We start from the raw sequence: 57,671 nt of genomic DNA, 5'->3' as shown, positions 1-57,671 counted from the left end.
CCAGTAGATGTTGGGATCATGTTTTCAGCTGCTGCACGAGCACGACGTAAATCTTTGTGTGGTAAGTCTAAGATTTGTTGGTCGTTAGTGTAAGAGTGAATTGTTGTCATCATTCCGCGTTTTACGCCGAATTTTTCGTTTAATACTTTAGCGAATGGAGCTAGACAGTTTGTAGTACAAGAAGCGTTAGATACTACGTTGTGGTTAGCTGCATCGTATTGTTCATGGTTAACACCCATAACTACAGTGATATCTTCGTCAGAAGCTGGAGCTGAGATGATAACTTTCTTAACTGATCCACCTAAGTGTTTTTCAGCGTCTGATTTTTTAGTGAAACGGCCAGTAGATTCTACTACTACTTCTACTCCGTAGTCGCTCCATGGTAATTGAGCTGGGTCACGCTCAGCGATAACTTTAATTTCTTTACCGTTAACAACGATGCTGTTTTCGTTAGCAGATACTTCTGCATTTAAAGTTCCGTGAACTGTGTCATATTTTAAAAGGTGAGCTAATGTTTTAGCATCTGTTAAGTCGTTGATTGCTACTACTTCTACCTCAGAGTTGTTAAGAGCTGCGCGGAATACGTTACGTCCGATACGTCCAAATCCATTAATACCAATTTTAGTCATTTGAATTTCCTCCTTGGGGGATTATATTAAAGGGTAAAACCCTTTGTTAATTGTTTTGCTGCACCTTCATCTGTAATTAGAATTGAAGTGTGCCCTTGCTTTATTACAGCCTGTATTGCTTTTGCCTTTGAAGAACCTCCAGCGACTGCAACAACGTGAGATACATTTTGTAAATCCTCAAGTTGCATACCAACTGTTCTTACTTTATGAACAACATTTCCTTCTTCATTAAAGTAGTAACCGAAAGCTTCGCCAACTGCTTCGCTTGCCTGAATCTTTAACCAATCTGCTTCTGAAGTACTTCTGCGACGTGCCATTGTTAACGCATCACCTATTCCATGAATGACGATATTGGAAGATCGAATCAACTCAAGAACTTCTTTCACGGAAGGCTCTGTCACAATAGACGCATATGCTTCGCTACTAACATGGTCTGGAACATACAATAAGCGATAATTACTCATCGTATTTTGCGCCATCTTGGCACAAATGGTATTGGCTTCTAATTCAACACCTTCTCCAATTCCACCACGTGCTGGGACAAATAGCATATGTAAATCTTTGCAATCAAGTTGCATCATGTCCGCAGCAGCAGCTAGCGTAGTTCCTCCAGCCACAGCAACGATATTATTCGCTGTCAGACGGTCTTTTATACAAGTCACACAAGCACGGCCCATCTCCAGTTTGACCCAAGGTGATTCATCACTATCACCAGGGACAACGAAAACTTCATCCAAGTCTAATGTTTCCTTAAGTTGCTTTTCTAAAACCTTTAACCCGGAAATTTCTTTCATAAAGTCTTCCAAAGCAAGAACTAAAGCTGTTCCTTCTTCTGTCAAAGTCATTCCAGAAGAAGCGACGTGAACTAAGTTTTGTTCTTTCAAAACTTGAACTTCACTTCGCAATACTCGTTCTGTCATACCGAGGCTTGCTGATAAGTTTCTTCTTCCAATCGGCTGCATGAGCCTAATGTATTGAAGAATTTGCATTCTCGTTTGCATAACAGGTAGCAGATCAGGTAATAATTTTTTTGTGTTCTGAATCCATGAGCGCATATCTTTTCTCCTCACTACATTGGTTCATTTTTCCTTAGTGGTCACTTTACGTCCCGTAGTGACATTTTGTGTCCCACATAGGTTAAAAAAATAATCCCTGCTACGTGTATTATTGTAACAGGAGATAGAAACTTATTCAACTCTTAACTGCATTCTTTATATAGTTTATTATGACACCTTTGTGAATGTTACCATATTCTACTTGTTTTCCGTCCATTTCTACAACCGGAATCATTAAGTGATATTTTTCTAAAAGGTCATTATCTTCATATATATCTATTTCCTCGATTTGAAAAGAATATTCACATTGTACTTCCTGTAAAACTTGTTTCGCCTTCACGCAAAGGCCACAATCTTTTTTAGTATACAGTACAACTTTCATCTTCTTCACCTATCCGATCGTTTTTCGTAATGACGAAGCTGGGATATGCATTTGTTCTCTATACTTCGCCACTGTTCTTCGAGAAATAACAATTTCATGCTCTTCTTCTAATAATTTTGAAATCTTTTGATCTGAAAGTGGCTTTTTCTTATCCTCTGCCCCAATTAGCGTTTGAATAAATTGTTTTACACGTTTTGTAGAAACTGCTTCATCTTCAGTCGTCGAAACGGCATTGCTAAAGAACGATTTCATCTCAAATAAACCGTGTGGTGTTTGCACATATTTATTTCGCGTCGCACGACTAATTGTTGATTCATGCACACTTAACTCTTCCGCTACCTCTTTTAAAGCGAGAGGTCTTAAATACTCTGGACCTTTCCAGAAGAAATCACGTTGTTTTTCCATAATAATATTCATCACTTGCAGCAGCGTCTGTTTTCTCTGCTTCAAACTGCGCATAATCCACTGCACATGCTGATACTTTTCTGATACGTAAGATGCTACTTCACTTTCACTATTATTAAGAAGCGCACTATATTCAGAATGAATTTCAATTCTCGGCATATTTCTCTCATTCATTTGTAAAACGAGGCGATTGCCATCTTTTTTCACCGCCATATCAGGCACAATATAAAGTGGTTTATCTGAAGAAAACGCAAGACCTGGTTTTGGTTGTAATGACGTTATACAATTTACCGCACTCTGTAATTCCTCATTACTACATTTCAACACTTGAACGAGCTTTCGCCAATCTTTCTTCACAAAATAAGCGAAATGATCTTCTACAACCTCTTCTGCTAATCCATTCCGTCTTTGTAAGCGCTTCAATTGCAAGGTTAGACATTCCTGAATATTACGCGCCCCTACCCCTGCTGGTTCCAGTGATTGGACAAGCTCTACAGAGCGGTCGACTACATGAATATGCGCAGAAAGGAGCTCTGCTAACTCTTCATTCGTTTCTTGTAAATATCCATTTCCATCCATGTTCATAATAATGAAAGAAGCTACTTTTCGCTCTTCTTCATCTATTTTATAATACTGTATTTGATTTAATAAATGTTGCTGAATCGTTGTAGAATCCACACTGTAGATCTCCATCTGATTCTCGACTTGTTTGCTGGTACTTTTACTGTTGTTAGAGCTCTTTTTCTTCTCCCTCTCAAAACCACCTAACTCAATAAGGGGATTCTCTAACGATTGCTCATACAAAAACTCCGATAATTCTTGTACATTATACTGGAGCATTGTAATCGCTTGCCTTAACTCTTGTGTCATTGCCAAACGTAAGCTTTGTTCTTGTAAAAGACTTGCCTTCAAACTAATCTCCCCCTTGTTTCTATTGTACAATAAGTTTGGTAAAAGGAGAATGCTATCACAGACACCCATTCCAAAATATTATTAATTTATATGTATTAATGAGATTTACAACTTACAACCTAAATTTGAATAATATTGAAAGAAAATAATAAACTCAATTATTTGTTACCACATACTAATAGTAACCCTTAATTTTATATATAACAACATTAAATTTATCTCTGTTCAATTCCAAAATAAAAAGAGCAGTTTAGGTATAGTGACACTTCACTATGCCTAACTACTCTTTTACGATTCTTAATTAAGAAAGAAACCTCTTATTTAAAGCTAAGGAACTTTGATTCCTAATTACATAGGAATCATAGAGATAATCGTTCGATTCACTAGACGCTCCTTGAATTCCTCTCATCTCTTCCACAGACAACTCAACTATTTTTTTCACGCTTCTCTCGTTATTACTATCCATCATTTTTTGTTTTCTTTTCGAAAAAAATCCCATAATTTATTCCCCCCTGCAATTAATTATTTTTTAACAATTGAATGAATTTAAGGCTCTTACCACTTCTTAATACACCTTTCGGATAGACCTTCGCTGCAAACATAGCAATTAAGCTAATGCTAGCCAGTAATACAACCATAGATGTAATAATTTCTAAACTCCCAACGGATCCATTAATAATCCTAACTACCATACTAATTGGAGCTGTAAACGGAACATATGATGTCACCCTTGATACTAGCCCTTCAGGGTTATCAAGTACTACTAATAACTCCACCACTAAGCTTCCCATCAATATAAGAGTAATCGGCATCGTTGTTCCGGATAATTCTTCTGGCCTGCTTACCATAGAACCAAACACTGCGAAAAGTGCCGCATAAACGAAGTAACCGAGAACAAAATATAACAAGAAATATGCAGCATGCTCACCTGTAATCATATTTACATCAATATTCACTCCAAAAAACGAATCCGATACCTTAAAAATTCCAGATTTAATATATAGCGCCATACTAAGGAAGAAAATAAATAACTGTGTCAAACTAGCAAGACCGACTCCTAATATCTTCCCAAAGACCATGTGAACAGGCGACACCTTCGTTACCATCACTTCCATAACACGCGACGCCTTCTCTGACGCTACCGCTGTAGCAATCGCATTTCCATACGAAGTAATTGCTAAGTACATAATCGCTACTAATAAATACACCAGTAAGAACGAGCTTGTTTCTTCGTTATTTAAGTTTTGCTTTTTCGCTTGCACGTTCATCGTCAGTGATTTCACAACCTCTTCTGATAACTGTTGTTTAACTACCGCACTTTGAAAATACTGATTTTGTACAAATACCTGCGCACTTTGAATCAACTTAGGATTATCCACCTTCATAAAGTAATCTAATACTGGTTCAGCACCCGCACCCTCTTTTAATATAAAGAGCGCTTCGACTTTCTTATCTAACAAATGTTGCTTATATTGATTTAATTTTGTTTTATCACCTAAAGACCAATCCCATTCTGGAAGAGCTTTACTAAGATTAGATTGATCCAAAGTAACATTAGGTGCTTCGGAAATAAATACAACTTTTGCTTTTTCTTTCTCTCCAGAAAACTTTTGTACTAAAGTTGGAAAGGAGAATAAGAATATCCCTCCCCCTATTAATAACAATGTCATCCCAATAAATATTTTCGTCCTCACACGATCCCAATACGTTTGCCCTAAAACAATCCAGAAATTCCTCATTACTTATGCACCCGCCTTTTCAACAAAGATTTGATATAAAGAAGGTTCTTTAATAGAAACATCTCGGATATATTGTTTAGTTTTAATGTCTTCAAGCAGCGAAAATGCATCCTCTCCATCATTAACTTTAATCATGAACGTACGATTAACTTTTTCAAAATTGAAATTTTTCTTCTTAAGAATAGGTTCAATATCCCCTTCCGTTTGCAACGTCATATATTTGTATTGATAACTTTTCTTAATATCTGACAAGGCACCCGATAATACAAGTTGACCATTTTTCATAATACAAATTTCCTCACAGAACGTTTCTACACTGTCCATTTGATGACTACAGAAGATAATCGTTTTTCTTTGCGCGATTAACTCGAGCACAACATTTTTTAACATCTCTGCATTTACAGGATCCAAGCCACTAAATGGTTCATCTAGTATGATGAATTCTGGATTATGCAATATCGCTGAAATCAATTGAATTTTTTGTTGATTTCCCTTTGACAATTCCTCTGTTTTCTTCTTTAAATGTGGTGTCATTTCTAATTTTTCTAGCCACTGTAACGCATGCCTTTTTGCAAGATTAGCTGGCATTCCTTCTAACTTGCCGAAATACACCAATTGCTCCACTACATTCATTTTCGGGTATAATCCACGCTCTTCTGGTAAATAGCCAATAGATAGGTCTTTCTTTGAAAAAGGGCGATTATTCCATAGAATTTGGCCGCTATCCGGTTTGATTAAATCTAAGATCATACGAATCGTTGTCGTCTTACCAGCACCATTTCGGCCCAGCATCCCTAAAATTCCACCTTCTTCTACACGTATATTTAAATCATTAACGGCTTTATATTCACCAAATGTTTTATTTAATCCTTGAATTTCAAATGCCATATATAACATCCCCTTTTAGCTTTTTACGAAATAAATAACCGCCATTCCTAATGCAATCCCGCCTATCATCAAAAAAACTTTTTCATCACTATTGCCTCCTTCATTTACTTGTTAAGTTGTATCTTTATCATAGACTTCTTTCTGATGCTATTGTCCGCAATCCGTACTGTATTTACCGTAAAAAAGGCGAACCACTCTTATGTGGTTCACCGCAATTTCAACAGATGACATTGATTGTATGAAAACTTCTTAAATGTTATTATAAAAATATTCAGAAATTAAACGATATACCTACAAAGAGAGGTGTCTAAACCGTTGCAGATACAACGTAACTTCGTTTTCATTTTATGTGTAACTATCCTGTATTTTTGTTTACAAGGCTATATCTTATATAAAATAAACCAACCATATAGTGGCGTTCTTATTTCTAAAACAGACTCAACTACATACACAATAGCAAAAATTAAATCCTCCGGTTGGGCTTTTCATACGGACTTAAAAGAAGGAGATATAATCTATTCGATAAATAAAGAAAAGCCTCATTTAGGAATACTTCCTGGATACCAAAACCAATCACTAAATGCATCTGAAATACAAATTAAAAAAGACGATATCACCCAAACTTATAAAGGAACACAACATTTTATTGATTCTCGTGACAAAATTATTTCTGTATACTTTCCCTTCCTACTCGCTTTTATTTGTTTAGGGTTATCTATTTTTCTTTATACAAAGAAGCCTTTGAACCGGGAAACATTCTTTTTGATCACGTTTCTATTCATGACTTCCTCAAGTCTTCTAATCGCAGTTGAATCTGGTAAAGGTGATTTTATCGCTCTCATTATTTTAAGTATTGTATTTCAAGGTACACCTATGTCTCTCATTTTATTGTTGAATGAATTATTCAAGAAAAAGCAACTATACGTTATTTCTATGAGATTTCTAAAAATCGATATTACAATCGGCATTATTTTACTATTACTCTCTATTTTAACGATGTTCATTCCATGTCCAATAGTTAATACCGATGGATTAGAACTAATTTACCTTTCAATAAATATTATCTTTTGTATATATTTTTTAATCCGTGCCTATATCAAATATCACAGTACAGTACATAAACCATTTTTAAAATTAATGCTCACGATTCATTCCATTGCCTTCTTTCCGTTCGTTACACTCTATGCTCTTCCAGATGCAATATTCAAAACACCTATTCTCTCAGCAGATATTGGCGCTATGTTCCTAATCGCTCTTCCAATCGGGTATTTTTATTTAGTAGCGACGAAGCAGATTTTTGATATAGAGTTTGTATTTGATCGTTTACGGTATTACGCATTTCTGTCACTAATTCCAACTCTATTAATTGCAATCATTACGAGCTGGAGCATTTATTACAAAGACAATTTTCTCTCTCGACTACTGCAAAGTTTTATTATTATTTTTCCGTTAAACATTCTATTTCTCATATTAAAAGAAAGATTAGATTTTACATTCCGTAATCACCTCTTTCGGACTAAAACAAACTTATACGTAAACATTGAACAGTTTACCGCACAGCTATCATCTATTATGAAAACAGAAGAGTTAGAGAAAAAATTCACTAATGAAATCGTTTCGATGTTGAAACCTTCTTTTATTCAATTTGTTCAATATGATATGAAAGACAACACATATACACTCTGTAACGGATATCGACAAACGAAAGATTTCACACTTTCTAAAAAGAAAAAATGGAGTATGGCAGCATTACTAATTAATGATTTATTAGAGGATGATGGATGCATTGGCATTTACTTATACTCTACTAAACATATAAAACACTACATCTGGATTGGAAGAAAATTGAATAATATTAAATATAATACGCATGAAAAATCATGGTTCATCACTGTCACGACATACGTCCGTCTTATTTACGAAAACTTGTATACTATTAATGAAATTATTCATTCTCTAGAGCAGGAGAGTTTAGAATCCAAAACAAATTCTGCAAGCTTATCACGCCTACTCTTTCAAATTTCTGAACAAGAAAGGCGCCGACTCGCTTCAGATTTACACGACTCTGCATTACAAGATCAAATCGTATGGTACCGCAAACTAGACTCTTTACTAAAAAACAAATCCGTTCCACTAGAATTAAAAAATGAACTAAAAAAAATCCACTTCGGTATGCACGATGTAATACAACAAATTCGCGACACATGCAATGAATTGCGTCCATCACTTTTATCAGATGCTGGTTTAATTGGTGCATTAAGAGAATTGCTAGCCCAAACACAATTACGTGTGCAGTTTCATATTCAATTTGATCATGAATCAATTCAAGAACATCATTACGATTTTGACAAAATTTTATCTTTATATCGTATCATTCAAGAACTACTAACAAACGCAGATAAACATTCCGAGGCAACCATCGTATCGATTTTTTTATGGGAAGAGAATAACTGCATTTTCCTAGACTACCGAGACAACGGCAAAGGTTTTGATATAGACACTCCCTACTCTCCTAAGCAGCATATGGGGATTTCCGGTATAAAAGGAAGGCTTCAATCAATTGGCGGAGAAATACATATAGTATCCGAAACTAAAAAAGGACTTCAAGTAAACATTACAGTTCCGAGGTGGTAAATAATGATTCGAGTATTAATCGTAGATGATCATCAAATTGTAGGCGAAGGAACAAAGAGCATGATTGAATTAGAAGAAGATATGCAAGCAGAATATATTTTAAATGAACAGGAAGCACTTATAAAAAGTGACGCTACACCTTTTGACGTATATCTCTTGGATATGAATATGCCCAATTGTAGTGGTATTGAACTCGCCCAGAAAATATTACATATTCAAACAGATGCAAAAATCATTTTATACACAGGTTTTGAATACGTATCCCAATTTAATTTATTAATAAACTCTGGTATCAGCGGAATTATTAGTAAATCAGCTTCTCAGCAAGAGCTATTAATGGCAATTCGTGCAGCTGTAAATGGATATACTTTACTTCCTATTTCTTTATTACGTCAACTACGTACAGACGATATAACGACTCAACAACTTGAAAATAAAACCGCTCTTCTTACACAAAAAGAATTAGAAATCTTAGAATCCGTCTCTAAAGGAAGTAGCAATAAACAAATTGCTGATGAACTGTACATGAGTTCAAGAGCTGTAGAATACAACCTAACAAAAATCTTCAAAAAATTAAAAGTAGGATCACGCTCCGAAGCTTTAACAGAAGCAATGAGACAAGGCATTTTGAAAGTACACATATAAAATGAAACTTCCATCAGTTTGTTTTGTTTAACCCTTAAATAATGAGATAAATAAAAAAAGTCCTAACCTACAAAACGTAAGTTAGGACTTTTTAACGCGCCCAGAGGGATTCGAACCCCCGGCAGACGTGGTACCGGAAACCACCGCTCTATCCGACTGAGCTATGGGCGCATGATTATAGAAAACACTTCATTTTCTTCTCATAATAATAGCAATAAAATCCATCTAAATCAATAAAAATATCCCCGTAATACCTTATGCATCTTAGCTAAAAGCATATAAAATCTATTTCACCCCTAAATTTTCCAATCATAAATTCACCCCAACTCACAAATTATAATCTTTGAATTGATATTCCAAAGGGGGCTTCATTCAATGACTGTAATTACAAAATTAAAGCAGACTGTTTCTGGATTAAAAAGTGCCCAAGCTAGCTTAGAGGGATTCGCTCTTGATACGGATAACCAACAAGCTAAGCAACTTTTCCAAACAGCTGCGCAGCAAACACAAACGATTATCGATTCTTTAAACCCACGTGTTGAAGAAGTCCAACAAGAAGAACCACAATACTCACAGCAATAACGAACCAATCTTGCTGTGAAATAGAAAAAGGATGATATGCAGTCATCCTTTTTCTATCACATTACATATTGCAATAGAAATGGAATGATAATTATGCGAAAACTCGGCCTCATAACCGCATTATTTGCACTTCTATTTAGCTCTTTTACCGGATGTGATAATAGTCCTTTAGATAAAAAAGTGAAAGAAGAAGCAAAACGAACGGAGAAAGAAAAAGGTCCAAAGTTAACAAAGACGAGTACGGAATCCTTTAATCAATCTATATCACAAGGAGCGAAGAAAAGAGCTCTCGCTATGGATGAAATTATAAAAAGCACAGCAGTGAATTCAAATTTAGATCTCTACATAGCAGTTACACCTGAGCATCACGAAAGGTTTGGATTAAAGCCGTTGCGCAGCAAACTTCAAAAGCAACTAAGTGATGAGCACCCTACTTTCGATGTTCGTGTCAGTACAGATAAAAAAATCTTTATGTTACTCGAAAAACTCGAAAGAAAAATTAAGGAAAAAGAAGTATCTAAAGATGAAATTAATAAACAATTAAAATTCATTGGTAAAAAAATGGAGTCTAACACTTAACGCTTTTTAAAAGAAAAGGAAGGATTGCAATGTCTAGTAAAGATAAAAACTTAACCCCTGTACAACAGGAGTATAAAAAATTCGAACAAGAACGCGAACCGAAACGACCTGTCTTAAAAAATTGTATAAAAGCCTTTTTCGTCGGTGGTTTTATTTGCTTCATCGGACAACTCATTTCTACTTTTTACATCACATATTTTGATTTCACTGAACGCTCAGCAGGCAATCCAACAGTCGCAACGCTCATTTTCATCTCCATGTTACTAACTGGATTTGGTATATACGATCGTTTTGGACAGTTTGCCGGTGCTGGTACAGCTGTACCTGTTACTGGATTTGGTAACTCTGTTATTGCCGCATGTATTGAGCATCGAACGGAAGGATTTGTCCTTGGCGTTGGCGGCAATATGTTTAAACTAGCTGGTTCTGTTATTTTATTTGGTGTATTTTCCGCTTTCGTCATCGCACTTATTAAAACTATTCTCGTTCAATGGGGAGGGCTATAAATGTTACAAGGACACCGAACGTGGGTATTTGAAAACAAACCAGTCATTATCTCAACAGGGGTTGTCGGTGGACCATTTGAAGCAAAGGGGAATATCCCAGAAGACTTCGATATCCTTCATGAAGATTTATGGCTCGGACAAGATTCCTATGAAAAAGCACATAAGATTTTATTCGAAGAAGCTTGTAGTCGCGCTACTGAAAAAGCAGAGCTTCGTAAAGATGATATTCAATTCGTACTCGCAGGAGATTTAATTAATCAAATTACTCCAACAAGCTTTGCTTGCCGCACACTTGGGACTCCTTATCTCGGATTATTCGGGGCTTGCTCTACTTCTATGGAAGGTTTAGCACTTGGGGCAAGTATCGTAAATGCAAAAGGTGCAAAATATTTATTAACTGGAGCTTCAAGCCATAATACAGCTGTAGAAAAACAGTTCCGCTACCCTACCGAATACGGTGGACAAAAGCCGCCTACTGCACAGTGGACAGTAACCGGAGCAGGAGCCGCTATTTTAAGCGATACTGGACACGGTCCAAGAGTAACCTCTGCAACAATCGGCCGAGTGGTTGATATGGGATTAACGGATCCATTTAATATGGGAGGCGCAATGGCTCCAGCTGCAGTTGATACAATTGAAGCCCATTTACGTGAACGTCAAATTGATGCCTCTTACTACGATTTAATCGTAACAGGCGATCTCGGACATGTAGGACGCGAAATTGCTTATGACTTACTACATAAACACGGAACGAAAGTAACGAGCGAACAATTTCAAGATTGCGGAATTATCATTTATAGAGAAGGACAACCTGTCATAGCTGGTGCTAGCGGACCTGGATGTTCCGCAACAGTCGTATACGGTCATTTATTAAACCGAATGAAAAGAGGAGAGTTCAAAAAAATACTTGTCGTTGCGACAGGCGCTTTACTATCTCCACTTACATTCCAACAAGAAGAAACGATTCCGTGTATCGCTCACGCCGTTTCGATTGAATTTGGAGGTGCAACGCAATGATTTTTTTCTGGGCTTTCGTCATTGGCGGACTTATATGTGTAATCGGCCAACTTATGTTTGATGTCGGCAAACTAACACCTGCTCATACAATGGCAACACTCGTTGTTGCTGGAGCTATATTAGATGGATTTAATTTGTATGAGCCATTAATTGATTTCGCTGGAGCCGGGGCAACTGTACCTATTACAAGCTTTGGTAATGCCCTCGTTCATGGCGCAATGGAAGAAGCTGCAAAACATGGCATCGTTGGCGTTATTACCGGCATGTTTAAAGTAACGAGCGCCGGTGTATCAGCGGCTATTATTTTCGGCTTCATTGGAGCATTGTTATTCAAACCGAAAGGATAAGAGGTGTTTATATGACTGTTATCGCTAGCGTAAAAACTTGCCTTGCTAGTGTAAGGGGCGCTCAAGCAAGTTTAAGCTCCCTTTCATTAAATTCACAAGACGAAGAATCAAAACGCGTATTTCATGAATGTATGTTAGAAATGGACAGCGTCATCGCTGATTTAAAGGATAGAATTTCAGTATTAGAACGTGAAGAACCTCAATATAAAGGGTTTTAAGTAGACTGGAGGAAACGACTATGTCTCACCTGCCGGAATGGACACTTGTCATTCTTCGCTCTGTATTCATATTAATTATTTTATTCGCTATTACGAAATGGTTAGGCAAAAGACAAATCTCTCAGCTTTCCTTTTTTGAATACATAGCCGGAATGACGATTGGTGACATCGCTGCCCAAGTATCTACAGGGCTCGATTCAAAATTTTTTCACGGCGTCTTTGCGATACTCATTTTCGCTGTGGTACCTTTTTTAACAGGAATCCTCTCTTTAAAGAACAAAACAGCTCGGGACTTCTTTGAAGGGAAATCTACCGTATTAATAAAAGACGGAAAGATACTCGAAGATAACTTAAAGAAAGAAAAATATACGAGTGACGAATTACTGGAACTTCTCCGCGGAAAAAGTGCGTTCAGCGTAGCTGAAGTCGAATTTGCTGTCTTAGAACCGAGCGGAGAATTAAATGTATTATTAAAGAAAGATTCCCAGCCACTTACAGCAAAAGACATCGGTTTAAAAGTACCAAACGAGAAAGAACCACAAACTGTTATTATGGATGGAAATGTACTAGATGAACCTCTTTCAGCAAGCGGACATAACCGCGCTTGGCTACATTCAGAATTAGAAAAACTCGGTGTTGTTATTGAAAATGTCTTCCTCGGTCAAGTGGATTCATACGGACAACTTACTATCGACATTTACAATGACAAACTCCAAATGCCTTCTCCTCAAAACAAACCTTTATTATTAGCATCTTTAAAAAAATGTCATGCTGATCTTGAACTATTTTCCCTAGAAACAAAGTCGAAATCAGCAAGCGAAATGTATAGTAAAAACGCGAAACAAATCGAAAAGATTTTAAATAAAGTAACCTATCTTTTAAAAGACTAATTATCGAAAGAACGCTTCAGTTAAAAGGCGTTCTTTTCTTTTTTCTCCAGTTTTTATAACGTTTAAATTTATGTAATTCGGTTATGATGTTGAAGATACATAAGCAGGGAATTTCGAAAACATAGCGAATATTTCATGGTACAACTACATATTTTTTTGATTTAAAGTGGTTTCGTTTGACCTTTATTGACCATAATTGTATTATAAGACTAAGAAAGCTTTATAAGGAGGAAATAACAGATGAATTTAATTCCTACAGTAATTGAACAAACAAATCGTGGAGAACGCGCTTACGATATTTACTCTCGACTATTAAAAGACCGCATCATTATGCTTGGTAGTGCAATTGATGACAACGTAGCTAACTCAATCGTTTCCCAGCTTTTATTCTTGGAATCTCAAGATCCAGAAAAAGATATTCACATCTACATCAACAGCCCTGGTGGTTCTATCACAGCAGGTATGGCAATCTATGATACAATGCAGTTTATTAAGCCACAAGTATCAACAATCTGTATCGGTATGGCAGCATCTATGGGTGCATTCTTACTTGCAGCAGGTGAAAAAGGAAAACGTTATGCACTTCCAAACAGTGAAGTAATGATTCACCAACCACTTGGTGGAGCACAAGGTCAAGCGACTGAAATCGAAATCGCTGCAAAACGTATCCTATTCTTACGTGAAAAACTAAACCAAATTCTTGCTGACCGCACTGGTCAACCACTTGAAGTACTACAACGCGACACAGACCGCGACAACTTCATGACAGCAGAAAAAGCTTTAGAATACGGTTTAATCGATAAAATCTTTACAAATCGTTAATACTTAAAAGCGAAAGCGGCTCGTTTAGAATCGCAGGGCGATGGAGCCCCTGATTCCGAGGCGCTTTTTGCCTCGAATGAAGGGGCGAAACAACCGGAGATTCTAGCCGCTAGAGCTAGATATAACTAAAAGCGGAAGCGCCCTATAATTGGGCGCTTCTTTTATATATTGTTCCCCGCTCACATACCCCATCCAGTATCCCTCTAAATATATCAACGATTTTTCAATTATATCGAACAAAACTCAAATTATATCAACGATTTTTTTAATATATCAACGGTTCGACACAACATATCGATTTACCGACAATCTCCGACAAGGACAAACCAGCTAAATACCCCTCCCCGCTAATCCGCACAAACAACAAAACAAAAAAACTATCGCATATACGCGATAGCTCTTTATTGTACATATGCAGCTAATGCTTCTAAAGCCTCTTCTGCATCTGAACCTTCTGTTGTAATTGTTATCATGCTTCCAGTTCCAATTGCTAAGCTCATAATCCCCATTATGCTCTTTGCATTTACTGTCTTTCCATCTTTCTCAATAAAGATATCTGCATGAAAGCGATTTGCCTCTTGTACAAACAACGCAGCCGGACGTGCTTGTAAACCGTTTTTTAATGAAACCTGAACTCGTTTTTGAACCACAGCTCCATTTCCCCTTTAACCTCTTATTTTTTTGCTACCGTTTCCCCCGCGCGTAATTTCTCTGCAATTTCATCGATTTTACGCAAACGATGATTAATACCCGATTTACTAATTTTCCCCCCGGATACCATCTCACCTAACTCTTTCAATGTTACATCTTGATAATCTCTTCGTAGTTGCGCAATCTCTTGTAGTTTATCTGGCAATATATCAAGACCAACCGTCTCATCAATATAGCGGATATTTTCAATCTGCCTTAGCGCTGCACCAATTGTTTTATTTAAATTAGCTGTTTCGCAGTTCACTAAACGATTTACGGAATTACGCATATCACGTACGATTCGAATATCTTCAAACCTTAAAAGTGCATTATGAGCACCAATAATATTTAAAAATTCCGTAATTTTCTCCGCTTCTTTCAAATACGTAATGTACCCTTTTCTTCTTTCCAACGTCTTACTATTTAAATCAAATCCGTTCATCAGTTCACATATAGCATCATTATGTTCCTTATATAACGAAAAGATCTCTAAATGATAAGATGATGTTTCTGGGTTATTTACTGAACCACCTGCTAAAAATGCACCGCGTAAATACGATCGTTTACAACACTTCTTCTCAATCAATTCTTGTGATATATTTCGAATAAATGAAAAGTCATCTCGAACGATATGAAGATCGGCTAATATTTCGCGAGACTTTTCAACAAGCCTTACGATATATACATTATTTTTCTTCAATCGCATTTTTTTACGAACAAGTAATTCTACCGTCACATCATATCCTTTTTTCAAAAGCGTATAAATCCTTCTTGCAATTGCCGCATTTTCTGTTTGAATATCGATAGATAGACGACGGTTTGAAAAAGAAAGCGATCCGTTCATTCGAAGTAACGCCGATAATTCTGCTTTCTCACAGCATTCTTTCACTTCAAGATTCGTCAGCTCTTTCTTTGTTTCTGATGCAAATGACACAGTCAACACCTCCTTATACGATTATTATGGAACAAAATTCTTGTCCTATATGAATGAGGAGCGCCACCTCAAACGAGGCAACGCACATTTATAACAATGAATATAAAATCGAAGCTAACTTTAACGTATCATGCCTTACAACACGATCATCATACTTCGCTAATCCCTCTTGAATAACATCAATATTATTTTCAGCAAAACGTTCTTCATCCACTACAACTGGTGTAGACATTTCTTCCTCATATAACTTACGTAATTCACAAGGAATCTCACGGTTATTTACAATTGCAGTATTAATAAATGGTTGCCCTAAATGATCGTGTAACGCCTGCACATGATCAAAAGCAGTATATCCCATCGTTTCACCCGCTTGTGTCATAACGTTACATACATATACCTTCTTCGCCTTTGCAGCAAGAACAGCGTCCCCAATTTTGTTAACAACTAAGTTGGGTAATATACTCGTATACAAACTTCCTGGGCCGAAAACAAGTAAATCAGCTCGTTTAATCTCAGCCAACGTTTCATGCAATGGCTCTACATCTTCTGGAGTTAAAAAGACACGATTAATCTTCTTTCCGTAATAAGGAATCTTTGATTCACCTGTTACAATTTCCCCATCTTCAAGTTCCGCATGAAGTACCGCACTTTGATTCGCTGCTGGTAATACACGTCCTCTGACATTTAATACTTTACTTGTTTCCGTAATTGCATGGAAAAAGTCTCCTGTAATCGAGGTCATACCTGCCAACAATAGATTTCCTAACGCATGACCTTTCAGTCCGTCTCCTGTTGTGAAACGGTGCTGAAATAAAGCTTCCACCAGTGGCTCTACATCCGATAACGCAACAAGTACGTTACGGATGTCACCTGGAGGTGGAATTTCTAGCTCATCACGTAATCGACCCGAACTGCCACCATCATCAGCGATTGTAACAACTGCTGTAATATCAACAGGATATTGCTTTAATCCTCTTAATAAAACAGAGAGTCCGGTTCCGCCTCCCATTATGACAATTTTAGGCTTTCTCTCTTTTTTCATCCCTTAATGGCCCTTTCTCTTCTCCACATCACGATGAGATACATGAACACTATACTCTGGTTTCAAATGTTTCCCAAGGTATTCTGTAAGCGTAACAGAACGATGCTGTCCACCTGTACATCCAATTGCAATTACAAGTTGACTTTTGCCTTCTCTTTTATAATGAGGCAGCATGAAAGTAATCAGATCCGTCAACTTCTCTAAAAACTTATGTGTCTCATTAAATTTCAGTACATACGAAGAAACTTCTTCATCTAGTCCTGTTAATGGCTTCATATGTGGAATGTAATATGGATTTGGTAAAAAACGAACATCAAATACTAAATCTGCATCAATTGGAATACCGTACTTAAATCCAAATGACATAACATTTACACGAAATGCTTGCTCAGTTTCTGTTGAGAACAAGTGAACAATTTTTTCACGTAATTCTTTCGGTTTTAAATCCGATGTATCAAGCACAATATTTGCTCGTGCCTTCATATCTGTTAATAAATTGCGCTCTGCTTCGATTCCCTTTAACGGCAAACCAGTTGGTGCAAGTGGATGCGAACGTCTCGTTTCTTTATAACGAGTTACAAGCGTACTATCTTTCGCATCTAAAAATAAAATATGAGGAATAATCCATGTACGTTCTGATAAATCATCAAGTGCTCCCCATAAATGTTCGAAAAACTCGCGGCCACGTAAATCAATGCCAAGTGCCACTTTATTCATTTTCCCTTTTGAATCCGCCATAAGCTCAATAAACTTTGGCAATAACATCGGTGGTAAATTATCTACACAAAAATATCCTAAATCTTCAAAACTTTGTAAAGCTACTGTTTTTCCAGCTCCAGACATCCCTGTAATAATTACCATTTTTATATCATTATTCTCTGTCATCGTATCCTCTCCTTGACGGTTTAACTCGGATCTAATCGATATGAAAGCAACTCAAAATCTGGGGTATATACAAATGTACCGTAGATTATGCCATTTCCTTTAATTAAATAATCAATAATGTGATAATCTCCTGGCGCCATTGCTAAATCATCAATTTTATCAAATGTATGCCAACCAATGATGCCTTCTTCGCTCTCTAGTTTGTTTTCTCCTGCAAAATCTGTCGCTAAAAAGGAGAACATCATCCATTCAGAAACAACTTTATCACCTTCTTGGATGACAAAGGTGAAGACCCCCTTTAACGCTGGGTTTTTCAAATAAATACCTGTTTCTTCGCGATATTCGCGAACAACGGAATCTCTTACAGTCTCACCACGCTCCATTTTCCCGCCTGGTGCAACCCACCAATTTCGGCGAGGTTTTTGGAGTAAGAGTACTTCATTATCTCTAATTAACACACAGTTTGTCACTCTTTGCATGTTTCTTCACCTCAGCTACTTGCAGTAAAATTTCTCACTGCATACTTCTTTCATTATACTATCAAAAACAGTTTGCTACAACGAAGGAGCCAGTCCTCTTTCGCTAAGCATATGCTACTCAACAATTTTAAAAAAGCTTTCCATAACAAGCAATGTAAATGCTTAGACTTTTAATGAATAGCATGAAAAATCCCCTTAACGATTTTTATCGCCAAGGGGATTAAAGCCCTTATTTCTTACCGAAATAAGTAACAATCGCAAATCCTAAAATAAAGGTAATAATTGAACTTATAATTGAAAATCCACCAGTTGGAATACCAGGGAACACAATTACAATCGAACCGATAACTAGTCCAATAATTGCCGCAAATGTCATACTTTTATAACGATCTAATAAAAAACTAATGCCTTTACTACTTACAACAAATCCAACCATAACACCAGCACCGATAACCACGATTAAAGGTAAGTTAAGTGTAGTTAAAGCGTTAATTGCTGTTGGATACACACCAATAATTAATAAAATAAACGATCCACTAATCCCAGGAAGTAGCATAGCCATACTAGCCATCCATCCTGCGAAAAATAAACCAATTGCATTTAAAATTGTTAACGTCGTAATTGGATCTGCTGCCTTATCTGGTTTAAAGAAAGCTGTGATCGCAACAAGAATTGCTGCAACTATTAATAAAACAATGTGCTTACCTTTAAACGACGACTTTGCATCAGCTTCTCTCATTAACATCGGTAATATACTAATAATTAAACCGAGGAAGAAAAATTGAGTCGGTTCATAATGATTTGCAAGTAAATATTTAATAACATGACTTAACGTTAAAAACGCTGCTGCCACACCAGCTGCAAGTGGAATTAAAAACCCTAAATGTTTTTTCCATTCACGACTAAAGAATCCACTAATTGCCGCAAGCAATTGTTCATAAATCCCTAACACAACAGCGATTGTACCGCCGCTCACACCAGGAATTAAATCACTAACGCCCATACAAAATCCACGATATATATTACGCCATTCCATACTGAATAAATTCCTCATTTCTTATAGTGATTTTTTCCGTAAAGTCCAGTATATCAATAAGAAAGCTTATAATCCTTATATTTTTTGACAATACTTTGACATTTCCACACAAAAAAAGAAGAAAGCTCCTGTCGGTAGCTTTCTTCTCACAAGGTATATTATCCCTTATTTTTCTGATACAGTTTTTAATTCCTCTAATAATTCTTCTACGTAATGTTGTGCACTTTGTGCTGCAATACTACCGTCACCTGTTGCAGTTACAATTTGACGAAGCATTTTTTCACGAACATCACCAGCTGCGAAAATACCAGGAATTTTCGTTTCCATACGTTCGTTCGTTTCAAGGTAACCATTTTCATTTGTAATACCTAGTTCAACAAATGGTTTTGATAATGGTAACATACCGATGTATACGAATACGCCGTCAGTTTTGACTTCTTTCTCTTCTCCACTGTTTACGTCTACAAGTGTTACACTTCCTACTTTACCGCTTGCTTCGTTGATTTCTTTTATAGTGTGGTTCCAAATGAAATCTACTTTTTCGTTTTGGAAAGCACGATCTTGTAAAATTTTCTGTGCACGAAGCGTGTCACGACGGTGAACGATCGTTACTTTTGATGCGAAGCGTGTTAAGAACACACCCTCTTCAACAGCAGAATCTCCGCCGCCAATTACGATAAGTTCTTTTCCTTTAAAGAATGCTCCGTCACATACTGCACAATATGATACACCTCGGCCGCCAAGTTCTGTTTCACCCGGTACACCAATTTTTTTATACTCTGCACCGCTTGCAACGATAATTGCACGTGCTTTATATTCTTTTTTACCAGCAATAATTGTTTTGTATTCTTTACCGTCGATGACTTCTTTCACATCACCGTATGCATATTCAGCACCAAATTTCTTCGCATGCTCGAACATTTTATTTGATAAGTCTGGCCCTAAAATAGACTCATAACCTGGGTAGTTTTCTACATCTTCCGTGTTTGCCATTTGGCCACCTGGAATACCACGCTCAAGCATTAATGTGCTTAAATTTGCACGAGATGTATATACTGCAGCTGTCATACCAGCTGGTCCTGCACCAATAATAACGACATCATAAATTTTTTCTTCTGACACACTATTCACTCCTATCCATTCCTACACAATTAAGTTACCCTCATTATACTGTTAGCATCATTTTTTTCCCAATGATTTGCTTATCTTATGTGTGCGTACGCTTAACAGCTTGCACATACTTTCGGACAGTCGCTACAGATACATTATATACATCTCCAAGCTCCGACTGTGTCATTTTATTTCCTTGTTCGCCGCGTACAATGTATTCAATCGCAGCTGACCAGCCGTACACATTTGTAAATATGTCTCCAGATGTATATAAACGTATGAACGTACAAAACCAAAAGTGTAAACACTCTTCAATTAATTCATCATCTTTTTTCGTATAATTGTATAAGGCATCCGCGATTCTCGCGCACTGCTCAAATTGTTGTAAATCAGCTGGAATACTCTTATGACTATTAAGTAAAAAGAAGTACTTTGCAAGTTGCGATACGATGGGAACACCGTTCTTCGCTTGCGTTATATCAAAGAAGAATCCAACCTTCTCCGGCGTTGACAATTCATTCATTAAATATAAAGCTAGCATTTGTTCTTCTAGCGTCGCACTTTGCTGAAATGATTTTCGTAATTCTTCAAATAACACGTTTTGTCCTTCATCTGCTAAATTCAGCGCATTCCACGGTTCTTTTCCCTTTTTATCAGGATGCAATTCCACGACATGTTGCCACATTTTTTCAGCTAGTTGCTGATCTTTCACCATATACGCAGAATATGCAAACCAATAATAAAAACTAACGTCTCCTTCGTATCCTTGACGCTTTAATAGTTTGAACCATTTATATGCATGCTCGAAATAACCAATTGTTGCAAGTGTAGTTCCCAGTTTCAAACGATGTTCAAATGAAATCGGATATACCGAAACTAGCTGTCCCGCTAACGCTTCTACTTGTTTATGCTCTCCAATTGAATATAGAAAAATAAGCGTATTACAAAGCGCATGTATATTACCAGGATTTTTCTCTAAAATCATTTCTGTTAACTTCAGTGCTTTGTCTACATTACCCGATTGAAAATGTGCAATGGCTAAATTATTATGACCTGACCAAAATTCCGGATAATCTTTCGTAACAATTTCTAATGTAGCAATTGCTTCTTCCAATTGTCCATTACGAATATAACGATTCGCTTCTTCCTGCATAACAATTAAATCATCTTCATCTTCAATCTCTTCCGCACCCATTGCTTCTTCTTCCATAATCTCAAGAAGTTCTAATGTATCTTCTACGAATTCCTTCTCTTTTGCAACTTCTAAATAACGATCCGCATATTTCTTCGCCTGTTGAAATAACCCCATATATGCATAATTATTTGCAATAAAATAATAGCACTGTTCAAGTTCTGGATTAGATCTAACTAACTTTAAGAAGATTTGGTTCGACTCTTGATATTCACCAGCCTCAGATAATACTGTTGCTAATTGACATAAAATAAACGGCTCCTTCTCACTTTGTGCCGCTCTTCGAAAATATTTAATTGCATCTTGCAATTTTTGCCCTTTGTAAGCTCTCATCCCTTTTTTATAAAAGAAGTCCGCTAATTGATTAAAAGAGATAACTTGTCCGTTCTCCTTATATATCCTTTGATTTTTCCCCATATATCCTCCAGTTTTTTGTTTTCTTCGCTCACACATTCTTCTATCTATAAGTATAAACGATTCCGTAAAAAACAAAACAGTATATTATACTCAATTATTTCCTTTTTATTCATAAAAAAAGAGGAGAAATGTTACATTTTCACCATGAACCTTCTCTTGCGGTCATTTGCTCTTTCGTATAAATAATACGCATTGGATTTCCACCTACGAAAGCACCGCTCGGTACATCCCTATGAACAAGTGTGCTAGCTGAGACAGTCGCACCGTCTCCAATTTTCACACCTGGTAATATTGTTACATTCGCTCCAATCATCACTTCATTTCCAATGACGATTTCCCCAAGTCGATATTCACGAATTAAATATTCATGCGCTAAAAGCGTTGTATTATAGCCAATAATCGAATTCTCTCCCACAGTTATCTTTTCCGGGAACATAATATCCGGCATTACCATAAGCGCAAATGATGTTTTCTTTCCTACTTTCATCCGTAAAAAAGTACGGTACAACCAATTCTTCACAGATAAAAATGGCGTGTAACGCGCAATTTGGATAATAATAAAGTTTTTCATTACCTTCCAAAAAGACACTGTTTTATACACATTCCATAATGAATTTTCTCCTGAAACAGGATAGCGCGTTGTCCGTCGCACTTAGCTCGCTCCTCTACTAACTTACTTGGACCTTTATGAACGGTTCATATTAGACAAAATCGGTAGCAAATCACTCATTTTATCTAGCATAAAGTCCGGCTTGTAAGCTTCTAAATACGCTCTACCTTTCAGCGTCCATGAAACCGCAGCTGTTTTCGTCCCCGCATTTTGACCACCGACAATATCATGATGATTATCTCCAACCATCAATGCCTCTTCTGGTTTTGCATCTAATAATTCAAGCGCTTTTTGAAGTGGCTCTGGATGTGGTTTCACATGCTCTACATCATCAATTGTCACGACAACATCAAAAAATTCATCAAGCTTTGACAACTGTAATCCCATCTCAACGGTTTGTCTCGCTTTCGTTGTAACAATACCAACTTTATAACCTTGCTTCTTCAACTCTCGAACCGTTTCATATACAGTTTCATATTCTTCTACTAATTCATCATGATGATCATGGTTAAATTCGCGATAACTTGTAATCATCTCTTCAACCTTACTTTCATCAATCTTACTGAAAGTATCATGCAAAGATGGACCGATAAATGGCAACACATCTTCACGCTTATATTGATTTGGATAATACGTATTTAAAGTATGTAAAAAAGAAGAAATAATAAGTTCGTTTGTATTAATTAAAGTTCCATCTAAATCAAATAACACTGTATTTATTCTCATTGCCTTAGTCCTTTCGCCTTCCTGAATATGAAAGAAGCAGCATCTTATAATAAGATGCTACTTTTCTCTAATTTTCCGAATATCTTTTATCAGCTTGCCCCATTTTTCGTCTCACAATAATGAAAATAATAGAAATAACAACAAGTCCAATTGACATTACTTGTGCAATACGAAGTGGTCCTAGCATTAAACTATCTGTACGTAAGCCTTCTACGAAGAAGCGTCCTACTGAATACCAAATTAAATATGTGAAGAATAATTCCCCGCGGCGTAAATTCACTTTTCTTAATGCAAGTAGTAAAATTACACCTGCAAAATTCCATAATGATTCATATAAAAACGTCGGATGATAGTACACACCCTCAATATACATTTGATTAATAATGAAATCTGGTAAATGAAGACCTTCTAAAAACTGTCTCGTTACTTCATCACCATGCGCCTCTTGGTTCATAAAGTTTCCCCATCGGCCAATTGCTTGTCCTAGTAAAATACTTGGTGCAGCAATATCCGCCAACTTCCAGAATGAAACCCCGCGTCGCTTTGCAAAAAGAATCCCTGTAATAACCGCTCCGATTAAACCACCATGAATCGCCAAGCCACCTTGACGAGTATTAATAATTTGACTCGGGTTTTGCGCGTAATATTCCCATTCAAAAATAACATAGTACATTCTCGCAAATAGAATAGCGATCGGTACTGCAATTAATACAAGGTCAACAAATGTATCTTTTGGAATACCTAGCCTTTCTCCCTCGCGAGTTGCTAGCCAAAGACCTAATAGCACACCTGTACCGATAATAATCCCGTACCAATAAACAGGAAACGGCCCAAGTTGGACAGCTACGCGGTCAAGCTGCGGTACAGAACCTAACAGCATATATATGACCTCCCTCTCCAATGTTTACTCCTGATTCCCTAACTCAATCGCACTCATTAATCGTTCTGAGAACTGCTGTGCTGCATTGACTCCCATACGCTTTAAACGGAAGTTCATCGCTGCTACTTCAATAATAACAGCCAAGTTTCGACCAGGACGAACTGGAAGTGTAATCTTCGTAAGTTCTGTATCAATAATTTTCATCTTCTCTTCATCAAGACCTAAGCGATCATAGTTTTTCTTTTGATCCCAAATTTCAAGATTAATAACAAGTGTAATACGCTTATAATTTCGCACTGCCCCTGCACCGAATAACGTCATAACGTTAATGATACCTAGACCACGAATTTCTAATAAATGCTCAATTAAATCTGGTGAGCTTCCTACTAATGTGTCTTCATCTTCTTGGCGAATTTCTACACTATCATCCGCAACAAGGCGGTGACCACGCTTCACAAGTTCAAGAGCTGTCTCACTTTTACCAACACCACTTTGACCTGTAATTAAAACACCAACACCGTAAATATCTACTAACACACCATGAACAGCAGTTGTTGGTGCTAGCTTACCTTCTAAATAATTAGTTAAACGACTTGATAATCTCGTTGTCGTTTGAGAAGAACGTAATAAAGGCATGCCTGATTCACGTGATGCTTGTAATAACTCATCTGGTACATCTTGATTACGAGTTATAATAATACATGGCGTCTCCTCGGTACAAAGCGCTTTCATTCTCTCTTGTTTTTGCTCTGTTGTTAACGTATCAAAGAACGTGAGCTCCGTTTTTCCAAGAAGCTGCACGCGATCAGCTGGATAATATGTAAAGAATCCTGCCATTTCAATTCCAGGTCGTGATAAATCACTTGTATCAATCGGACGATGAATTCCTTCCTCACCACTTATTAACTCCAATTGAAATTGTTCAATTAAATCTTTTGTCCTTACTTTTGGCATATGTATAAACCTCCACTCCGCTGCGGGTTCAGTCTCGTTTGATGTAAAATTCCATTCTACCGGATATTGTACCATTTTTTTCTGGAAACAAGAAATACGGTTTCTAATAAATAGAAAAAAACATTTCATACGAATAATGAAATGTTTTTCTTTTTGTCATTTTCTCTTTTTTTCATATAGAGGTTCCACAATTGCCTTCTCAATAATCATATTAAAAATTGAAATACAAATTGCCGCAACAATCGCTACACCAAATCCTGATATATTAAAAGCATCTCCTAATAATGAATCTGCTATTTTTAACGTAATCGCATTAATAACAATTAAGAAGAAGCCGAAAGTTACAACAGTAATTGGTAGCGTAATTAAAATTAAAAACGGCTTTACGAACACATTTAAAACCGCCAATATAATACTCGCAATAATTGCAGTTTGTATATTTGCTACGTAAAATGCATCTGGTGCAATCCCTTTTAAAAGCCCCGATACAGCGATTAACACAACGCTATTTACAAGAAGTGATACAATCCATCTCATTTCGTTACACATCCTTTTAAACATATATATTTCATCATACGCTAATAGATAATAAACGCAAGTATGATACAAACACTTATATCAACTTATTCTATCTTTCATGCTTGTATACCTACTAACATACTTACCAGTTTTTCCTCGTAAAATAAAAACCGAGCGTCATTTCCACTCGGTTTTCATCAATAAACTTATTGCGATAACTCTACTTCTTTTATTTTCTCTTTCATTCTTGCTTTATCACGATTTAAAATCTCTTTTAAATACTTACCAGTGTACGAGCGCTCTTCTTTTACTACTTGCTCTGGCGTTCCCGAAGCGACGATTTGTCCACCTTTGTCCCCGCCTTCTGGTCCAAGATCAACAATATAATCAGCTGTTTTAATCACATCTAAATTATGTTCAATTACAAGTACCGTCTCACCACTCTCAACAAGACGTTGCAGCACTTCTAGAAGACGTGCAATATCATGCGCATGCAACCCAGTCGTTGGCTCATCTAAAATATATAACGTACGACCTGTAGAACGACGGTGTAATTCAGAAGCTAATTTCACACGCTGTGCTTCCCCACCAGATAATGTTGTTGCTGGTTGACCTAATTTCATATAACCAAGCCCAACATCTACAAGCGTTTGAAGTTTACGCTTAATTTTAGGAATATTGGCGAAGAATTCTACTCCATCTTCAATTGTCATCCCTAACACTTCAGAAATATTCTTATCTTTATATTTCACTTCTAACGTTTCACGATTATATCGTTTACCGTGACAAACTTCACACGGAACATACACATCTGGTAAGAAATGCATTTCGATTTTAATAATTCCATCACCACGGCACGCTTCACAACGGCCACCTTTTACGTTAAAGCTGAAACGTCCTTTTTGATATCCGCGCACTTTAGCTTCGTTCGTTTGTGCAAACACATCACGAATATCATCGAATACACCTGTGTACGTCGCTGGATTAGAACGTGGTGTACGACCAATTGGCGATTGATCAATATCAATTACTTTATCTAAATGTTCAAGACCTTTAATCTCTTTATGAGTACCTGGCTTCGCTTTCGCTTTATATAACTTTTGCGCTAACGATTTATATAGTACTTCATTAATCATCGTACTTTTACCTGATCCAGATACACCTGTTACCGCTACAAACGTACCGAGTGGGAATGACATTTTTGCATTCTTTAAGTTATTCTCTTTTGCGCCGACAATCTCCACTTTACGTCCGTCACCTTTACGTCTTTCAAGTGGAACTGGAATAAACTCTTTACCGCTTAAATATTTTCCTGTTAACGAATTATCATCTTGCATCACTTCAGCTGGTGTCCCTGCCGATACAACTTGCCCACCGTGAATACCTGCACCTGGTCCGATATCAAGTAAATAATCAGCAGCCATCATCGTATCTTCATCATGCTCAACAACGATTAATGTATTACCTAAATCGCGCATTTCTTGCAATGTACGAATAAGACGATCGTTATCGCGCTGGTGTAAACCAATTGAAGGCTCATCAAGAATATAAAGTACGCCAGTTAGACGAGAACCAATTTGCGTCGCTAAGCGAATACGCTGCGCCTCACCACCTGATAACGTACCAGCCGCACGACTTAGCGTTAAATAATCTAAACCAACGTTCACTAAGAATCCAACGCGCTCCTGAATTTCTCTTAAAATTAAATGAGCTATTTTTTGTTGCTTCTCCGTTAGCTCTACATTCGAGAAAAATTCTTGTACTTCTTGAACTGAATACTTCGTTACGTCAGCAATCGTTTTATCACCAACAAAAACAGCTAAGCTTTCAGGCTTTAAGCGGCCGCCTTTACACTTCGGACAAGCTTGTTCTGCCATATACTTTTCCATTTGCTCACGAATGTAATCAGAACTCGTTTCACGATAACGACGTTCAATGTTTGGAATAACACCTTCAAATAAAATCTCATTTTCCTTTACTTGACCGAATTCATTTACATAGCGGAAATAAACCTTCTCTTCCCCGCTTCCGTACAACACTTTATCAAATAAATCTTTCGGTATATCTTTCACAGGCATATCCATATCAACGCCGTAGTGATTACATACAGATTGTAAAAGTTGTGGATAGTATTGTGAACTTGTCGGTTCCCAAGGTGCAATCGCATGTTCATTTAATGATAAATCCCAGTTCGGGATAACAAGCTCTAAATCTACCTCTAGCTTTGAACCAAGTCCATCACAAGAAGGACACGCTCCAAACGGACTGTTGAATGAGAACATACGCGGCTCTAATTCTCCGATTGAAAAACCACAATGCGGACAAGCATGATGTTCACTAAATAGAAGTTCCTCTTCTCCCATTACATCGATTAACACTCGGCCTCCGCCAAGCTTTAATGCACTTTCAAGTGAATCAGCAAGACGGCTTGCGATTCCTTCTTTTACAACAATACGGTCAATTACAACTTCAATAGAATGCTTCTTATTTTTATCTAACGTAATCTCTTCAGACACATCAAGCATTTCACCATCAACACGTACACGAACATATCCTTGCTTCTTAATATCTTCAAGTACTTTCACATGTGCACCTTTACGCCCAGAAACGATAGGAGCTAACACTTGTAATTTCGTACGTTCAGGATATTCAAGAACACGGTCTACCATCTGCTCTACTGTTTGTGATGTAATTTCAATCCCATGATTTGGACAAATTGGCGTACCAATTCGCGCAAATAATAAACGTAAATAATCATAAATCTCCGTTACCGTTCCGACAGTTGAACGTGGATTACGACTCGTCGTTTTTTGATCGATTGAAATCGCTGGTGACAATCCTTCAATCGTATCTACATCCGGCTTATCCATTTGTCCTAAAAACTGGCGCGCATACGCAGATAACGATTCTACGTATCTGCGCTGCCCTTCTGCATAAATCGTATCAAATGCTAATGATGATTTCCCCGAACCAGACAATCCCGTTACAACGACAAGCTGATTTCTCGGAATGGTTACATCAATATTTTTTAAGTTATGTGCTCTAGCACCTTTTACAACGATAAAATCCTTGCTCTTACTCACTCTTTTCACCCTTCCGCTTTTAATTCTAATAGTAAATCTCTTAGTTCAGCTGCACGCTCGAAGTCTAACGCTTTTGCTGCTTCTTTCATCTCTGCTTCCATCTTCGCAATTGTCTTTTCACGCTCTTTTTTCGTCATTTTCTTAGCAGGAGTTGCTTCGTATGTTTCTGTCTCTTCAGCAGTTGTCGTTGCACGGATTACATCACGTACGCCTTTTTGAATCGTTTTCGGCGTAATACCATGCTCTTTATTGTAGGCTTCTTGTATAGTACGACGACGCTGCGTTTCTTCAATTGCAATTCCCATGGATCTTGTTATACGATCTGCGTACATAATAACGCGGCCGTTTTCATTACGCGCGGCACGACCAATTGTTTGAATTAATGAGCGCTCTGAACGTAAGAACCCTTCCTTATCAGCATCTAAAATTGCTACAAGTGATACTTCTGGAATATCTAATCCTTCTCGTAATAAGTTAATACCGACAAGTACATCAAACTTACCAAGGCGAAGGTCACGAATAATTTCAATACGTTCTAACGTTTTAATTTCAGAATGAAGATAGTTCACTTTAATTCCTACATCTTTTAAGTAGTCCGTTAAATCCTCTGACATTTTCTTCGTTAAAGTCGTAATTAATACACGTTCATTTTTTGCAATACGATCTTGAATCTCTCCTAATAAATCGTCAATTTGCCCTTCAATAGGTCGTATATCGATTGGTGGATCTAAAAGCCCTGTTGGACGAATAATTTGTTCTATTACTTCTGGTGACTGCTCTAACTCGTACGGTCCTGGCGTCGCCGAAACGTAAATAACTTGATTTGTTTTCTCCTCAAACTCATCAAACATGAGCGGTCTATTATCTAAAGCTGACGGCAGACGGAATCCATGATCCACAAGCACTTGCTTACGTGCTTGGTCCCCGTTATACATCGCTCTTACTTGTGGCACTGATACGTGCGACTCATCCATAACAATTAAGAAATCTTCCGGGAAATAGTCCAATAACGTATACGGTGTTGCACCCGCTGGACGAAGTGTTAAATGACGGGAATAGTTTTCAATACCTGAACAAAAGCCCATCTCGCGCATCATTTCTAAATCATAACGTGTACGTTGCTCTATACGCTGTGCTTCTAGCAACTTACCGTTATCATTTAAATCCTTTAAACGCTCTTCTAATTCTTTTTCAATATTTTCAATAGCGACCTTCATTTTCTCTTCACGTGTAACGAAGTGAGATGCTGGGAAGATTGCTACATGATCACGTTCTGCTAATACTTCACCTGTTAACGCATTTACTTCACGGATACGATCAATTTCATCGCCGAAAAATTCAATTCGAATACAATGCTCATCAAGTGATGCTGGGAAGATTTCAACTACATCTCCGCGCACACGGAATGTACCACGCTTGAAATCAATATCATTACGTCCATACTGTACATCAACAAGTTCACGAAGCAATTGATTGCGGTCCTTCTCCATACCAACTCGAAGTGATACAACTAACTCGCGATATTCTTCAGGAGAACCTAAACCATATATACACGATACACTCGCAACGATAATTACATCGTCCCGTTCAAATAATGCAGACGTTGCCGAGTGACGCAATTTATCAATTTCATCATTAATCTGCGCGTCCTTTTCAATAAACGTATCTGTTTGTGGTACATACGCTTCCGGCTGATAATAATCGTAATAACTAACAAAATACTCAACTGCATTATTCGGGAAAAAGTCTTTCAACTCACTATATAACTGTCCTGCTAACGTTTTATTGTGAGCCATAACAAGTGTTGGCTTTTGCACTTCTTTAATGACATTTGAAATCGTAAATGTCTTACCCGTTCCTGTCGCTCCAAGCAACACTTGCTTTTTCTTTCCACTATTAATTCCCTCTACAAGCTTCTCTATAGCTACCGGCTGATCACCTTGCGGGGAATACGCTGATATAATTTCAAATTGATGTTCCAAGTAAAATCCGACCTCCTCATAAAAATCTGTATTATTATTTTACCACGAATGCCTATAAAAAACCTAAAAAAACGAACAGATATTCGGTAAAGTTTTCGACAATATACACATAGAAAAAGGAAGGAGTAAATACTTCCTTCCTCTACTAATTCTATTTTTTAGGTACATATACTAAGTCATATCCATTGCGCCCAGCTTCATTCGTACAATCTATTAACCGATAAGTACTTTCTGATTCGCGCTGCTCTTTAACAATACTTTTACAACTATCTTTATGTAACCCTTTATCCTTCCCAGCAAATTTGTCTTTTCTATTATCTGAAACATAAAATATATCGTTCCCACTATACTCTAACGTTTGAAAAATCGGGTCCCCTTCAAGGGTATACTGTACAATTCTTATTTTATCAACTTCCCTTTGTTCGACATTCAAAACGAAATTTTCAAATTTATCTAGATTGGAAATCCTGGTTCCCTTTACAATGACATCGTTCTTCTTATCAATTGTAGTGTTAGATGATGAGCATGCTACTAAACTAAAGAGAAATAGACATATAAAGCTGGTTCTTTTTTCTATTGTCATCCTCTCCTATAAAAATTATTTGTATACCAGAAAAGCTACTTTCAACTATGAAAGTAGCTTTTCTTTTCCTTTCTCCTTCTTCGGAAAAACCACATATGAAAATGAAATCGCTGTATCAACTAAAAATATAATTGCCCACACTTGGCTCACGCGACTTGCAGCTTTATTTAAAACGATTCCCGATTCTAACCAATTACCCCATTGTTCAAATGGAATAAATCCATACGCGAAGAAAAAGAATATGTGCACACCGACGAATAAAACAAGATGTAATACCCAATTTTTTATTTCCTGCTTTGCATAGGCCATACCTGTTAATTCTACCTGTTCTTCAATAATAGGCGCCGGTTCATTACGCCATTTCGCAACTAGCTTTTGCGCAAATATATCAAGCTTCTTCAAATCCTTTTTCCCGTAGAAAACCGCATACAGTAAAATAATTACAGTAATGATTTGAAAATTAGAGAACTTTCCTGTTTGATAATAGTCCACTGCCCCTAATGTTAAAATAAACACTTCATTTACGAGGAGTACAATCCCCATAATAAAGCTCGCCTTCTTCAAACGGAATCCGTAACGGAGTAAAAAGAAACCGATAGCCGATAACCAAAATACAATCTCTGCTCCAATTAAAAAATACCAACGATATTCTGCGAGTATGCTCATTTATCCTTCTCCCTTTCATCATAAATACGAAAAGCTTCATCCATATATAATAAAAACTCTTCTTCAATTGGATACATGCTCATTTTCTGTGAATCTTCCTTTGATTTTCTAACTTCCCATAACTTATCTAAAAACGCTTCGTCACCATTAGCCATTTCTAAACACTTCTGCATTAATCTCTTCATTGCCCTTTGTACTTCATCACTAGTGGCTTCTTTACCCTCTTTCATAAAAATACGTAATTGCTTTAATAAATCTACCCATTCTAAAACATTCGGATCTTCCTCACTCATATTCGGCAAATTATGAAGCAACTTTTGTTCTTCCTTTGAAAATACTTCATTTTGAAATATTTCACGTATACGAGGAGACTGTTTTGAAAGCTGAATAAGTTCAAACATAACTTTCCAATCAAGTTCTCCCTCTACATCTACCGAATAAACAACCGCTTGTAAAACACGCTCCATTCGATTGAACTTCTTTTGCTCTTCTTGTACAAATCGAAGTTGGTTTTCAAGTGATTTTTTCAAATCCAGCTCACCTTTTACTAACATATTCGCAACTTCTTTTAATGAAAATCCCATTTCTTTTAAAAATAAAATTTGTTGCAAACGAATAACGTCAGCTTCACTATATAACCGATGCCCACCCTCTGTTTTTCCGCTCGGCTTTAATAAATCTATTTGATCATAATAACGTAGTGTACGTACTGTAACCCCTGTTTCTCTCGTCAATTCTTGTATTGAAATCACTACCATCACCTCTTCCCCCTCATTATAGAAGATGACGTTACGTAACTTTCAAGTGTTTTGTAAAAAAAATACAAAAAGCTGTTTATACAAAGTGTATAAACAGCTTTTATGGAAATAACCCCTTTTGTATGGCGCGCCCACAAAATAAAATAAGTGCTCCAACAACAACACTCGTTGCCGTTTTATGATAATGGGCTAATAATAATAAATAATACGATAAACCTACAGTACCAATCATAATACAAATACTCGGCACTGGATTACGAGAAAAATTTTGCATTCCCCAAAGAAGCGCAAATATAGCTGTAGCGACACATAACACCGGTAATCCCATCCCAGTTCCCCTTTTTCTATCTATTATTCCTTGTTGCTAACACGCTCGTTGATGCGATACTTATTAATACACCAAAAATAGTAATATATAATAGCTCAGTTACATGTACTGCTTGCCTATCTAAATACTTATTTACACAAAGATACATAATAAACAAGAAAACGAAGCTTGTAATACAAATCATAAAATATGACTTCATCTTGTTCACAACTCGCTCATCAATCGATGGTACTCCCTCTTCTTTCAAACGCTTCTGCTCTTTATATTCCGAAATTCCATATAAAATGACTAGCGCTACATTCGATATAAAAATAGTTCCCCACGAAATACTTAAAATCATTAAACTCGTATTTAAAAGAATTCCTGCTACAAGCAAACTCCCTACGAGTCTCATGACCTCTCTCTTACTCATACATGATTAGCCTCTTTTCGATTTCTATATTTCCACTTCGGCCAATAGTTCACAAGAAAATACACCCACTGCCCTAGTACAAATAAAACAAACGGCATACCAGCATTTCCATCAACAATTAAATTATATAAACTCCATATCGCTAAACTAATCGTAAAAAATAACCCTACATATTTAAACGCTTTATCTGACTGAAATCTCTCAAACTCATCCTGCATTTTTTATTCCCCCTATCGCTATGCTCGTTTTCCTACCATTTCTCTCCCCTTACTCCAGCGTAAAGATTTCCTCCACCTTCACTCCAAAATACTTGGCGATTTTTAAGGATAACTCTAGACTCGGATTGTAATGATGATTTTCAATCGCCACTATCGTCTGCCGCGTCACCTGCATCGCCTTTGCCATTTCAACTTGTGTTATATGATTTTGCTTTCTTAACTCTTTTATTTTATTTTTCACACCCATAGGATCCACCTTCAAAAGTAAAGATATCTTTACTTAAATTATAAATATTTTCCAGTTACAAGTAAAGATATCTTTACAAATTTTAGAAAAACATTTCACTGCATATTTTCTCTAACAAAGTACAAGAGTAATTCAATTTATATCAGCGATTTTTTAAATATATCAGCGCAACTTCATTTATATCGGCGATTTCCCAAATATATCGACATCAGTAGCACCATAAGCATAAGAAAGAAGCTGCCCCAAAATATCTTTTGGAACAGCTTCTTCGTCCTACTTATATAAATCCTAATCCCCATACAAGAACGTATCCAAGAACCGATAAGCAAACCGAGCCAATCAGCCCTGCCACGAATGCTTTACTTCCTAATTTACGGAAAGTTTTAAACTCTACATTTAAACCGAGCCCTGCCATCGCCATTGCGATTAGCATATAAGCAATGACAACAATGTATCCCGCAACAACTTCTGGAATAATCCCAAGCGAATGCACTGCACTCATTGCTAAAAACCCGAAGATGAACCACGGAATTGGAAGGTCGCGCCATGATCTTTTTTCCTCGCTACCTTCACTCTTACCAAACCATAATCCGATTAAAATCGCTACTGGTACAAGCATTGCAACGCGCGTTAGTTTCACGATAACTGCGATATCTACAGCCGTGCTTCCTCCTGGCGCCGCAGCCGCAATTACGTGAGCAATTTCATGCAGTGTCGCCCCTGAGAACACTCCATATCCGTATGGAGATAGGCCAAGCACTGGATATAATAACGTATAAATAAGCGTAAATATTGTACCTAAAATTGCAATGATCGCCGCTCCAACTGCTGTTTCGTCATCTTTTGCTTTCACTTGCGGTGCAATTGCCACGACTGCGGCCGCGCCGCAAATTGCCGTACCGCATGCTGTTAAAATCCCAAGTTTCTTTTCTACTTTAAATACTTTCGTTAGTCCGTATACAACAAAAATAGTAAATGTAATAACAACCGCCGCGATGACCAATACTTTCGGCCCCGCCTTCGCAATATCAACAAGATTTAATCGCATTCCAAGTAAGATGATCCCAAAGCGCAGTAACTTCTTACTCGCAAAGTTCGTTCCTGCAATCGCATCATGAGGAACTCCAATTGCAGCGCGCCAAACCATCCCAATTAGAATAGCAATTACTAATTGTCCCATAATATTTAAAAATGGAAGCTCTGCTAAATATTTCGCGGCAATTGCGATTAATAATGTAATCCCAATTCCTTGCGAAAATCCAAAGCCCTTCTTCTTTTGTATAACAAGTGTTTGTTCCACCTTGTACCACCCCAACAATCGTATTGGAACATGCATGTTCTTTCTACTTACATTATAAGAGAGTTTCTATAATAAGTTTAATACCAATACCAAATCTCTATCATCAGAAATACTTATGATAAGATGATAGAAAAGAAAGGAGCCCATTATATGAACGTAGACATTTTAAAAATTTTTGTTACTGTCGTTGAACAGAAACACTTCTCTCGTGCAGCGGAATTATTAAATCTTTCACAGCCTGGCGTAAGTATGCATATACGCAACTTAGAAAGCGAATTTGGAACTACACTCATTCAGCGATCTCCGAAACATGTCCAAGTCACGGAAGCTGGAAATATATTATATATACATGCAAAGCAAATGCTCTCTCTTTACGAAGATGCTAAGCAAGAAATTAATGAACTACATAACGTTGTAACAGGAACACTTCGCATCGGTGCTAGTTTTACAATTGGCGAATACTTACTTCCAAAAATACTCGCTAACTATGCGAATGAAAATCCACGCGTCGAAGTGCATACCTTTATCTCAAATACAGAAGAAGTTTTGCAAAGTCTTCGCTCTAATCAAATTGATATCGGCTTAGTGGAAGGGCAAGTCGTATACGCTGATGTTAACGTTGAAACATTTATGCAAGATGAAATGAAGCTCGTCGTTCCGCCAAATCATCCATTGCTCCGCACAAAGGAAATAAATGAAAGCACACTCCAAGACCAAGTATGGGTATTAAGAGAAAGTGGTTCTGGTACACGTGCTTATAGCGATCGATTTATTCATCAACACCATTTAAAAATGAAGCGATTCTTTACATTTAGCAGTATTCAAAGTGTGAAGGAAGCCGTCGCCGCCGGTCTTGGCATCGCTATACTTTCTGATTGGACTGTACGGAAAGAGCTACTAGCAAAAGAACTATTCCACATCGAGGTTCCAAATGAACAACTAATCCGTCCGTTCTCCATCGTGCGCGGCAAATATTTCATTCCCTCTAAAGCCATTCAAGTGTTCTTAAATCATGTAAATTCTTTTGCGAAAAAACAGCATTGACCTTCACATTAGTGTGAAGGTTTACAATACATGTAAAAGGAGTGAAACACATTGCGAATTGGAGAATTATCAAAAGAAACTGGCGTTAGTGAAAGATCACTAAGACATTACGAAGAAAAGGGATTACTCCCTTCTAAGCGCCTCGCAAATGGCTACCGTGATTTTGATGAAAGTGCCATCGGAAAAGTGGAGCTTATTCAAATGTACTTACAAATTGGCTTAAATTTAGAAGAGACGGCAAGGATGCTGCGCTGCCTTGAAATTGAACCGCACCTGTACGACAATCCGTGCAGCAGTATCCTTACGCTTTACGAAGATAAACTCAATGAAGTAACAAAGCAAATCACATTACTTTCCAATATCCAAACGAATTTGCAAAAACACGTTTCACTCCTAAAACAAGCAAAAGAAAAGGGATGATTACATGTTTGTTATACATGGCAGTTCAAGACAAAACGGAAATACGGAAGCTTTAACACATATGATGATTGATGGAATTGAAACAGAACAAATTTATTTACGTGATCACACAGTCTATCCTATTACAGATAAGCGTCATGATGCAGAAGGATTCCAACCTGTAAATGATGACTACGAGCAGTTAACGAAACGCATGTTAGAGCACGGCACGATTATCTTTGCTACACCATTATATTGGTACGGAATGAGTGGACATATGAAAAACTTTGTTGATCGCTGGTCACAAAGCTTGCGCGATACATCTCTTCATTTCAAAGAGAAAATGAAAGATAAAAAGATGTATGTTGTCATCGTTGGTGGAGACAATCCAAAACTGAAGGCATTGCCGCTTATTGCTCAGTTTCAATACATCTTCGATTTTGTTGGTTCATCATTTGAAGGATATATCATTGGAGATGCGAATGGATTAGATGAAGTCAAAAACGATGCTGAGGCGCTGGCAAAAGTACAATTGTATAATAATAAATTCAAAAATAGCGAACAGAAATAAGTTTGACAAACTATTTAGACTTAGCAACGCAAGAAGAATTAGAAACCATGTTACAAGAATATCCTGGCACAATACTTTTCATTAGCCATGACCGTGCCTTTATTCGCTCTGTTGCAGACCATATTCTACAAGTAGATGAGAGTGAACCAAGAGTATTCCACGGTAATTACGAGCAATACACAAAAAGAACAACCGGGAATTCTGTAAACGTTACTGAACAAGAATTATTAAGGTTACAAACAAAATTAACTGAAGTCATCAGCCGGATTTCTATACCCAATCATCACGATGACATCACATCTCTCAACCAAGAATACGAAACATTATTAGTTTAAATACGGAAATGTAAAGAAGCGCTCTAATGTCTTCCCTATATATCGACGGGACCTTCCGCATTTCCCAAGAAATATTGAAACTTCGACATATAAAGTAAAAAGCCATGCATCAGCACGGCTTTTTACTTTATCCCGCATTAACGGGCAGTAAGACTCCCACCTCAAAATTCGGTTAAGGCAAAGAAGGTAGATGGGAGACCAACTGCCCGTTAATGCCCGATTGGTTCAACTAATAATCAGTGGGGAACAAACACCCCCACTGATTAAAGTTTCACTTTATATACGAACAGCAGTCCCGCTCACAGCAACCATTAGCATCCCTTCGCGAACTACTTCGTAATCCACGTCAATACCAACAATGGCATTCGCATTTTTTTGTCTTGCGAAAGTTTTCATCTCTTCCATTGCAATGTCGCGCGCTTCTTTTAATTTACTTTCATAAGCACCCGCACGACCGCCGACAACGTCACGGACAGAAGCGAAGAGGTCACGAACGATATTCGCGCCCATAATCGCTTCTCCATTGACGATATCGATATACTCAATAATTTCTTTTCCTTGAATTGTAGACGTTGTTGTTACAATCATACTTTATAGCCTCCCATATGAGATTTTTACCTACTTATGGTGCACTAATTCAGTACAAATTATATTTACGAACTAAACTGAGCTTCGTATAACCTACTGTATCCTCCGCCACGCTCAATTAATTCATCATGTGAACCTTGTTCTGCAATACCGTCTTTATTTACAACGACGATTCGATCTGCATTTTTAATCGTTGCAAGTCTGTGAGCGATAATTAACGTTGTACGACCAGCTGCTAATTCAGCAAGTGATTTTTGAATTGCAAGTTCCGTCTCAGTATCTAGTGCGGAAGTAGCTTCATCTAGTATTAAAATTGGCGGGTTTTTCAAGAACATACGAGCAATTGCTAGACGCTGCTTCTGTCCACCAGAAAGTTTTACACCACGCTCACCGATAACAGTATCTAAACCGTCTGGTTGTGAGTAAATTAAGTCTTCTAACTGCGCACGTTTTACTGCCTGCCAAATTTCAGCTTCTGACGCCTTTAAGTTCCCGTAAGCAATATTTTCACGAATTGTTCCTGAGAATAAGAACACATCTTGCTGCACAATTCCAATTTGCTTACGAAGTGAAGATAATGTCATATCTTTCGTATCAATACCATCAATTTGAATTGATCCAGATGATTGCTCATAAAAACGTGGTAATAGGCTACATAACGTCGTTTTCCCTGCTCCTGATGGTCCAACGAACGCAACCGTTTCACCTGCATGTATGTTCAAACTAATATCATTTAAAATCGGTTCTTTATTTTCATATCCGAACGTAATGTTGTTATATTGAATATCACCATGTACCTGTTTAACTTCCATTGCATCTTTAGAGTCTACAATGTCAGGCTCTGTTTCAAGAAGCTCTACATACCTTTTAAAACCAGCGATTCCTTTCGGATAGCTTTCGATTACCGCGTTAATTTTTTCAATTGGACGGAAGAAAATATTCGTTAATAGAACGAATCCGATAAATCCACCGTATGTTAATTCTCCTTGCAGAACAAACCATGTACCGCATATTAATACGAAGAGCGTTACGAGACGCATGAGCATATAACTAATCGATGAATTTAAAGCCATAATTTTATACGCCATTAATTTCGTTGTACGGAAACGAGCGTTGTTCACAGCGAATTGCTCTTTCTCAAACTTTTCATTTCCGAATGCTTGTACAACGCGAATACCACCAACATTGTTCTCAATACATGCATTGAAATCAGCAACGTCTGAGAATAAACGTCTAAATGTACCTGTCATTTTTTTATTGAAGTAAAGTGCTAACCATAATAGGAATGGAATGACGAAGAACGTTAATAACGCTAACTTCCAGTTGATCATCATCATAAATGAGAATGCCCCAACTAAAGTCATTACGGCGATAAATAAATCTTCTGGTCCATGGTGAGCAATTTCCCCAATTTCCATTAAATCGTTTGTAAGGCGCGAAATTAAATGACCTGTTTTATTATTATCAAAAAATCTGAATGATAGCTTTTGAATATGATCAAATAATTTCTGCCTCATATCTGTTTCAATGTTAACACCAAGCATATGTCCCCAATATGTAACGACATATTGTAAGCCTGCATTTAACATATAAACTGCGAGTAAACCGAAACAAGCCCATAAAATAAGCGTCCAGTTTTGCCCTGGCAATAACTTATCAATAAATTGATTTACGATAAGCGGGAAGCCGAGTTCTAATAATCCTGCGACAACCGCACAAGAAAAGTCGAGTATAAATAAACCTTTATACGGTTTATAGTACGAGAAAAATTTACGCAGCATATCTTACCTCCATTTTCCAAAATTAAAAAGACTCCCTAAATGATAACCATTATCAAATAATTATTCAAGTTATCCGTCTATGAAACTGAAAATAAGCTTTGCGATAGCTGTCGTTTTTGGCCGGAAAGTCGATATATTCGAATAATCGCCGATATATTTCGAGTTACGCTGATATATTTGCAAAATCGCCGATATAAATTTCATTTACTAACTACCCTCCCCCCAAAAAACAAAAAAGGTACCACCACAAGGTGATACCTTTCCTTCTATTACATCGCTTCCGAATCCCACTCATGCTCCTGTTCAACGAATACAATACCTAATTCGTGATGTCCACCAGCATATAATGCAGTTTGTGCAAGACGAAGCTCACCATTTGTATCTAATACTTCTAATTTACAAAATGCTCCTGTCGTCTTCGTTTGAAGCGCATCATAAAATTCCTCGGCGCTTTTTGGAATGACTCCATTTACTTTCGTAATAATTTCTCCAGGCAGTAATTTCAGCTCTGCTCCAATTGTATTTGGAATTGTATCTAGTACAACGAGCCCATCATTGCGTGCAGCAAAATACGCTGGTCTTGTTTCATCGGCAATTTTCTCTTGCATCGAAATTGTGAAACGCCCAAGCATCGCGACTCCCATCGCGATAATTGCAAGTACGTGCCACCAGTAACTTGCGATTCCTAAAACGAGCACAAGTCCTGCTAATCCATAAACACGTCTTCCTGTAAATAATAAAGCTTCCGTCGGCTCATAACTTTTAATCTTTCTCATAAATCCAATTAAAAATGGAACGAGGAATAGAGAATATGTATTTGAACCTATTGAAACGACAGGCCACCATGAAATAAACTGCGTTACCGCATCACCCGGTACAAGAATAAAAATAGGAACGATCCATAAACGCTTTGATTCGTGTAAACCAATCTTTAATCCACGCTTCCCCTTCCTAATCTTCGGTGTAGAGTATCCTACCGCGTTTTTAGAAATCAATAAGCCTTCTACAATAAGCATAACGCCTAGTAAAATAGCAAGGGATACGATGGTATTCTCTTCACCTTCTCGAAGCTGTAAGAAGGAAACTGGTAGCTTAGAAGATAATAGAACACATACAATCGCAATGCTAAATGTATAAGCTGCCGATAAATATCGATACATAGCCGTTAATCCAAATAGTAATGTCCAAATTAAAATAGCCCATAAGCTTGCTTTAGAAACAACAAGTCCAAGCCCAATCGTAATAATAGATACTACTAATCCGTATCCAATCCCTGCAAATAGAGAGGTTCGCAGTTCAAACCAAATATCATAAACTTTAAAAGAAAAATCTTTTCGTTCTCTTAACATACGTAAGTATCCAACGAAGATACTACTTATTACAAATATATAGACAGCAGGGTGTAAGAAAAAACGTCCAACTGCCCGCATTATTTCAAAAATCCACGCCTCCACGAACTCATTCACCACCATTTATATCATTCTTTCTTTTTATATTATCACAACTAAACAAACGTTTGTTTAACACAAAAAAATACAGGCAGCAAACTGCCTGTATTTCTTCTTATTTTGCCATTAACTTTAATGCTGACTGTAATTGTAAATCATTTTCTCCAGAACGGATTTTTTCGATAATTTTAGTTTGAATCGCTTCAGCTGTCTTTTTATCAAGCTGTCCTGTCGCTTCCATCTCATTCGCATTTTGGAATGCTTTCAGCGCCGATTCTGTCTCTTTACTAAAGTATCCATCTTCACGACCTGGTACATACCCTAAGCTCTTAAGCATTTCTTGAGCATGTTTTACTTGTACATCATTTGAATTGTATGAAAGTGTTTTTTCAATTTGAATTGGTGTCGCATGATAATAATTTGGTTGCTTCACTTCTACTGTTGGTGCGATTCCTTTTTTATGAATCCAGTTCCCATCCGGTGTTAACCATTTAAACATTGTTAATTTAATGTTGCTGCCGTCTTTAAATGGAACAGCTTGCTGGACAGTACCTTTACCAAATGTTTTTTCACCAATTAAATCGTATCCTTCTCCTTCTTTCAGCGCACCCGCTAAAATCTCTGAAGCAGAAGCACTTCCATTATCAATTAATACTGAAATTGGATATGGTTTTCTCTCTTTCAGTTCCGTAGAGAATTTCTTCTTCTCACCATTTCGCTGCTCTACTTGTAGCATTGGCTTTTTATTCGTCATAATTTCCCCTAGTATATCTTCTACACTATTTAAATAGCCACCAGGATTACCACGCACGTCAATAACTAAGCCTTTTATATTTTTCTTCTCTAACTCTTTTAACTGATCCTTAAATTCCTTCGCTGTATTCTCAGCAAAAGAAGTGATTTGCATATAACCGATATCTTTTCCACTCTCTTGCTTCACAGAACTAAACACTGTAAAGATTGGAATCTTTTCACGCTTAATTTTAAATACAATCGGATCAGTTACTCCCGCACGTTTAATTTCAATTGCGACAGTCGTTCCCTTTTTACCACGAATTTTTAATACCGCTTCTTCACGTGATAAGTCTTTCACACTGTTTCCATCTACAGATAAAATTTGGTCATTCGGTTTAATTCCTATCTTTTCTGCTGGTGAACCTTTAATTGGCGATACGATAATAAGCTTATCGTCCGTCTTGTTCACCTCAGCCCCAATCCCCTCTAATTCAGGATCAAGCGATTCACTAAACTGTTTGGCTGTTTCTTTATCCATATACGTGGAATAAGGGTCCTTCAGCGTAGACAACATACCTTGTATTGCACCTTCAACTAACTTTTCATCTTTCACGTCTTCCACATAACGTGAATCAATTAGTGCATACGCCTCATTAATTTTTGCCAAATTCCCTTGCGCAGTGCTAGCATTCCCACTCGAAATTGTTTGCGTTACTTCTGCTGGGGTAACCCCAAATACAGACATGCCTGCAAACATTCCGCCAGCACCAATTAAAAATGCAACAACCATTCCAATAATTGCAACTCTACGTTTCAATGCGGAATTCCCCTTTCCAAAACACACAGGTGGTGTAGCAAAAGGCATCACACAGTGTGTGATGCCTTTACCTATTTCTACTATATGATAAGCTTGTACGAATTATGTTTGCAACTTTTTATACTTTTAAGAAGCGACGAATTGACATTACACTTCCCCACATACCGATTAAAGCACCGATTAACACTAGTAAACCAGCTAATTGGAATACGAAAGGACTGTATGGTAGAAGCTCGAAAATTGTTCCGCCAAGTTTTTCGTTAAACACACCTTGCAACGAATTATACGTAACTAGAATTAGGCCAATTGGAATAATTGATCCTAATACTCCTAAGAATAATCCCTCTAGCAAGAATGGCCAACGAATAAACCAGTTTGTTGCACCAACAAGTTTCATAATTTCAATTTCTGTACTACGAGCATAAATTGTAATTTTAATTGTATTAGAGATTAAGAACATCGCTGTGAATAAAAGACCAGCAATTAACGCAATCCCAATGTTACGACCAGTTTTTACAGTATCAAATAATCGTTCAACTTGCCCTTTTCCGTACTGAACATTACTGACAAACTGCATTTTTTCAACTTTCTTCGCGATTGTCGCTGTATCTGTTGGTTCTTTTGCTTTTACAACGAATACGTTTTTAAGTGGGTTATCTTGTTCAAATAACTCAAACGTTTTTCCACTATCACCTAAGCTTTTAATTAAACGTTTTAACTCTTCTTCTTTAGAAGAATATTTAATAGAATCTACTTTTGCAATCTTACTCATATCTTCTTCTAATTTCTTTTGATCCGCTTCTTTTGCAGCTGGATCAATGTGTACACGAATCTCTACATCTTGCTCTACTTTCGTCGCAAAATGGTTCATATTCATAATCGCTGTTAAAAAGACACCTACAAGTAATAATGTAACTGTTACTGCACTAACAGAAGCAAATGTCATCCATCCGTTACGTGATAGATTCTTTACACCTTCTCGCAAATGTCGACTAAGGGTCTTAGCCTTCATATCCGTATCCTCCCTCAATCTCATCTCGAACAATTTTTCCGCCTTCAATCGCGATTACACGATGACGGATTGTATTTACGATATCTGCATTATGCGTCGCCATAACGATCGTTGTGCCGCGCTCATTAATGCGAGTAAAAATATTCATAATATCAAGAGCTGTTTCAATATCTAAGTTACCTGTTGGCTCATCGGCAATTACAACCTTTGGTCTATTTACAATTGCTCTTGCAATAGCCACACGTTGTTGCTCCCCGCCCGAAAGCTCACTTGGAAGTGCGTCTGCACGATCTTCAAGGCCTACAAGACCTAGAACTTCTGTTACACGCTCACGAATTGCATCCGGTTCTTCTTCAATTACTTCTAAAGCAAACGCAACATTCTCATATACCGTTAATTTAGGTAGCAATTTAAAATCTTGGAAAATTACGCCTAATTGACGACGAAAATACGGAACGTCTCTTTCTGCCAATGTTTCGATAGTAAGTCCATTTACATTAATAGATCCTGTAGATGGTTTCTCTTCACGATACATCATTTTAATAAATGTAGATTTTCCGGCTCCACTCGGTCCAACTACGTATACGAATTCACCTTGTTTAATGTTAACTGTAAGACCAGCAATGGCTTTCATACCATTCGGGTACTCCTTATAAACATTCGTCATTTTTATCATTATTTATCACCCAATACTTAATGATTTTTTTCGAAATACTTTTCTGTACATCTGAAAATAAAAGACATCCTTCATTTTCACTTATTCATCCTTGTTGAAGGTAGTTTACTTATGCTTTCTCATAAGCAATACCACTCTATGTAATATATTTCAGCAAAATTCTACAAACCCCATTGTAACATCAAACGGTTTCCAATTTGGATACATTTTTGTTACAGTTATGTTACATCCCAGAAAAAGGAAAACGAGTTGACTATATTATCAACTCGTCCATTTCACCTTTTTTATTTATGTTCTGCTAACCATTCAGATACTTTTTTCGCATCTTCACCTTGAATAAGTCCTGGTGACATTGAACCGCGGCCTTTTTTAATAATCTCTTCGATATCTGCGGCGTCGTACTTACCGCCCACTTTTCTTAAGTCAGGTCCAGTTGCCCCTGATAAATCTGTTGCGTGACATCCAGCACAACTTCTTTGGAAAATTTGTTCTGCGCTGTCTGTGCTTGCAGACTGTTTCGAAGACTTACTCTCTTCTTTATTTCCGCATGCTCCTAAAGTAAAAACAACCGATGTCCCTAGCGCAATAGCCAACAATTTCTTTTTCACTTCTATCGCTCCCCATTGTTGATATTCTTTTTATTCCTAACACACTCATTTTCATTATAAGCATTATCTTTATATAGAAAAACTAAGGTGTATTTCATATTCCTCAAAAATACAGTGAGAACCTTGATAAAATAAAGCTTTCATAAGTTGTTTCAATTCTGTGAACAACTTAAAAAACTTCTATAAAGAATCCTTTTTAAAAGGAAAATTAGAAAAGTTCTATATAAACCTTCACCCTATTACCGCTCTATTTTACTATTCTCTACTTTTTACAAAACAATATACAGCATTGTAATCTACATATAATCCCATCAAAAAAAGAAGTTGTCGTTTCCAACTTCTCTTCCTCTTTACTTCATCTATAAAAATAAAATCAAATGCCTTATATCCTCTATATCCTCAGCATGCGCCAACAATTTTGTTGGCTTTTTTTCGCTTATTAGATGCGAGAACGTAAGTAAGCATCAATAAATGGATCAATCTCTCCATCCATAACTGCTTGTACGTTACCAACCTCCGTATTTGTACGGTGGTCTTTTACAAGAGAATACGGGTGGAATACATAAGAACGGATTTGGCTACCCCATCCGATTTCTTTTTGTTCCCCACGGATTTCATCTAATTGTGCCTGTTGCTCTTCTAGTTTCTTTTGATATAATTTCGCTTTTAACATCTTCATCGCATGCTCACGGTTTTTAATTTGTGAACGCTCTGACTGACACGTTACAACTGTATTTGTCGGTGTATGTGTAATACGAACTGCTGAATCTGTCGTATTTACGTGCTGCCCACCCGCTCCACTTGCGCGGTACGTATCAATTTTTAAATCTTCTGTACGTACTTCGATTTCAACTTCATCATTGAACTCTGGTACAACTTCACAAGATACAAACGATGTATGACGACGACCTGAAGAATCGAATGGTGAAATACGTACAAGACGATGTACACCTTTCTCTGCTTTTAAGTAACCGTAAGCGTTATGACCTTTAATTAATAAAGTTACACTCTTAATACCAGCTTCATCACCTGGTAAATAGTCAACCGTTTCTACTTTAAATCCACGTTTTTCAGCCCAACGTGTATACATACGTAATAACATAGAACCCCAGTCTTGTGACTCAGTTCCACCTGCACCTGGATGTAATTCTAAAATCGCATTATTTTTATCATAAGGATCACTTAATAGTAACTGAAGCTCATACTCATTCATTTCTTGAATTAAGCCTTTTACTTCTGATTCTAATTCCTCATGTAAATCTTCATCATATTCTTCTTTTAAAAGCTCATGCGTTACTTCTAAATTTTCGAACGTCTCATCTAACTGACGGAAACTTCCAACCATATCTTTTAACGCATTCGCTTCATTAATTACAACTTGTGCGCCTTGTTGGTCATCCCAAAATCCTGCGCCCATCATTTTTTCTTCTAATTCTGCAATTTGGTTCTCCTTAGTAGGGAGGTCAAAGAGACCCCCTAAAAGCCGCTAATCGCTTAGCCATTTTCTCTAATTCCTGTCTAATTTCTACTAATTCCATTTCCTTCACCTCTATGTAATTGCTGTTACTTTCGTATGAAAACAAGGGAAACTCTCTCCACTTATTACGGAGAGAGTTTAATTCTTCTTAATTATACATTTTTGATATAAAAGTTTGCAAAGCAGCCAAAGCTACCGCCCTATATTACTGAACAATACCACAGCAGTTTTTATATTTTTTACCGCTACCACATTTACATAAATCGTTGCGGCCCACTTGGTCACCTTTTACAACTGGCTTTTTCTTCGCTTCTTCGCCATCGCTAGATGGATGAACAGCTTCACCTTGAACAACTTCTTGACGTTCTAAGTTTTGTTCAATTTCAGCTTTCATAATGTAACGAGAAATTTCCTCTTCAATAGAAGCAACCATTGACTCGAACATCGCGAATCCTTCCATTTGGTACTCACGAAGTGGATCAATTTGACCGTAAGCACGTAAATGAATACCTTCACGAAGGTGATCCATCGCATCAATATGCTCTGTCCATTTCGTATCTACAACGCGGAATACAACAACCTTCTCAAACTCACGCATTTGCTCTTCTGGCATAAGCTTTTCTTTGTCATTATAACGCTCTATTAATTTCGCGATAATCGGTTCGCTCATTTCCTCAGGAGCAAGGCGACGTAATTCTTCTTCTTTTATGTCTCCTTCTTGAAGAAGGTTTGTATTTAAGTAGTCAACAAGACCTTTAATGTTCCAATCCTCTTCAATTTCCTCTTGTGTATGAAGCGCAACAGCACGTTCTACTGTAGATTTCATCATACCTTCAATAATGCCACGTAAGTTTTCCGATTCCATTACTTCTTGACGTTGCTTATAAATAACTTCACGTTGCTGACGAAGTACATCATCGTATTGTAATAACTGCTTACGTGCATCATAGTTATTTCCTTCAACACGTTTTTGTGCAGACTCTACCGCACGAGAAACCATTTTACTTTCAATTGGCTGAGAATCATCCATACCAAGACGATCCATCATTGCTTTCATATTATCTGAACCAAATCGGCGCATTAATTCATCTTCCATTGATAAGTAGAACTGCGTCACACCAGGGTCCCCTTGACGACCAGCACGACCACGTAACTGATTATCAATACGACGGCTTTCATGACGTTCTGTACCGATAACTGCTAGACCGAAGATTTTCACATCATCTCCAAGCTTAATATCTGTACCACGACCAGCCATATTCGTTGCAATCGTTACAGCACCTTTCATACCAGCCTCTGCAATAATATCTGCTTCACGCGCATGGTTTTTCGCATTTAAAATGTTATGACGTACACCTTTACGCGTTAACATTTTTGAAATAAGCTCTGAAGTTTCAATTGCAACTGTACCTACAAGAATAGGTTGCCCTTGTTTATGACGATTCACAATATCCTCAACAACTGCATTGAACTTACCTTCCATTGATTTAAAGATTAAATCGGCACGATCATCACGAATAATCGGTTTGTTTGTTGGAATTACGATAACATTCATATTGTAAATACTACGGAATTCTTCTTCTTCCGTTTTCGCTGTACCAGTCATACCAGATAACTTTTCATACATACGGAAATAGTTCTGGAACGTAATTGTTGCAAGCGTCATACTTTCATTTTGAATTTCTACACCTTCTTTTGCTTCAATCGCTTGGTGCAAACCTTCGCTATAGCGACGACCTTTCATAAGACGACCAGTGAATTGGTCTACAATTACGATTTCGCCCTCTTGTACAACATAATCTGTATCACGATGCATAACAACGTGTGCACGAAGCGCCTGATTAATATGGTGAAGAAGTGCTACATGTTTTAAATCGAATAAGTTTTCAATATGGAAAGCTTTCTCTGCTTTCGTAATACCATCTTCTGTTAACATTACATTTTTCGTTTTCACATCAAATGAATACTCTTTTTCATTTTCTAACGTACGAACGAATGCATTTGCAAACATGTATAGCTCTGTTGATTTTTGAGCTTGTCCCGAAATAATAAGCGGCGTACGCGCTTCATCGACTAAAATAGAATCGACTTCATCGATAATAGCAAAGTGAAGTGGACGTTGAACGCACTGCTCTTTATATAAAACCATGTTGTCACGTAAGTAATCGAATCCAAGCTCATTATTTGTGCTATACGTAATATCAGCAGCATAAGCCTCTTGTTTCTCTTCGCGTGACATACTATTTAAGTTAATTCCTACCGTTAAGCCAAGGAACTCATGAAGTTGTCCCATTTCGTTTGCATCACGTTGTGCTAAGTATTCATTGACTGTAACAACGTGAACACCTTTTCCTGTTAAAGCATTTAAATATACAGGTAATGTAGATGTTAATGTTTTACCTTCACCCGTTTTCATCTCAGAAATATTCCCTTCATGTAAGGCAATACCACCCATTAACTGTACGCCATATGGACGCATTCCAAGAACACGAGTTGCCGCTTCGCGAACAACTGCAAAAGCTTCAGGTAGTAGATCATCTACTGTTTCACCTTTTGTTAGACGTTCTTTAAATTCAAGCGTCTTTCCTTTTAATTGTTCATCAGTTAGTGGCTTAATAGATGACTCTAATGCATCAATTTGCTCAACTGTCTTTTGCATACGTTTAATTTGGCGTTGGTTTACATCAAACACCTTTTTTAAAATACCGATCATAGGAAATACGCTCCTCTTTTATTAAAATAAAACTTCCGATTGTTTTTCTTTTTCTCTATTACAATCAGTTGTTGTAAAAATCAAATGTATGTTATGCCAATTTTTCTCCTAATTAAAAAAACTAAAATGTATATACCTAATGATAATTGTAACACTTGTCTTATAACTATGACAACAATCGGCCGAATGTCGGGCCTTATATTCAAAAAAAGTTTTCATTTCATTTGTTCTAACAAACTAACATGCCTTTTCTCCATCCCTCTATTGCAAATTTCGTATTAAATATCCCCCTTTAAAAGAGGATAATCGAAGGAAATCTATTAGTTTTAAATGAACAATTACAAAAAGCCGGAAATTCCGCAGGTGCAGCATCCATAGATACTTACACCTGCGAAACAACTCCGACTTTAAACGATACTGTTATGTTGCAAGATCTACTCAACCACAGCAAAAAACACCCTTAAAATATATCTGGATCAATCACGAATTTTATTAATTTATTGGTATTTCTAATTCATGATATTTCCCTTTCTTATCCTTCATAAAAGAAATAAATTTCACCTTAGTTGATTCATTTGAAAAGTTTTTATAATTTTTATAAGGGTCATCTCCTATAAAATAATTTGTCCCTATATATCCTCGTACTGTTTTACCAGCAGGTATTACAGGATCAAACTGATATTGTTTAGGTAACTCCATTGCATACGGAATTACATTATAAAACTCGCCTATTTTAGAATAAAACAATGTATCGGAAATAGACTCATTACTAAGCAAGTTAATATCCCGATTTGTTGTATTTGTAATATTTAAAGGTAAAACATACGTCACTACTTCACGGTCTTCATAAGGATCATAAACTTTTGTAGGATCAAGAGGATCAAGAGCATGAAACGTAACTCCTTGTCCATCTTCAAAAGTTCTATTAGATAAAAATTCATCTTTTACCACTTTATAAGATTCATTATTTAGATTTAATGTTTTAAATCTAAATAAACTAGCAAATATACATAGCAACAGACACAATCCAATGATTATGAAGACATGATTTCTTGTCACTCTTAATCTACCAACTTTCCATTATTAACATGTACAATGCGATCTACTATACCATTATCCAGGACATGCACATCATGACTAGCTACTATAATAGTCGTTCCTTTAGATTTTTCTACTTCCAAAATATCTAAAACATCTTTTATCCCATCACTATCTAAAGCATTAGTTGGCTCGTCTAATAACAATAATTTTGGTTGTTCCATTAAAGCTTGCGCTATCCCTAAACGTTGTTTCATACCTAAAGAGTATCTTTTATACTTTCTCTTATCTGTTTTATCAAGTCCAACCCTCTGAATAATATTATAAATTTCCTTATCAGAAATTTTATTATTAATCGATGATAAAAATTTCAAGTTCTGAAAACCAGTATACGCTGGAATAAAACTTGGATATTCAATCAATATCCCCATAGAATCAGGGAATTGCCTTTGTTTTCCAATTATTTCATTGTCTACATAAACAACTCCAGAATTCAAACGCATTAACCCTGATATAGCGCGTAAAATCATCGTTTTACCAGAGCCATTATGCCCCTTCAAAACTAAAAATTCGCCTTTTTTTACTGACAAATTAATATTATCTAACACAATATTTCCTTTTAATCTTTTCGTCATACATTCACATTTAATATAATTGTCCATAAATTATTCACCTATCACATCTAGTTTTTTAAAACAAAAACTACCTAATAAAATCATTACAACAACAATTACTACCCCTATTAGGAGTAAATCATTCCATTGAATAGATTGATTATTACCTAAAGTCAATTGAATTGAACTGTGATCAACAAAATACCAACGATTTGGCATAACAAAAGAGCCTAAAAAATAAATACTATGAAAGAAAATAGACAAAAACAGGTACAACAACATTAGTACAAAAACAATAGTTATTGGTATATAAAACGTTAAAAACTCAAAAATCAAAGCTAATAAAAAGCTTATAATTATTTGAATTAGCATAGTACCTAATATTTTATAAGAAAATTGACTATATAAAGAACTCTCGCCAAAAGTAAGCAAATAGTACACCGTAAACCAAATAAAATACATAACAACCCAAATACAAACTATGTAAAAAAACAAAGATAGCATTTTCGTTAACCACAGAAAATGCTTCTTCTTAACACGAGGAAATAAATAAACACCATTCTGTTGAATATCTGAAAAAGCAAAATTCCCTACAAGCAACAAAGGAGTGATTTGAAAGAATATCCAATAAAAAGGAATAGAAAATCGCCCCTCCTTATAAAAATAAGATAAATCCACAAAGTCTACTCCATGAAAAAATCGATAAAAGGTAACATCTACTAATACAGATTCTTTACCATTACTAAGAGGCTGATTGTATAAAAAAGCAATTGCAATAATAGCGTAAATTAAGAATAAAAAAGCCATTATCTTGATGGAATCTCGAAACCTTACATGTAAATCTCTTTTTAACAAATAATATAAGATCATAATGTAAACTAGATCACCTCTGTCTCATCATTCATAGAAATATAACTTTTTTTAGATAAAATCCATACACTTATAAAAAAGATAAAAAAACAGCCAAATAAGCGTATAAATAAACCAGTAGCATCTTCAAAGACATTTATATAAAAAACATTTGCAAATAGAAATCCATGTAATATAAATCTATCTAGTAAAACAGCAGTGATCATACATATTATTACAAGTAAACTAGGTAAAAATAATTGCAATAAAGCACTTATCATACATATAAAAACACTCGCAAATAATTGAATGCAAAATAATAATGGATAATTTACATCAACACTAGTTATAGCCATCCTATTTGACATCAAAAACAACTGTAAAATCATACTCCCAGCAAAAAAGGAAACAAAAACGAATAACTTTATATAATATATGGAAACTAATTTCAATACATTATTCACTCTGTAAACAACATAAATACTAAAAAAATTCGACATAGAATATACAGAAAAAACAATTGTTAAAGGAATAAATATAGTCGACAAATTATAAAACGACATAACCTTATACAAAGTTTCCAATTCGTTCATTTTCTCTTTTACAATGCCCTGTTCAAAATAATTGAACAAGCAACCAATGATACTAACATTAAGTAAAAAGAGAATACTTAACCCAACATATTTCATCCTTATAGTTTCTTTCATTACATTATAAAAGAACATGCTTCCTACTCCCCCGTAAATAAAGAACTACAGAACAAAACCAAATACATAACAGGACACTAAGAAAAATTTGCAATTCAAAAAAGCCAAAATCTTTAATTAAATAATCTTTAGGATTGAGAATCCCTTTTCCAATACCAAGCCAAAAAATATGTAAAACAAATGGAACTAAATAAATAAAATAAACTCGTTTTATAAAAAACGAAATTGATAAAGCCAAACTCGAAAAAACCGCACCGTATAAACTATTTAAAAATACATACATTAGAAAATATAAAGTAGGATACTCATAATAAACCGTATTAAATTGAGCTGTTGGTGAAACAGTAGCCGCCATATAATTTAATATCGGATGCGGAGCAACTGTCGGATAAGTCATCGCATATAAATAAAAATGAAATAGTAAAGGGACACTTATAATAAAAAAAGATACTATAAAATTAATACAATAAAGTAATCTAAAATAATGACGCGTTCCCATCTTAGAAATGACAGGATAAATAAATCCATAATTTTTATCAATTCTATAAATCCCAGCTACAGCCATTGCAGAAATCATAGGAAATATAAGTAGATAAAATTCACTATAAAATGGTAATCTATTAAAATGTAAAATGTTAGATAAATATGGAGATACCTTTATAATCCCAGCATCATTAAATCCTTTCGTTGTTACACACATAGCAATATATTGAGCAATGACAATTACTAACATAATAAATACAGACAACCAAAACATCCTACCTTTTAAAATCCTTCCTAAAAAGTAACTCATCTACAACTCCTCCATAAACCATTAATGAAATTTAAATCTTTTTTAATATGAAAAGTTGATCCGCAACACCATAACATTTATTTTCTTTATTTAACCAAATGTAACGAAAAGAAACATTTGCTCTCTCTCCTTCAAATTTAGGAAACTCAACTTCATACTGATAAACATCATTTGTACCTTTTCTTTTTACACTCTTAACTTCTTGTTTCCACTGAATTATTTTTCCATCAATTTGTTCAATCCGTCCCAAAAGATACGTTGGTTTTTTCTTATTCGTCACACCCGTTAAAAAAACATAATAATTTTCTGGTATAACTCCTGACTTTAATTTTTTATTTGAAAGCTTATCCTCTATTAAGCTATCATTTCTTTCTATTTGACCTTGAAAGAAATCATGACCATTTTCACTTTTTAAAAACACTTGTTCAACAATAGTATTTTTCTTAATTTCTTGTAACTGAATACTTTTCAAATTATCTTTTTCCGTTAAAGTATCTTCAATATTTACAATCGGTTCATCTACTTTCTTTTGACAAGAAACTAAGAAACTAATACTCAATATAAAAAAACAAACTAAAATATATCTTGAGATAAACCTCATTACAACTCCTCCTATTTTAAAAATGAAATAGCAGGAAAAGCCGTATAATCAAGACTCGGAACTATACGACTTTTTCTAGTACTACACAATAAATAATTTCAATTTATAATTTCTAAATCAATATTCAGTGTAAGGTCCACTCGGTCTTACACTATCAGGACTCCAAGCAGTAGGATAAGCATTATTTTCTCTAGAATAACCACCAAATCTCACAGGTACATTTTTTCCATAGTTTTCATATGCGTAATTTTGGAAAAGATACGTTTTACCTGGTTTCACCGTTCCTTCATGCTTACCCGACTCACCTGAAACATTTACCCAATCTCTATTACCTTTACCTTTATTTTTATCAGCTTCTGTCCAAACGTTAAAAGAACCACCGCCCTTCTCACTACTCTTTACACGCATATACATAGAAGTAGGTGTCTCTTTAGGACGTGCATTAGTAAAATCATATGCATTCCAAAGTCTAAAGGTAAATTCTACATGATCATCCTTTGTATCAGCCTTAGCAGGTTCGGTTAAAGCAAAAGTACTAGCTAAAATACCTAACGATAAAACAGATCCAAACATAAAACGACTTTTTTTCTTAATGCTCACTAAAAGCACCTCCGATAATTTGTAGCATTATATCGATTTTATTTTTTTACTAAAGAAACAAAGTAAATCTATATAACGCAATTTAAAGATAACAAAAGCAAAATACACTATCAATTGATTCCAGAAAACTTAATATTTTATTTACAATTATAAAATATTGTTAAATTAAACAAAATTAGTATACTCCTAACAAGTACATACTTATGGAGATAATCACATTCAAAATCTCAATACAAAAAAGCGCAGCCATTTCGGCTGCGCTTTTGAATTATTATTTAGTTTCGATTAAACCGTATTTCCCATCTTTACGGCCATATACAACATTAGTTTCATTTGTATCAGCATTTGTGAAGACGAAGAAATTATGTCCTAGCATATCCATTTGTAGGATCGCTTCTTCAACGTCCATCGGTTTTAAATCGAATCGTTTTGTACGTACAAGTTCTAATTCATCCTCTTCTACCGCATCCAGAACAGCTACCGCTTCTGGAAGGATAAAGTTCGTTTTCACAGAACCTTTCTCACGTAACTTACGATTTACCTTTGTTTTATGTTTACGAATTTGTCGCTCAAGTTTATCAACTACTAAATCGATAGCAGCGTACATATCGCTATTAGTTTCTTCTGCACGAAGTAATAAATCAGTAAATGGTATTGTTACCTCGACACGTTGCTTGTCAGAGTATACTTTTAAATTAACTTTAATCTCTGGGAATGTATCAAAATAACGCTCTAACTTACTTAGTTTTTTCTCTACATATTCCTTTAATGCTGGAGTTACTTCAATATTTTCACCACGAATGTTGAATTTCATAGATGAATTCCTCCTTTCAAGCCTATGTACTATAATTTCGACACTGGCTTAAAAACTCCTTCTAACTTTTTTAAAAAAATTAGTGGAATTGCGATTTTTTTATCGTTTTTTGTTGAAATGAAAAGATGCATCGTTTCTATCTTTATTTTATCCTATTAACATCGTGAATAACGAATATAACTGTGGACAATTCGTTACAGAAAAGAAACAACTTTTTGACAACTTACCCTATAACAAAAAACCCCTTGCGAAAAACAAGAGGTTCTACTACATATATATAACGTTGCCACAAACGCAGCTTTCTCTTCCCAAAACAATATCCCCTACAGTTTCACAACATTAGCTGCTTGTGGTCCACGTGCTCCATCTACAATGTCAAACTCTACTTGTTGCCCTTCTTCTAATGACTTATACCCATCTTGTTGAATAGCAGAAAAATGGACAAATACATCGTCACCATCTTCACGCTCAATAAACCCAAATCCCTTTTCTGCATTGAACCATTTCACTCTTCCTTGCATGTTCATTCCATTCCCTTCACTCTAAAAATCAGGGCATTCGCCCCATATTTTGACTATAACGAATGACAACATATGAAGTCAAAGAAGACTTATCGCCTTTTTATTATCCCTTTCGACACTGCCATATTAACTTCTACAAAGTGTCAAACTAGATACTTCCCTCGCCCCTCTTTCATATAACAAACTTCCGATTTGCCTAACTGTAATTCCAGTCGTATACACATCATCAACGAGTAAAATATGTTGCCCAGAAAACATCTCTTCTCCCTGAAAATAAAAAGGATTGCTCCCTGACACCCTTTCTTTACGTGTCTTCTTACTTTGCTTTTCTGTTTCCCTTCTTCTTAATGATGGATAAGAAATTTTGACAGGTAAACAAGTTGCTAATAACTCAGCTTGATTAAAACCACGTTCAACTTCCCTTTCCTTACTAAGCGGAACAGCGATAACGGTTGAAACATTAGCAAAATACTTTTGAAATAAACTTCGAAAAGGACGATAAAAAATGCGCACTAACTCTGCATCCCCCCGAAACTTAAACTGCGCTACTATTTCTTTCATCTCATCATCATACATATATAACGAACGGTTTTTAAAAGAACGATACTTCGCCTCTTTTATCCACCTTAGACAATCTATACAAATACCGTCTTCTTGAAATGAGGCAGGAACATATTCTAAAGGCCGCCCACACTCCATGCAAATTTCTCCTATAATATAGGAAAGTTTCTGCTCACATCTATCACATATATATTTTCTATGACACTTTACAAAAAAATTGTACCAACTAACCGTTTCTACAAAACACTCATCACAAAGTAAACAATGCATTAATCGATCAATCCTTGTTCTTTCGCATTTTTATTCATACCTTGAATATGTTTTTTCGCGCGCACCATCGCCTCTGTCTTACCATAGTGAAAATAAACGACCTCTCCATACGGTGCTTCAAAGCTCCGCCCTGCTCGGCCCGCAATTTGTACGAGTGCACTTTCTGAGAATATTTCTTCTTCCGCCCCTAAAACCGCTACTTGCAAATTTTTTACTGTTACGCCTCGCTCTAAAATTGTCGTTGTAACTAATACTGGGATTTCTCCTTTTCTGAAAGCCGCTACTTTTTCTTTTCTACCCGGATCTTCTGCATGTACACCTTCAATTCGCTTGTTTAATGACTTTAACAACAGGCTTATCTCTTCTATATATCGCACATGGGGAACAAATAAAAAAATAGGATATTTTTTATTTAAGTACGTTTGTAACCACTGTAGTAAAACTCGAGGAATTCTTTTATCAATGAGGCTTTTTTTCCAATTCCCGCACCAACAAAATAAAGGAATTGGCAAAGGATGACGGTGATATCGTCCAGAAACAATAACACCTTTTTGTTCACCTCTTCTAAATTTTCGCTTCCACGTTTCATCTGGAGTCGCAGTTAAATAAATACGCGCCGCTCTTTCTTTCATCGCTTGTTTTACCGCGTACTGTAACATTTGATCTGCACAATATGGAAAAGCATCTATCTCATCTACAACCATGACATGAAACGCCCTATAATAACGCAATAATTGATGCGTGGTTGCAACGACTAGTACTGCATCTTTTTCTTTATCCACACTCCCTCCATATAAA

65 protein-coding genes and 1 tRNA gene (2 of these 66 only partly in view) are annotated in these 57,671 nt (G+C 36.4%); 14 read left to right on the top strand and 52 right to left on the bottom strand.

Translation table 11 applies throughout. From position 1 onward, the window contains the following. The 7 genes from gap to AC1Q8L_RS21120 form a co-directional block, all read right to left on the bottom strand. Positions 1 to 629, bottom strand: partial view of a type I glyceraldehyde-3-phosphate dehydrogenase gene (gene gap / locus AC1Q8L_RS21150; protein WP_000161234.1) — the 5' portion only. Its footprint begins 376 nt before the window's first position; the window shows 629 of its 1,005 coding nt (coding positions 1-629); it begins with the start codon at positions 627 to 629; its stop codon lies off the left edge, out of view. 26 nt (positions 630 to 655) lie between these two features. Beyond that, positions 656 to 1,684, bottom strand: coding sequence for a gapA transcriptional regulator CggR (gene cggR, locus AC1Q8L_RS21145; RefSeq protein ID WP_001258185.1), 1,029 nt, complete (start codon positions 1,682 to 1,684; stop codon positions 656 to 658). Positions 1,685 to 1,820: 136 nt separating this feature from the next. Beyond that, entirely contained in the window at positions 1,821 to 2,066 is a 246-nt protein-coding gene (locus AC1Q8L_RS21140) for a glutaredoxin family protein (protein ID WP_000869730.1), read from the bottom strand. Between the two features lie 9 nt (positions 2,067 to 2,075). Then, a complete protein-coding gene (gene rpoN / locus AC1Q8L_RS21135) occupies positions 2,076 to 3,383 on the bottom strand; it encodes an RNA polymerase factor sigma-54 (protein WP_000647956.1) in 1,308 nt (435 codons plus the stop codon). Between the two features lie 301 nt (positions 3,384 to 3,684). Next, the gene (locus AC1Q8L_RS21130) at positions 3,685 to 3,882 is read right to left on the bottom strand and encodes a hypothetical protein (protein ID WP_000505575.1); all 198 of its coding nucleotides are present in this window, start codon (positions 3,880 to 3,882) and stop codon (positions 3,685 to 3,687) included. 19 nt (positions 3,883 to 3,901) lie between these two features. Next, positions 3,902 to 5,122: an ABC transporter permease gene (locus AC1Q8L_RS21125; RefSeq protein ID WP_001243602.1), complete on the bottom strand. Its 1,221-nt coding sequence runs from the start codon at positions 5,120 to 5,122 to the stop codon at positions 3,902 to 3,904. Positions 5,123 to 5,125: 3 nt separating this feature from the next. After that, on the bottom strand, positions 5,126 to 6,010 hold the full coding sequence (locus tag AC1Q8L_RS21120) for an ABC transporter ATP-binding protein (protein WP_000863494.1): 885 nt from the start codon (positions 6,008 to 6,010) through the stop codon (positions 5,126 to 5,128). Positions 6,011 to 6,325: 315 nt separating this feature from the next. On the opposite strand from AC1Q8L_RS21120, the gene AC1Q8L_RS21115 reads away from it, so the two are divergent. After that, complete coding sequence (locus AC1Q8L_RS21115) at positions 6,326 to 8,644, top strand: sensor histidine kinase (RefSeq protein ID WP_001166936.1); 2,319 nt, start codon at positions 6,326 to 6,328, stop codon at positions 8,642 to 8,644. Positions 8,645 to 8,647: 3 nt separating this feature from the next. After that, on the top strand, positions 8,648 to 9,289 hold the full coding sequence (locus tag AC1Q8L_RS21110) for a response regulator (RefSeq protein ID WP_000621765.1): 642 nt from the start codon (positions 8,648 to 8,650) through the stop codon (positions 9,287 to 9,289). 95 nt (positions 9,290 to 9,384) lie between these two features. Here the strand turns inward: AC1Q8L_RS21110 and AC1Q8L_RS21105 are convergent. Next, a tRNA-Arg gene (locus tag AC1Q8L_RS21105) sits at positions 9,385 to 9,460 on the bottom strand. Positions 9,461 to 9,664: 204 nt separating this feature from the next. Here AC1Q8L_RS21105 and AC1Q8L_RS21100 point away from each other — a divergent pair. The 8 genes from AC1Q8L_RS21100 (at position 9,665) to clpP (ending at position 14,250) form a co-directional block, all read left to right on the top strand. Continuing rightward, a complete protein-coding gene (locus AC1Q8L_RS21100; protein ID WP_000216166.1) occupies positions 9,665 to 9,871 on the top strand; it encodes a DUF1657 domain-containing protein in 207 nt (68 codons plus the stop codon). Positions 9,872 to 9,964: 93 nt separating this feature from the next. Then, on the top strand, positions 9,965 to 10,450 hold the full coding sequence (locus tag AC1Q8L_RS21095) for a YhcN/YlaJ family sporulation lipoprotein (RefSeq protein ID WP_001228546.1): 486 nt from the start codon (positions 9,965 to 9,967) through the stop codon (positions 10,448 to 10,450). Between the two features lie 29 nt (positions 10,451 to 10,479). Then, positions 10,480 to 10,956: a stage V sporulation protein AC gene (gene spoVAC / locus AC1Q8L_RS21090; RefSeq protein WP_000095399.1), complete on the top strand. Its 477-nt coding sequence runs from the start codon at positions 10,480 to 10,482 to the stop codon at positions 10,954 to 10,956. After that, the gene (gene spoVAD / locus AC1Q8L_RS21085; RefSeq protein ID WP_000938972.1) at positions 10,957 to 11,973 is read left to right on the top strand and encodes a stage V sporulation protein AD; all 1,017 of its coding nucleotides are present in this window, start codon (positions 10,957 to 10,959) and stop codon (positions 11,971 to 11,973) included. Beyond that, the gene (spoVAE, locus tag AC1Q8L_RS21080; protein ID WP_000575919.1) at positions 11,970 to 12,320 is read left to right on the top strand and encodes a stage V sporulation protein AE; all 351 of its coding nucleotides are present in this window, start codon (positions 11,970 to 11,972) and stop codon (positions 12,318 to 12,320) included. Before spoVAD ends, spoVAE begins: the two co-directional genes overlap by 4 nt. Before the next feature lie 11 nt (positions 12,321 to 12,331). After that, positions 12,332 to 12,538 carry a DUF1657 domain-containing protein gene (locus AC1Q8L_RS21075; protein WP_000215909.1) on the top strand — a complete coding sequence of 69 codons (207 nt, stop codon included), beginning with the start codon at positions 12,332 to 12,334 and terminating at the stop codon, positions 12,536 to 12,538. Positions 12,539 to 12,558: 20 nt separating this feature from the next. After that, a complete protein-coding gene (locus AC1Q8L_RS21070; protein ID WP_000018924.1) occupies positions 12,559 to 13,428 on the top strand; it encodes a DUF421 domain-containing protein in 870 nt (289 codons plus the stop codon). A gap of 240 nt (positions 13,429 to 13,668) precedes the next feature. Next, complete coding sequence (gene clpP, locus AC1Q8L_RS21065) at positions 13,669 to 14,250, top strand: ATP-dependent Clp endopeptidase proteolytic subunit ClpP (protein ID WP_001049162.1); 582 nt, start codon at positions 13,669 to 13,671, stop codon at positions 14,248 to 14,250. A 401-nt stretch (positions 14,251 to 14,651) separates the two neighbouring features. Here clpP and AC1Q8L_RS21060 read toward each other — a convergent pair whose 3' ends face one another. The 23 genes from AC1Q8L_RS21060 to AC1Q8L_RS20950 form a co-directional block, all read right to left on the bottom strand. Beyond that, positions 14,652 to 14,900 carry an HPr family phosphocarrier protein gene (locus tag AC1Q8L_RS21060; protein ID WP_000250307.1) on the bottom strand — a complete coding sequence of 83 codons (249 nt, stop codon included), beginning with the start codon at positions 14,898 to 14,900 and terminating at the stop codon, positions 14,652 to 14,654. Positions 14,901 to 14,923: 23 nt separating this feature from the next. Further along, positions 14,924 to 15,874 (bottom strand): DNA-binding protein WhiA, encoded by a 951-nt coding sequence (whiA, locus tag AC1Q8L_RS21055; protein ID WP_000006566.1) that lies wholly within the window; start codon positions 15,872 to 15,874, stop codon positions 14,924 to 14,926. Positions 15,875 to 15,962: 88 nt separating this feature from the next. Next, complete coding sequence (locus AC1Q8L_RS21050; protein ID WP_000712187.1) at positions 15,963 to 16,916, bottom strand: gluconeogenesis factor YvcK family protein; 954 nt, start codon at positions 16,914 to 16,916, stop codon at positions 15,963 to 15,965. A gap of 3 nt (positions 16,917 to 16,919) precedes the next feature. Then, a complete protein-coding gene (gene rapZ, locus AC1Q8L_RS21045) occupies positions 16,920 to 17,801 on the bottom strand; it encodes an RNase adapter RapZ (RefSeq protein ID WP_000138459.1) in 882 nt (293 codons plus the stop codon). Between the two features lie 20 nt (positions 17,802 to 17,821). Next, a complete protein-coding gene (locus AC1Q8L_RS21040) occupies positions 17,822 to 18,280 on the bottom strand; it encodes an NUDIX hydrolase (RefSeq protein WP_001190080.1) in 459 nt (152 codons plus the stop codon). Positions 18,281 to 18,509: 229 nt separating this feature from the next. Continuing rightward, positions 18,510 to 19,316 carry a DUF368 domain-containing protein gene (locus tag AC1Q8L_RS21035; protein WP_000455196.1) on the bottom strand — a complete coding sequence of 269 codons (807 nt, stop codon included), beginning with the start codon at positions 19,314 to 19,316 and terminating at the stop codon, positions 18,510 to 18,512. Between the two features lie 165 nt (positions 19,317 to 19,481). Continuing rightward, positions 19,482 to 20,438, bottom strand: a complete 957-nt coding sequence (gene trxB, locus AC1Q8L_RS21030; RefSeq protein ID WP_001288078.1) for a thioredoxin-disulfide reductase — start codon at positions 20,436 to 20,438, stop codon at positions 19,482 to 19,484. A gap of 85 nt (positions 20,439 to 20,523) precedes the next feature. Then, positions 20,524 to 22,035, bottom strand: a complete 1,512-nt coding sequence (locus AC1Q8L_RS21025) for a tetratricopeptide repeat protein (protein WP_000517723.1) — start codon at positions 22,033 to 22,035, stop codon at positions 20,524 to 20,526. A 139-nt stretch (positions 22,036 to 22,174) separates the two neighbouring features. Continuing rightward, on the bottom strand, positions 22,175 to 22,687 hold the full coding sequence (locus AC1Q8L_RS21020; RefSeq protein ID WP_001255072.1) for an acyltransferase: 513 nt from the start codon (positions 22,685 to 22,687) through the stop codon (positions 22,175 to 22,177). A 33-nt stretch (positions 22,688 to 22,720) separates the two neighbouring features. Continuing rightward, a complete protein-coding gene (ppaX, locus tag AC1Q8L_RS21015; protein WP_001222403.1) occupies positions 22,721 to 23,371 on the bottom strand; it encodes a pyrophosphatase PpaX in 651 nt (216 codons plus the stop codon). A gap of 67 nt (positions 23,372 to 23,438) precedes the next feature. Further along, a complete protein-coding gene (lgt, locus tag AC1Q8L_RS21010) occupies positions 23,439 to 24,251 on the bottom strand; it encodes a prolipoprotein diacylglyceryl transferase (RefSeq protein ID WP_000924245.1) in 813 nt (270 codons plus the stop codon). A gap of 24 nt (positions 24,252 to 24,275) precedes the next feature. Next, the gene (gene hprK / locus AC1Q8L_RS21005) at positions 24,276 to 25,205 is read right to left on the bottom strand and encodes an HPr(Ser) kinase/phosphatase (protein ID WP_001127251.1); all 930 of its coding nucleotides are present in this window, start codon (positions 25,203 to 25,205) and stop codon (positions 24,276 to 24,278) included. Between the two features lie 156 nt (positions 25,206 to 25,361). Next, complete coding sequence (locus tag AC1Q8L_RS21000) at positions 25,362 to 25,742, bottom strand: phage holin family protein (protein ID WP_001267308.1); 381 nt, start codon at positions 25,740 to 25,742, stop codon at positions 25,362 to 25,364. Positions 25,743 to 25,930: 188 nt separating this feature from the next. Further along, entirely contained in the window at positions 25,931 to 28,807 is a 2,877-nt protein-coding gene (gene uvrA / locus AC1Q8L_RS20995; RefSeq protein ID WP_000045587.1) for an excinuclease ABC subunit UvrA, read from the bottom strand. A 5-nt stretch (positions 28,808 to 28,812) separates the two neighbouring features. Further along, on the bottom strand, positions 28,813 to 30,789 hold the full coding sequence (gene uvrB, locus AC1Q8L_RS20990; RefSeq protein ID WP_000400987.1) for an excinuclease ABC subunit B: 1,977 nt from the start codon (positions 30,787 to 30,789) through the stop codon (positions 28,813 to 28,815). Between the two features lie 151 nt (positions 30,790 to 30,940). Further along, positions 30,941 to 31,372, bottom strand: a complete 432-nt coding sequence (locus AC1Q8L_RS20985; RefSeq protein WP_000151278.1) for a DUF4362 domain-containing protein — start codon at positions 31,370 to 31,372, stop codon at positions 30,941 to 30,943. Between the two features lie 45 nt (positions 31,373 to 31,417). After that, positions 31,418 to 32,038: a hypothetical protein gene (locus tag AC1Q8L_RS20980; protein ID WP_000025200.1), complete on the bottom strand. Its 621-nt coding sequence runs from the start codon at positions 32,036 to 32,038 to the stop codon at positions 31,418 to 31,420. Next, positions 32,035 to 32,796, bottom strand: a complete 762-nt coding sequence (locus AC1Q8L_RS20975) for a MerR family transcriptional regulator (RefSeq protein ID WP_000260342.1) — start codon at positions 32,794 to 32,796, stop codon at positions 32,035 to 32,037. The genes AC1Q8L_RS20980 and AC1Q8L_RS20975 overlap by 4 nt, the downstream gene beginning before the upstream one ends. Before the next feature lie 100 nt (positions 32,797 to 32,896). Next, the gene (locus AC1Q8L_RS20970; RefSeq protein WP_000524131.1) at positions 32,897 to 33,124 is read right to left on the bottom strand and encodes a hypothetical protein; all 228 of its coding nucleotides are present in this window, start codon (positions 33,122 to 33,124) and stop codon (positions 32,897 to 32,899) included. Between the two features lie 16 nt (positions 33,125 to 33,140). Then, positions 33,141 to 33,536 carry a hypothetical protein gene (locus tag AC1Q8L_RS20965; RefSeq protein WP_000043994.1) on the bottom strand — a complete coding sequence of 132 codons (396 nt, stop codon included), beginning with the start codon at positions 33,534 to 33,536 and terminating at the stop codon, positions 33,141 to 33,143. Then, positions 33,533 to 33,754: a hypothetical protein gene (locus tag AC1Q8L_RS20960; RefSeq protein ID WP_001150200.1), complete on the bottom strand. Its 222-nt coding sequence runs from the start codon at positions 33,752 to 33,754 to the stop codon at positions 33,533 to 33,535. The genes AC1Q8L_RS20965 and AC1Q8L_RS20960 overlap by 4 nt, the downstream gene beginning before the upstream one ends. A gap of 49 nt (positions 33,755 to 33,803) precedes the next feature. Next, positions 33,804 to 34,001: a helix-turn-helix transcriptional regulator gene (locus AC1Q8L_RS20955; protein ID WP_000538364.1), complete on the bottom strand. Its 198-nt coding sequence runs from the start codon at positions 33,999 to 34,001 to the stop codon at positions 33,804 to 33,806. Between the two features lie 277 nt (positions 34,002 to 34,278). Further along, positions 34,279 to 35,301, bottom strand: coding sequence for a YeiH family protein (locus tag AC1Q8L_RS20950; RefSeq protein ID WP_000438413.1), 1,023 nt, complete (start codon positions 35,299 to 35,301; stop codon positions 34,279 to 34,281). A 150-nt stretch (positions 35,302 to 35,451) separates the two neighbouring features. Here AC1Q8L_RS20950 and AC1Q8L_RS20945 point away from each other — a divergent pair, with 150 nt between their 5' ends. Genes AC1Q8L_RS20945 through AC1Q8L_RS20930 form a run of 4 tightly spaced genes read left to right on the top strand, consistent with a single transcriptional unit; the run spans position 35,452 to position 37,650 of the window. Continuing rightward, a complete protein-coding gene (locus AC1Q8L_RS20945) occupies positions 35,452 to 36,345 on the top strand; it encodes a LysR family transcriptional regulator (RefSeq protein WP_098311962.1) in 894 nt (297 codons plus the stop codon). 51 nt (positions 36,346 to 36,396) lie between these two features. Beyond that, on the top strand, positions 36,397 to 36,765 hold the full coding sequence (locus AC1Q8L_RS20940; protein WP_001219209.1) for a MerR family transcriptional regulator: 369 nt from the start codon (positions 36,397 to 36,399) through the stop codon (positions 36,763 to 36,765). 4 nt (positions 36,766 to 36,769) lie between these two features. Beyond that, positions 36,770 to 37,315, top strand: a complete 546-nt coding sequence (locus tag AC1Q8L_RS20935) for a flavodoxin family protein (RefSeq protein WP_000497602.1) — start codon at positions 36,770 to 36,772, stop codon at positions 37,313 to 37,315. Between the two features lie 2 nt (positions 37,316 to 37,317). After that, the gene (locus AC1Q8L_RS20930) at positions 37,318 to 37,650 is read left to right on the top strand and encodes a hypothetical protein (RefSeq protein ID WP_002094198.1); all 333 of its coding nucleotides are present in this window, start codon (positions 37,318 to 37,320) and stop codon (positions 37,648 to 37,650) included. Between the two features lie 276 nt (positions 37,651 to 37,926). Here AC1Q8L_RS20930 and AC1Q8L_RS20925 read toward each other — a convergent pair whose 3' ends face one another. The 21 genes from AC1Q8L_RS20925 to comFA form a co-directional block, all read right to left on the bottom strand. Then, positions 37,927 to 38,238: a heavy metal-binding domain-containing protein gene (locus AC1Q8L_RS20925; protein WP_000637523.1), complete on the bottom strand. Its 312-nt coding sequence runs from the start codon at positions 38,236 to 38,238 to the stop codon at positions 37,927 to 37,929. 65 nt (positions 38,239 to 38,303) lie between these two features. Then, positions 38,304 to 40,019, bottom strand: a complete 1,716-nt coding sequence (locus AC1Q8L_RS20920; RefSeq protein WP_000944628.1) for an ABC transporter ATP-binding protein — start codon at positions 40,017 to 40,019, stop codon at positions 38,304 to 38,306. A gap of 69 nt (positions 40,020 to 40,088) precedes the next feature. After that, positions 40,089 to 40,223, bottom strand: a complete 135-nt coding sequence (locus AC1Q8L_RS20915) for a hypothetical protein (RefSeq protein WP_254906602.1) — start codon at positions 40,221 to 40,223, stop codon at positions 40,089 to 40,091. Between the two features lie 65 nt (positions 40,224 to 40,288). After that, positions 40,289 to 41,491 carry a PDZ domain-containing protein gene (locus AC1Q8L_RS20910; RefSeq protein ID WP_016085217.1) on the bottom strand — a complete coding sequence of 401 codons (1,203 nt, stop codon included), beginning with the start codon at positions 41,489 to 41,491 and terminating at the stop codon, positions 40,289 to 40,291. Between the two features lie 91 nt (positions 41,492 to 41,582). Next, positions 41,583 to 43,019 (bottom strand): S41 family peptidase, encoded by a 1,437-nt coding sequence (locus AC1Q8L_RS20905; protein WP_000830318.1) that lies wholly within the window; start codon positions 43,017 to 43,019, stop codon positions 41,583 to 41,585. Between the two features lie 118 nt (positions 43,020 to 43,137). Further along, entirely contained in the window at positions 43,138 to 44,031 is an 894-nt protein-coding gene (gene ftsX, locus AC1Q8L_RS20900; RefSeq protein WP_000645028.1) for a permease-like cell division protein FtsX, read from the bottom strand. Next, entirely contained in the window at positions 44,021 to 44,707 is a 687-nt protein-coding gene (gene ftsE, locus AC1Q8L_RS20895; RefSeq protein ID WP_000594319.1) for a cell division ATP-binding protein FtsE, read from the bottom strand. The genes ftsX and ftsE overlap by 11 nt, the downstream gene beginning before the upstream one ends. A 284-nt stretch (positions 44,708 to 44,991) precedes the next feature. Beyond that, positions 44,992 to 45,315, bottom strand: coding sequence for a cytochrome c551 (gene cccB, locus AC1Q8L_RS20890; protein ID WP_000727975.1), 324 nt, complete (start codon positions 45,313 to 45,315; stop codon positions 44,992 to 44,994). A gap of 439 nt (positions 45,316 to 45,754) precedes the next feature. Beyond that, positions 45,755 to 46,853, bottom strand: a protein-coding gene (gene prfB, locus AC1Q8L_RS20885; protein ID WP_096001455.1) for a peptide chain release factor 2 whose coding sequence is annotated in 2 segments (ribosomal slippage) — positions 45,755 to 46,780 and positions 46,782 to 46,853 — 1,098 coding nt in all. Because the reading frame shifts where the segments join, the coding sequence is not laid out codon by codon here. A 144-nt stretch (positions 46,854 to 46,997) separates the two neighbouring features. Further along, positions 46,998 to 49,505, bottom strand: coding sequence for a preprotein translocase subunit SecA (gene secA, locus AC1Q8L_RS20880; protein WP_000579372.1), 2,508 nt, complete (start codon positions 49,503 to 49,505; stop codon positions 46,998 to 47,000). Between the two features lie 492 nt (positions 49,506 to 49,997). After that, positions 49,998 to 50,525 carry a hypothetical protein gene (locus AC1Q8L_RS20875; RefSeq protein WP_029948375.1) on the bottom strand — a complete coding sequence of 176 codons (528 nt, stop codon included), beginning with the start codon at positions 50,523 to 50,525 and terminating at the stop codon, positions 49,998 to 50,000. A 41-nt stretch (positions 50,526 to 50,566) separates the two neighbouring features. Then, positions 50,567 to 51,205, bottom strand: a complete 639-nt coding sequence (locus tag AC1Q8L_RS20870; RefSeq protein ID WP_000371025.1) for an ATP-binding cassette domain-containing protein — start codon at positions 51,203 to 51,205, stop codon at positions 50,567 to 50,569. A gap of 3 nt (positions 51,206 to 51,208) precedes the next feature. Further along, entirely contained in the window at positions 51,209 to 51,964 is a 756-nt protein-coding gene (locus tag AC1Q8L_RS20865; protein WP_002094202.1) for a hypothetical protein, read from the bottom strand. Positions 51,965 to 52,035: 71 nt separating this feature from the next. Beyond that, positions 52,036 to 52,731, bottom strand: a complete 696-nt coding sequence (locus AC1Q8L_RS20860) for a hypothetical protein (RefSeq protein WP_098311963.1) — start codon at positions 52,729 to 52,731, stop codon at positions 52,036 to 52,038. After that, positions 52,718 to 53,506: a hypothetical protein gene (locus tag AC1Q8L_RS20855; protein WP_000120050.1), complete on the bottom strand. Its 789-nt coding sequence runs from the start codon at positions 53,504 to 53,506 to the stop codon at positions 52,718 to 52,720. Before AC1Q8L_RS20855 ends, AC1Q8L_RS20860 begins: the two co-directional genes overlap by 14 nt. Before the next feature lie 31 nt (positions 53,507 to 53,537). Beyond that, on the bottom strand, positions 53,538 to 54,107 hold the full coding sequence (locus tag AC1Q8L_RS20850) for a hypothetical protein (RefSeq protein WP_001211060.1): 570 nt from the start codon (positions 54,105 to 54,107) through the stop codon (positions 53,538 to 53,540). Between the two features lie 117 nt (positions 54,108 to 54,224). After that, positions 54,225 to 54,707 carry a DUF2712 domain-containing protein gene (locus AC1Q8L_RS20845; protein ID WP_000023374.1) on the bottom strand — a complete coding sequence of 161 codons (483 nt, stop codon included), beginning with the start codon at positions 54,705 to 54,707 and terminating at the stop codon, positions 54,225 to 54,227. A gap of 271 nt (positions 54,708 to 54,978) precedes the next feature. Then, on the bottom strand, positions 54,979 to 55,521 hold the full coding sequence (hpf, locus tag AC1Q8L_RS20840; RefSeq protein WP_000671193.1) for a ribosome hibernation-promoting factor, HPF/YfiA family: 543 nt from the start codon (positions 55,519 to 55,521) through the stop codon (positions 54,979 to 54,981). Between the two features lie 323 nt (positions 55,522 to 55,844). After that, positions 55,845 to 56,042, bottom strand: coding sequence for a cold shock protein CspC (cspC, locus tag AC1Q8L_RS20835; protein WP_001990088.1), 198 nt, complete (start codon positions 56,040 to 56,042; stop codon positions 55,845 to 55,847). Between the two features lie 126 nt (positions 56,043 to 56,168). After that, complete coding sequence (locus AC1Q8L_RS20830) at positions 56,169 to 56,873, bottom strand: ComFC family protein (RefSeq protein ID WP_080017714.1); 705 nt, start codon at positions 56,871 to 56,873, stop codon at positions 56,169 to 56,171. Beyond that, positions 56,873 to 57,671 carry the 3' portion of an ATP-dependent helicase ComFA gene (gene comFA / locus AC1Q8L_RS20825; RefSeq protein ID WP_098311964.1) on the bottom strand. It continues 551 nt past the right edge of the window, so the window shows 799 of its 1,350 coding nt (coding positions 552-1,350); the start codon falls outside the window, past its right edge; it ends in the stop codon at positions 56,873 to 56,875. The genes AC1Q8L_RS20830 and comFA overlap by 1 nt, the downstream gene beginning before the upstream one ends.

The organism is Bacillus sp. GW823-FHT06A11 (genome assembly GCF_058795355.1).
This window is presented reverse-complemented; position numbering and strand designations above follow the sequence as displayed.

Bases quoted from the DNA above. Each gene is read 5' to 3' on its own strand.
- cggR (WP_001258185.1), bottom strand. From the start codon at position 1,684: ATGCGCTCATGGATTCAGAACACAAAAAAATTATTACCTGATCTGCTA.
- AC1Q8L_RS21140 (WP_000869730.1), bottom strand. From the start codon at position 2,066: ATGAAAGTTGTACTGTATACTAAAAAAGATTGTGGCCTTTGCGTGAAG.
- AC1Q8L_RS21130 (WP_000505575.1), bottom strand. From the start codon at position 3,882: ATGGGATTTTTTTCGAAAAGAAAACAAAAAATGATGGATAGTAATAAC.
- AC1Q8L_RS21125 (WP_001243602.1), bottom strand. From the start codon at position 5,122: ATGAGGAATTTCTGGATTGTTTTAGGGCAAACGTATTGGGATCGTGTG.
- AC1Q8L_RS21120 (WP_000863494.1), bottom strand. From the start codon at position 6,010: ATGGCATTTGAAATTCAAGGATTAAATAAAACATTTGGTGAATATAAA.
- AC1Q8L_RS21110 (WP_000621765.1), top strand. From the start codon at position 8,648: ATGATTCGAGTATTAATCGTAGATGATCATCAAATTGTAGGCGAAGGA.
- AC1Q8L_RS21100 (WP_000216166.1), top strand. From the start codon at position 9,665: ATGACTGTAATTACAAAATTAAAGCAGACTGTTTCTGGATTAAAAAGT.
- AC1Q8L_RS21095 (WP_001228546.1), top strand. From the start codon at position 9,965: ATGCGAAAACTCGGCCTCATAACCGCATTATTTGCACTTCTATTTAGC.
- spoVAC (WP_000095399.1), top strand. From the start codon at position 10,480: ATGTCTAGTAAAGATAAAAACTTAACCCCTGTACAACAGGAGTATAAA.
- spoVAD (WP_000938972.1), top strand. From the start codon at position 10,957: ATGTTACAAGGACACCGAACGTGGGTATTTGAAAACAAACCAGTCATT.
- spoVAE (WP_000575919.1), top strand. From the start codon at position 11,970: ATGATTTTTTTCTGGGCTTTCGTCATTGGCGGACTTATATGTGTAATC.
- AC1Q8L_RS21075 (WP_000215909.1), top strand. From the start codon at position 12,332: ATGACTGTTATCGCTAGCGTAAAAACTTGCCTTGCTAGTGTAAGGGGC.
- AC1Q8L_RS21070 (WP_000018924.1), top strand. From the start codon at position 12,559: ATGTCTCACCTGCCGGAATGGACACTTGTCATTCTTCGCTCTGTATTC.
- clpP (WP_001049162.1), top strand. From the start codon at position 13,669: ATGAATTTAATTCCTACAGTAATTGAACAAACAAATCGTGGAGAACGC.
- AC1Q8L_RS21050 (WP_000712187.1), bottom strand. From the start codon at position 16,916: ATGAAAAAAGAGAGAAAGCCTAAAATTGTCATAATGGGAGGCGGAACC.
- rapZ (WP_000138459.1), bottom strand. From the start codon at position 17,801: ATGACAGAGAATAATGATATAAAAATGGTAATTATTACAGGGATGTCT.
- AC1Q8L_RS21040 (WP_001190080.1), bottom strand. From the start codon at position 18,280: ATGCAAAGAGTGACAAACTGTGTGTTAATTAGAGATAATGAAGTACTC.
- AC1Q8L_RS21035 (WP_000455196.1), bottom strand. From the start codon at position 19,316: ATGGAATGGCGTAATATATATCGTGGATTTTGTATGGGCGTTAGTGAT.
- AC1Q8L_RS21025 (WP_000517723.1), bottom strand. From the start codon at position 22,035: ATGGGGAAAAATCAAAGGATATATAAGGAGAACGGACAAGTTATCTCT.
- ppaX (WP_001222403.1), bottom strand. From the start codon at position 23,371: ATGAGAATAAATACAGTGTTATTTGATTTAGATGGAACTTTAATTAAT.
- lgt (WP_000924245.1), bottom strand. From the start codon at position 24,251: ATGCTGTTAGGTTCTGTACCGCAGCTTGACCGCGTAGCTGTCCAACTT.
- hprK (WP_001127251.1), bottom strand. From the start codon at position 25,205: ATGCCAAAAGTAAGGACAAAAGATTTAATTGAACAATTTCAATTGGAG.
- AC1Q8L_RS21000 (WP_001267308.1), bottom strand. From the start codon at position 25,742: ATGAGATGGATTGTATCACTTCTTGTAAATAGCGTTGTGTTAATCGCT.
- AC1Q8L_RS20985 (WP_000151278.1), bottom strand. From the start codon at position 31,372: ATGACAATAGAAAAAAGAACCAGCTTTATATGTCTATTTCTCTTTAGT.
- AC1Q8L_RS20980 (WP_000025200.1), bottom strand. From the start codon at position 32,038: ATGAGCATACTCGCAGAATATCGTTGGTATTTTTTAATTGGAGCAGAG.
- AC1Q8L_RS20975 (WP_000260342.1), bottom strand. From the start codon at position 32,796: ATGGTAGTGATTTCAATACAAGAATTGACGAGAGAAACAGGGGTTACA.
- AC1Q8L_RS20970 (WP_000524131.1), bottom strand. From the start codon at position 33,124: ATGGGATTACCGGTGTTATGTGTCGCTACAGCTATATTTGCGCTTCTT.
- AC1Q8L_RS20965 (WP_000043994.1), bottom strand. From the start codon at position 33,536: ATGAGTAAGAGAGAGGTCATGAGACTCGTAGGGAGTTTGCTTGTAGCA.
- AC1Q8L_RS20960 (WP_001150200.1), bottom strand. From the start codon at position 33,754: ATGCAGGATGAGTTTGAGAGATTTCAGTCAGATAAAGCGTTTAAATAT.
- AC1Q8L_RS20955 (WP_000538364.1), bottom strand. From the start codon at position 34,001: ATGGGTGTGAAAAATAAAATAAAAGAGTTAAGAAAGCAAAATCATATA.
- AC1Q8L_RS20945 (WP_098311962.1), top strand. From the start codon at position 35,452: ATGAACGTAGACATTTTAAAAATTTTTGTTACTGTCGTTGAACAGAAA.
- AC1Q8L_RS20935 (WP_000497602.1), top strand. From the start codon at position 36,770: ATGTTTGTTATACATGGCAGTTCAAGACAAAACGGAAATACGGAAGCT.
- AC1Q8L_RS20925 (WP_000637523.1), bottom strand. From the start codon at position 38,238: ATGATTGTAACAACAACGTCTACAATTCAAGGAAAAGAAATTATTGAG.
- AC1Q8L_RS20920 (WP_000944628.1), bottom strand. From the start codon at position 40,019: ATGCTGCGTAAATTTTTCTCGTACTATAAACCGTATAAAGGTTTATTT.
- AC1Q8L_RS20915 (WP_254906602.1), bottom strand. From the start codon at position 40,223: ATGAAATTTATATCGGCGATTTTGCAAATATATCAGCGTAACTCGAAA.
- AC1Q8L_RS20910 (WP_016085217.1), bottom strand. From the start codon at position 41,491: ATGGTGGTGAATGAGTTCGTGGAGGCGTGGATTTTTGAAATAATGCGG.
- ftsX (WP_000645028.1), bottom strand. From the start codon at position 44,031: ATGAAGGCTAAGACCCTTAGTCGACATTTGCGAGAAGGTGTAAAGAAT.
- ftsE (WP_000594319.1), bottom strand. From the start codon at position 44,707: ATGATAAAAATGACGAATGTTTATAAGGAGTACCCGAATGGTATGAAA.
- secA (WP_000579372.1), bottom strand. From the start codon at position 49,505: ATGATCGGTATTTTAAAAAAGGTGTTTGATGTAAACCAACGCCAAATT.
- AC1Q8L_RS20870 (WP_000371025.1), bottom strand. From the start codon at position 51,205: ATGGACAATTATATTAAATGTGAATGTATGACGAAAAGATTAAAAGGA.
- AC1Q8L_RS20865 (WP_002094202.1), bottom strand. From the start codon at position 51,964: ATGGCTTTTTTATTCTTAATTTACGCTATTATTGCAATTGCTTTTTTA.
- AC1Q8L_RS20860 (WP_098311963.1), bottom strand. From the start codon at position 52,731: ATGTTCTTTTATAATGTAATGAAAGAAACTATAAGGATGAAATATGTT.
- AC1Q8L_RS20855 (WP_000120050.1), bottom strand. From the start codon at position 53,506: ATGAGTTACTTTTTAGGAAGGATTTTAAAAGGTAGGATGTTTTGGTTG.
- AC1Q8L_RS20850 (WP_001211060.1), bottom strand. From the start codon at position 54,107: ATGAGGTTTATCTCAAGATATATTTTAGTTTGTTTTTTTATATTGAGT.
- hpf (WP_000671193.1), bottom strand. From the start codon at position 55,521: ATGAAATTCAACATTCGTGGTGAAAATATTGAAGTAACTCCAGCATTA.
- cspC (WP_001990088.1), bottom strand. From the start codon at position 56,042: ATGCAAGGAAGAGTGAAATGGTTCAATGCAGAAAAGGGATTTGGGTTT.
- AC1Q8L_RS20830 (WP_080017714.1), bottom strand. From the start codon at position 56,873: ATGCATTGTTTACTTTGTGATGAGTGTTTTGTAGAAACGGTTAGTTGG.